General features: G+C 61.9%; 55 protein-coding genes and 1 pseudogene (2 of these 56 cut by a window edge). 40 read left to right on the top strand and 16 right to left on the bottom strand.

The genetic code is table 11. From position 1 onward, the window contains the following. The 15 genes and pseudogenes from NKI85_RS14710 to NKI85_RS14640 all read left to right on the top strand — a co-directional run. Positions 1-514 carry the 3' portion of a TauD/TfdA dioxygenase family protein gene (locus NKI85_RS14710; protein ID WP_352776876.1) on the top strand. Its footprint begins 350 nt before the window's first position, so the window shows 514 of its 864 coding nt (coding positions 351-864); the start codon falls outside the window, past its left edge; the stop codon is at positions 512-514. Positions 515-538: 24 nt separating this feature from the next. Next, complete coding sequence (locus NKI85_RS14705) at positions 539-1,486, top strand: carbohydrate ABC transporter permease (protein WP_352776875.1); 948 nt, start codon at positions 539-541, stop codon at positions 1,484-1,486. After that, the gene (locus NKI85_RS14700) at positions 1,476-2,312 is read left to right on the top strand and encodes a carbohydrate ABC transporter permease (protein ID WP_352776874.1); all 837 of its coding nucleotides are present in this window, start codon (positions 1,476-1,478) and stop codon (positions 2,310-2,312) included. The genes NKI85_RS14705 and NKI85_RS14700 overlap by 11 nt, the downstream gene beginning before the upstream one ends. 28 nt (positions 2,313-2,340) lie before the next feature. Continuing rightward, positions 2,341-3,630 (top strand): ABC transporter substrate-binding protein, encoded by a 1,290-nt coding sequence (locus NKI85_RS14695; protein WP_352776873.1) that lies wholly within the window; start codon positions 2,341-2,343, stop codon positions 3,628-3,630. A gap of 468 nt (positions 3,631-4,098) precedes the next feature. Next, positions 4,099-4,347 carry a type II toxin-antitoxin system VapB family antitoxin gene (locus tag NKI85_RS14690; protein ID WP_352776872.1) on the top strand — a complete coding sequence of 83 codons (249 nt, stop codon included), beginning with the start codon at positions 4,099-4,101 and terminating at the stop codon, positions 4,345-4,347. Further along, positions 4,337-4,758, top strand: a pseudogene (locus NKI85_RS14685) (type II toxin-antitoxin system VapC family toxin). Before NKI85_RS14690 ends, NKI85_RS14685 begins: the two are co-directional and overlap by 11 nt. Positions 4,759-5,200: 442 nt before the next feature. After that, positions 5,201-6,739, top strand: a complete 1,539-nt coding sequence (locus tag NKI85_RS14680; protein ID WP_502900665.1) for an ABC transporter substrate-binding protein — start codon at positions 5,201-5,203, stop codon at positions 6,737-6,739. 104 nt (positions 6,740-6,843) lie between these two features. Next, the gene (locus NKI85_RS14675; protein WP_352776871.1) at positions 6,844-7,785 is read left to right on the top strand and encodes an ABC transporter permease; all 942 of its coding nucleotides are present in this window, start codon (positions 6,844-6,846) and stop codon (positions 7,783-7,785) included. After that, positions 7,785-8,648, top strand: a complete 864-nt coding sequence (locus NKI85_RS14670; RefSeq protein ID WP_352525532.1) for an ABC transporter permease — start codon at positions 7,785-7,787, stop codon at positions 8,646-8,648. The genes NKI85_RS14675 and NKI85_RS14670 overlap by 1 nt, the downstream gene beginning before the upstream one ends. Then, a complete protein-coding gene (locus NKI85_RS14665; RefSeq protein WP_352776870.1) occupies positions 8,648-9,871 on the top strand; it encodes an amidohydrolase/deacetylase family metallohydrolase in 1,224 nt (407 codons plus the stop codon). Before NKI85_RS14670 ends, NKI85_RS14665 begins: the two co-directional genes overlap by 1 nt. Continuing rightward, complete coding sequence (locus NKI85_RS14660) at positions 9,868-10,887, top strand: ABC transporter ATP-binding protein (protein ID WP_352776869.1); 1,020 nt, start codon at positions 9,868-9,870, stop codon at positions 10,885-10,887. The genes NKI85_RS14665 and NKI85_RS14660 overlap by 4 nt, the downstream gene beginning before the upstream one ends. Next, on the top strand, positions 10,863-11,876 hold the full coding sequence (locus NKI85_RS14655; protein ID WP_502896004.1) for an ABC transporter ATP-binding protein: 1,014 nt from the start codon (positions 10,863-10,865) through the stop codon (positions 11,874-11,876). The genes NKI85_RS14660 and NKI85_RS14655 overlap by 25 nt, the downstream gene beginning before the upstream one ends. Before the next feature lie 13 nt (positions 11,877-11,889). Continuing rightward, positions 11,890-12,381 (top strand): RidA family protein, encoded by a 492-nt coding sequence (locus NKI85_RS14650; RefSeq protein WP_352525537.1) that lies wholly within the window; start codon positions 11,890-11,892, stop codon positions 12,379-12,381. A gap of 30 nt (positions 12,382-12,411) precedes the next feature. Then, positions 12,412-13,611, top strand: a complete 1,200-nt coding sequence (locus NKI85_RS14645; protein ID WP_352776868.1) for an aminotransferase class V-fold PLP-dependent enzyme — start codon at positions 12,412-12,414, stop codon at positions 13,609-13,611. Between the two features lie 57 nt (positions 13,612-13,668). Then, complete coding sequence (locus tag NKI85_RS14640; protein ID WP_352525541.1) at positions 13,669-14,490, top strand: IclR family transcriptional regulator; 822 nt, start codon at positions 13,669-13,671, stop codon at positions 14,488-14,490. 224 nt (positions 14,491-14,714) lie between these two features. On the opposite strand, the gene NKI85_RS14635 is transcribed toward NKI85_RS14640, so the two are convergent. The 3 genes from NKI85_RS14635 to NKI85_RS14625 all read right to left on the bottom strand — a co-directional run bounded on the left by NKI85_RS14635 (position 14,715) and on the right by NKI85_RS14625 (position 17,711). Beyond that, on the bottom strand, positions 14,715-16,283 hold the full coding sequence (locus tag NKI85_RS14635) for a hypothetical protein (RefSeq protein WP_352776867.1): 1,569 nt from the start codon (positions 16,281-16,283) through the stop codon (positions 14,715-14,717). A gap of 462 nt (positions 16,284-16,745) precedes the next feature. After that, the gene (locus tag NKI85_RS14630; RefSeq protein ID WP_352525544.1) at positions 16,746-17,078 is read right to left on the bottom strand and encodes a hypothetical protein; all 333 of its coding nucleotides are present in this window, start codon (positions 17,076-17,078) and stop codon (positions 16,746-16,748) included. 138 nt (positions 17,079-17,216) lie between these two features. Further along, positions 17,217-17,711, bottom strand: coding sequence for a hypothetical protein (locus tag NKI85_RS14625; RefSeq protein WP_352525546.1), 495 nt, complete (start codon positions 17,709-17,711; stop codon positions 17,217-17,219). Between the two features lie 376 nt (positions 17,712-18,087). Between NKI85_RS14625 and NKI85_RS14620 the strand changes: the two genes are divergently transcribed. From NKI85_RS14620 to NKI85_RS14600, 5 genes are all read left to right on the top strand, one after another. Further along, a complete protein-coding gene (locus NKI85_RS14620) occupies positions 18,088-21,021 on the top strand; it encodes an AfsR/SARP family transcriptional regulator (RefSeq protein WP_352776866.1) in 2,934 nt (977 codons plus the stop codon). A 470-nt stretch (positions 21,022-21,491) separates the two neighbouring features. Next, positions 21,492-21,947 (top strand): hypothetical protein, encoded by a 456-nt coding sequence (locus NKI85_RS14615; protein WP_352525549.1) that lies wholly within the window; start codon positions 21,492-21,494, stop codon positions 21,945-21,947. 329 nt (positions 21,948-22,276) lie between these two features. After that, complete coding sequence (locus tag NKI85_RS14610) at positions 22,277-24,043, top strand: hypothetical protein (protein WP_352776865.1); 1,767 nt, start codon at positions 22,277-22,279, stop codon at positions 24,041-24,043. A 9-nt stretch (positions 24,044-24,052) separates the two neighbouring features. Continuing rightward, positions 24,053-25,495: a hypothetical protein gene (locus NKI85_RS14605; protein WP_352776864.1), complete on the top strand. Its 1,443-nt coding sequence runs from the start codon at positions 24,053-24,055 to the stop codon at positions 25,493-25,495. 635 nt (positions 25,496-26,130) lie between these two features. Continuing rightward, entirely contained in the window at positions 26,131-26,382 is a 252-nt protein-coding gene (locus NKI85_RS14600; protein ID WP_352776863.1) for a YMGG-like glycine zipper-containing protein, read from the top strand. A gap of 340 nt (positions 26,383-26,722) precedes the next feature. Here the strand turns inward: NKI85_RS14600 and NKI85_RS14595 are convergent, their stop codons facing one another. The 3 genes from NKI85_RS14595 to NKI85_RS14585 are packed head-to-tail and all read right to left on the bottom strand — an operon-like array spanning position 26,723 to position 28,658. Continuing rightward, on the bottom strand, positions 26,723-27,631 hold the full coding sequence (locus NKI85_RS14595) for a hypothetical protein (protein WP_352776862.1): 909 nt from the start codon (positions 27,629-27,631) through the stop codon (positions 26,723-26,725). Continuing rightward, entirely contained in the window at positions 27,628-28,023 is a 396-nt protein-coding gene (locus NKI85_RS14590) for a phage holin family protein (RefSeq protein ID WP_352525554.1), read from the bottom strand. Before NKI85_RS14590 ends, NKI85_RS14595 begins: the two co-directional genes overlap by 4 nt. Further along, the gene (locus NKI85_RS14585) at positions 28,020-28,658 is read right to left on the bottom strand and encodes a hypothetical protein (protein ID WP_352525555.1); all 639 of its coding nucleotides are present in this window, start codon (positions 28,656-28,658) and stop codon (positions 28,020-28,022) included. The genes NKI85_RS14590 and NKI85_RS14585 overlap by 4 nt, the downstream gene beginning before the upstream one ends. 629 nt (positions 28,659-29,287) lie before the next feature. Between NKI85_RS14585 and NKI85_RS14580 the strand changes: the two genes are divergently transcribed. Beyond that, positions 29,288-29,533 carry a type II toxin-antitoxin system Phd/YefM family antitoxin gene (locus tag NKI85_RS14580; protein ID WP_352525556.1) on the top strand — a complete coding sequence of 82 codons (246 nt, stop codon included), beginning with the start codon at positions 29,288-29,290 and terminating at the stop codon, positions 29,531-29,533. Continuing rightward, entirely contained in the window at positions 29,530-29,916 is a 387-nt protein-coding gene (locus NKI85_RS14575; protein WP_352525559.1) for a type II toxin-antitoxin system VapC family toxin, read from the top strand. The genes NKI85_RS14580 and NKI85_RS14575 overlap by 4 nt, the downstream gene beginning before the upstream one ends. 510 nt (positions 29,917-30,426) lie before the next feature. Here the strand turns inward: NKI85_RS14575 and NKI85_RS14570 are convergent. Next, complete coding sequence (locus NKI85_RS14570; RefSeq protein WP_352776861.1) at positions 30,427-31,227, bottom strand: IclR family transcriptional regulator; 801 nt, start codon at positions 31,225-31,227, stop codon at positions 30,427-30,429. Positions 31,228-31,468: 241 nt separating this feature from the next. On the opposite strand from NKI85_RS14570, the gene NKI85_RS14565 reads away from it, so the two are divergent. Genes NKI85_RS14565 through NKI85_RS14550 form a run of 4 tightly spaced genes read left to right on the top strand, consistent with a single transcriptional unit; the run spans position 31,469 to position 35,979 of the window. Beyond that, positions 31,469-32,521, top strand: coding sequence for an ABC transporter substrate-binding protein (locus NKI85_RS14565; protein ID WP_352525562.1), 1,053 nt, complete (start codon positions 31,469-31,471; stop codon positions 32,519-32,521). 19 nt (positions 32,522-32,540) lie between these two features. Beyond that, on the top strand, positions 32,541-34,049 hold the full coding sequence (locus NKI85_RS14560; protein ID WP_352776860.1) for a sugar ABC transporter ATP-binding protein: 1,509 nt from the start codon (positions 32,541-32,543) through the stop codon (positions 34,047-34,049). Then, positions 34,046-35,011, top strand: a complete 966-nt coding sequence (locus NKI85_RS14555) for an ABC transporter permease (protein ID WP_352776859.1) — start codon at positions 34,046-34,048, stop codon at positions 35,009-35,011. The genes NKI85_RS14560 and NKI85_RS14555 overlap by 4 nt, the downstream gene beginning before the upstream one ends. Beyond that, entirely contained in the window at positions 35,008-35,979 is a 972-nt protein-coding gene (locus NKI85_RS14550) for an ABC transporter permease (RefSeq protein WP_352776858.1), read from the top strand. The genes NKI85_RS14555 and NKI85_RS14550 overlap by 4 nt, the downstream gene beginning before the upstream one ends. Here the strand turns inward: NKI85_RS14550 and NKI85_RS14545 are convergent. After that, positions 35,953-36,894, bottom strand: a complete 942-nt coding sequence (locus NKI85_RS14545) for an amidohydrolase family protein (RefSeq protein WP_352525566.1) — start codon at positions 36,892-36,894, stop codon at positions 35,953-35,955. The genes NKI85_RS14550 and NKI85_RS14545 overlap by 27 nt on opposite strands. Positions 36,895-36,971: 77 nt before the next feature. Here NKI85_RS14545 and NKI85_RS14540 point away from each other — a divergent pair, with 77 nt between their 5' ends. From NKI85_RS14540 to NKI85_RS14520, 5 genes are all read left to right on the top strand, one after another. Continuing rightward, positions 36,972-38,291 carry an alanine racemase gene (locus tag NKI85_RS14540; protein WP_352776857.1) on the top strand — a complete coding sequence of 440 codons (1,320 nt, stop codon included), beginning with the start codon at positions 36,972-36,974 and terminating at the stop codon, positions 38,289-38,291. A gap of 49 nt (positions 38,292-38,340) precedes the next feature. Then, positions 38,341-38,685 carry a RidA family protein gene (locus NKI85_RS14535; RefSeq protein WP_352454257.1) on the top strand — a complete coding sequence of 115 codons (345 nt, stop codon included), beginning with the start codon at positions 38,341-38,343 and terminating at the stop codon, positions 38,683-38,685. A 9-nt stretch (positions 38,686-38,694) separates the two neighbouring features. Then, on the top strand, positions 38,695-39,702 hold the full coding sequence (locus NKI85_RS14530; protein WP_352776856.1) for a succinylglutamate desuccinylase/aspartoacylase family protein: 1,008 nt from the start codon (positions 38,695-38,697) through the stop codon (positions 39,700-39,702). A 54-nt stretch (positions 39,703-39,756) separates the two neighbouring features. Then, positions 39,757-40,935 carry a hypothetical protein gene (locus NKI85_RS14525; protein WP_352776855.1) on the top strand — a complete coding sequence of 393 codons (1,179 nt, stop codon included), beginning with the start codon at positions 39,757-39,759 and terminating at the stop codon, positions 40,933-40,935. 192 nt (positions 40,936-41,127) lie between these two features. Next, positions 41,128-41,217: an aromatic-ring hydroxylase C-terminal domain-containing protein gene (locus NKI85_RS14520; protein ID WP_352776905.1), complete on the top strand. Its 90-nt coding sequence runs from the start codon at positions 41,128-41,130 to the stop codon at positions 41,215-41,217. 154 nt (positions 41,218-41,371) lie between these two features. Here NKI85_RS14520 and NKI85_RS14515 read toward each other — a convergent pair whose 3' ends face one another. Both NKI85_RS14515 and NKI85_RS14510 read right to left on the bottom strand, forming a co-directional pair. Then, positions 41,372-42,448 (bottom strand): tartrate dehydrogenase, encoded by a 1,077-nt coding sequence (locus NKI85_RS14515; protein WP_352776854.1) that lies wholly within the window; start codon positions 42,446-42,448, stop codon positions 41,372-41,374. Between the two features lie 106 nt (positions 42,449-42,554). Beyond that, complete coding sequence (locus NKI85_RS14510; protein WP_352776853.1) at positions 42,555-42,983, bottom strand: phosphatidylglycerophosphatase A family protein; 429 nt, start codon at positions 42,981-42,983, stop codon at positions 42,555-42,557. Positions 42,984-43,337: 354 nt separating this feature from the next. Between NKI85_RS14510 and NKI85_RS14505 the strand changes: the two genes are divergently transcribed. The 3 genes from NKI85_RS14505 (at position 43,338) to NKI85_RS14495 (ending at position 44,949) form a co-directional block, all read left to right on the top strand. Continuing rightward, the gene (locus NKI85_RS14505; RefSeq protein WP_352776852.1) at positions 43,338-43,964 is read left to right on the top strand and encodes a CDP-alcohol phosphatidyltransferase family protein; all 627 of its coding nucleotides are present in this window, start codon (positions 43,338-43,340) and stop codon (positions 43,962-43,964) included. A gap of 71 nt (positions 43,965-44,035) precedes the next feature. After that, positions 44,036-44,470, top strand: coding sequence for an antitoxin Xre-like helix-turn-helix domain-containing protein (locus tag NKI85_RS14500; protein WP_352776904.1), 435 nt, complete (start codon positions 44,036-44,038; stop codon positions 44,468-44,470). Next, positions 44,467-44,949, top strand: a complete 483-nt coding sequence (locus NKI85_RS14495) for an RES family NAD+ phosphorylase (protein ID WP_352525576.1) — start codon at positions 44,467-44,469, stop codon at positions 44,947-44,949. Before NKI85_RS14500 ends, NKI85_RS14495 begins: the two co-directional genes overlap by 4 nt. Positions 44,950-44,987: 38 nt before the next feature. On the opposite strand, the gene NKI85_RS14490 is transcribed toward NKI85_RS14495, so the two are convergent. Continuing rightward, positions 44,988-46,007, bottom strand: a complete 1,020-nt coding sequence (locus NKI85_RS14490; protein WP_352776851.1) for an LLM class flavin-dependent oxidoreductase — start codon at positions 46,005-46,007, stop codon at positions 44,988-44,990. A gap of 251 nt (positions 46,008-46,258) precedes the next feature. Here NKI85_RS14490 and NKI85_RS14485 point away from each other — a divergent pair, with 251 nt between their 5' ends. After that, entirely contained in the window at positions 46,259-46,492 is a 234-nt protein-coding gene (locus NKI85_RS14485) for an AbrB/MazE/SpoVT family DNA-binding domain-containing protein (RefSeq protein ID WP_023679294.1), read from the top strand. Then, positions 46,489-46,893, top strand: coding sequence for a type II toxin-antitoxin system VapC family toxin (locus tag NKI85_RS14480; RefSeq protein WP_352525579.1), 405 nt, complete (start codon positions 46,489-46,491; stop codon positions 46,891-46,893). The genes NKI85_RS14485 and NKI85_RS14480 overlap by 4 nt, the downstream gene beginning before the upstream one ends. A 22-nt stretch (positions 46,894-46,915) precedes the next feature. Here NKI85_RS14480 and NKI85_RS14475 read toward each other — a convergent pair whose 3' ends face one another. From NKI85_RS14475 to NKI85_RS14455, 5 genes are all read right to left on the bottom strand, one after another. Continuing rightward, complete coding sequence (locus NKI85_RS14475; RefSeq protein ID WP_352525580.1) at positions 46,916-47,122, bottom strand: hypothetical protein; 207 nt, start codon at positions 47,120-47,122, stop codon at positions 46,916-46,918. Between the two features lie 18 nt (positions 47,123-47,140). Then, the gene (locus NKI85_RS14470; protein ID WP_352776850.1) at positions 47,141-48,283 is read right to left on the bottom strand and encodes a DegT/DnrJ/EryC1/StrS family aminotransferase; all 1,143 of its coding nucleotides are present in this window, start codon (positions 48,281-48,283) and stop codon (positions 47,141-47,143) included. Between the two features lie 252 nt (positions 48,284-48,535). Continuing rightward, entirely contained in the window at positions 48,536-49,459 is a 924-nt protein-coding gene (locus tag NKI85_RS14465; RefSeq protein WP_352776849.1) for a carbohydrate kinase family protein, read from the bottom strand. Next, a complete protein-coding gene (locus NKI85_RS14460; RefSeq protein WP_352525585.1) occupies positions 49,456-49,902 on the bottom strand; it encodes an RbsD/FucU family protein in 447 nt (148 codons plus the stop codon). The genes NKI85_RS14465 and NKI85_RS14460 overlap by 4 nt, the downstream gene beginning before the upstream one ends. Positions 49,903-49,904: 2 nt before the next feature. Then, the gene (locus NKI85_RS14455) at positions 49,905-51,134 is read right to left on the bottom strand and encodes an ROK family transcriptional regulator (RefSeq protein WP_352525586.1); all 1,230 of its coding nucleotides are present in this window, start codon (positions 51,132-51,134) and stop codon (positions 49,905-49,907) included. Positions 51,135-51,350: 216 nt separating this feature from the next. Here NKI85_RS14455 and NKI85_RS14450 point away from each other — a divergent pair, with 216 nt between their 5' ends. The 4 genes from NKI85_RS14450 to NKI85_RS14435 form a co-directional block, all read left to right on the top strand. Beyond that, positions 51,351-52,382, top strand: a complete 1,032-nt coding sequence (locus NKI85_RS14450; RefSeq protein WP_352525588.1) for a sugar ABC transporter substrate-binding protein — start codon at positions 51,351-51,353, stop codon at positions 52,380-52,382. A 107-nt stretch (positions 52,383-52,489) separates the two neighbouring features. Beyond that, on the top strand, positions 52,490-53,647 hold the full coding sequence (locus tag NKI85_RS14445) for an ABC transporter permease (protein WP_352525589.1): 1,158 nt from the start codon (positions 52,490-52,492) through the stop codon (positions 53,645-53,647). Further along, on the top strand, positions 53,647-54,429 hold the full coding sequence (locus tag NKI85_RS14440; RefSeq protein ID WP_352525590.1) for an ATP-binding cassette domain-containing protein: 783 nt from the start codon (positions 53,647-53,649) through the stop codon (positions 54,427-54,429). The genes NKI85_RS14445 and NKI85_RS14440 overlap by 1 nt, the downstream gene beginning before the upstream one ends. A 227-nt stretch (positions 54,430-54,656) precedes the next feature. Then, positions 54,657-56,594, top strand: partial view of a glycogen/starch/alpha-glucan phosphorylase gene (locus tag NKI85_RS14435; protein WP_352776848.1) — the 5' portion only. It continues 531 nt past the right edge of the window; 1,938 of the gene's 2,469 nt are visible here — the first part of the coding sequence; its start codon is at positions 54,657-54,659; its stop codon lies beyond the right edge, outside the window.

Below are 56,594 nucleotides of genomic sequence, written 5' to 3'. Positions count from 1 at the left end.
TACGATCCTCTACGGTGAAGAGGTGCCGCCGGTCGGCGGCGACACATGCTTCTCAAGCCTCGAGAAGGCATATGACTCTCTTTCGCCGCGGCTGGTCGAAATCCTGCAAGGGCTGACGGGCGTCCATAGCGGCCGCGGGGTCTTCGCCATCAACGCGGCCCACAGTCGGCTCGGCGTCAAGGCCGATGTCGAGGCGATCGAGAATGCCGTCGTCGAGCATCCTGTGATCTGTCGGCACCCCGAGACTGGCCGGCGCTATGTCTTCGTCAGCAGCGTGATGACCAATTTTAAGGGGATGACGGAGGAAGAAAGCAAGCCGATGATCGACTTCCTGATGGCGCGGGCTGTCCGGCCCGAGTTCAACTGCAGGCTGCGTTGGGAACCGAAGACGCTCGGCATGTGGAACAATCCCCACGTCCTGCACACTGCCATCAACGATTATCCCGGATATCGCCGGGTGATGTACCGAACGACGGTGGAGGGCACCGTTCCACTTGCCGCCAGGGACGGCTGACGCGCAACCGCTCAGGGAGGAGCAATGGCATTTGGTTCCGAGGCGTCCGTCGGCCACAGCGGGGAAGGGGCGGCGGAAGCGGCTGGCGAGACCAAGAGGCGGCGCTTCGCGTTTTCGCCTGCCTATCTCTATGCGACGCCCGTGCACCTCCTGGTGCTTGGGATCATCGTGCTGCCCTCCATCTTCGTCCTGTGGCTGAGTTTCGAGGCCTCGTCATTCGGCCAATCGGCAACCTTCGTTGGGCTCGATAACTATATCCGCGTCCTCACCGATCCATATTTTTGGGGTTCGATCTGGAACACGGTCCTCGTCGTCGCCGTCGCGGTTCATATCGAACTGCTGCTCGGCCTCGGCCTGGCTCTGCTTTTCGCCTCCGGGCTTCCCTTCCAGCGTGTCATGCTCGTCGTGGTGCTCGCTCCCTACGCTATCAGCGAGGTGACGGCGGTCGCAATGTGGCGCTTCCTGTTCGATCCAGACGTCGGGCCGATCACGCTGATGCTGCGATACACCGGGCTGCCGACGCTCGACTGGACGTTCATCCCTTCCCATGGCCTCATCCTCGTCGGCCTGCTGACAATCTGGCTGCACCTGCCATTCACATTCATCATTCTCTATGCGGCACGGCTCGCGGTTCCGAAGGAGCTCTACGAGGCTGGGCGCACCGACGGGGCCAACGCGTTCCAGCTCTTCCGCAACATCACGCTACCGCTTCTGGCGCCAGCGATGCTGATTGCACTGCTCTTCCGCTATATCTTCGCCTTCCGCCTCTTTTCCGAGGTCTGGCTCCTGACCCAGGGCGGCCCGGCGCGCACGACCGAGGTCGTTTCCGTTTATCTCTATCAGGAAGGCTTCCGCTACAACTCGTTCGGCACGGCGGCCGCGACGGCGTGGATGATGGTCGTCATCTCGCTGCTGCTTGCGACTGGCTATGTATGGCGGCTGCGCAAGGAATCCGTGGCCAATGCGTTCTAAGCGTCTCGCCATCGGTGCCGGAAAGACGCTCGCTGTTGCGGCAATCGTTGTTTGGTCGCTGTTTCCGATCGGTTTCATCGTGCTCTCGTCGTTCAAACCCGGTCGCGAGATTTTCGCGGTTCCACCAGAGCTCTTCTTCGAACCGACCTTCGAGCACTACGCCTCGTTATGGCAGCACTGGCCGGCCTTTTTCGACGGGCTCGTCAACAGCCTGATCATCACCACCGGGGCAACGGCGCTTGCAGTCATGGCAAGTTTGCTCGCTGGTTTCGCCTACTCACGCTATCGTGGCGTCCGTTTCCTGGAAGGATCGGTGATGTTTCTGATCGGATCGCGGCTGATCCCGCCGATCGTCGTGACGCTGCCACTGTTCCCGGTCGTCAATCGGCTCGGGCTCAACGACACCCATCTGGTGCTGATCCTGCTTTACGCGAGCTTCTTCGTCTCGCTCGGCACGCTTTTGATGCGGACGTTCATCGATCAGGTGCCGCGCGAACTCGACGAGGCGGCTGTCCTCGACGGCGCGCGGCCGCTGACGATCCTTGTGAAGATCATCTTGCCGCTCGTAGCGCCCGGCATGCTCGCCGTCGCCGTCTTCGTCGTCGTCTTCGCGTGGAACGAGTTTCTGTTCGCCTATATCTTCACCGCCAACCACGCCAAGACTGCGCCTTTGGTCCTTTCAGAGATGATCAGCTCGATCGATGGCGTCGACTGGGGCGTGCTCTTTGCGGCCTCTACCGTCCAATTGCTGCCGGTTCTCGTCTTCGTGGTCCTGATGAACCGGTTTCTTGTCGCCGGGTTGACCGCCGGCGCGACCAAGGGGTGACGACGTCACCGAGAAAGGGAGGAAGACAATGCCTTTGCACATGACACGCAGAGCCCTGCTGACGACCGCGATGGCCGCCGGCGCCACGGGCGTATTGGGTCGGTTGGCCCATGCTCAGGTAAAGACGCTGAACGTGCTTTGCCATCGCGTCCACCAGACCAACTTGACGACCGGCGTCGCCGGCAATGTCATCAAGCCGTGGGAGGACAAGAACAACGCCCAGATCTCCTGGACGACGCTCGACAGCAATCCGCTCCAGGACCGGCTATTCCGGGAGGCGAGCCTGAGCGAGACCGATTTCAACGTCGGCTATATCATCGACAACCGCATGACATCGCAGATCGCCTCGCTCTTCGAGCCGCTCGATGACCTCCGGAAAGCCGAGCCGATCGAGGATTTCGACGATATCGCCCAAGCCCTGCGCCAGTCGATGACCGTCGGCGGGAAGCTCGTCGGCATCCCGGTGCGCCATGCCACGCAGGGGCTTTTCTACAACGAGGAGCTGCTTCAGGAGGCCGGCATTTCGGCGCCACCGGACACGCTGGAGGAGCTGGTCGAGCAGGCGAAGAAGCTGACCTTCACCTCCAAGTCCGGTACGCCGGTCGTCGGCATGATCCTTGCGAGCGACCTCGCCGTCTTCCCGGTCATGTTCGCCCGCGCCTTTGGCGGCGATTTTATCGACAAGCAGTTCCAGGTGGTTCCCGATCCGGAGGCGATGGAAAAAGGCCTGTCCGTGCTCGCCGACCTCTTCAAGGCCGGGGCGCTCCCCCGCAGCTACGCCACGACGCGCAATGACGACATGGTGACTTGGATGCAGCAGGGACGCGCAGCCTTCGCGGTGCTGCCTTTCGCCCGCTACGCGCAGCTCAACAACAAGGAACAGTCGACCGCGCCGGGAAAGATCAAGGCGATCGAGTTCCCCGGCTCCAAGACCCTCGGCAGCGGTCAGGAAATGCACCCGGTCGTTGAATCCTGGGCGATGGCCATTCCCGCCAATTCGGCGGACAAGAAGCTCTCCTGGAGCTATATCCGCTTCGTAGCCAGCAAGGCGGCCACACTTGATATGGCGCGCAACGGCAATGGCCCCGTCCGCTCATCAACCTATGCCGAGCCGTCGTTTGCCGGGTCGCAGCCGCAGGCGAAGGTCGAGGCTGCCGCCCTTGCCAAGGCGAGACCAGCCTTCCCGGCTTTTCCCGAAGCCGCTCGCGCTCAGTCGACGTTTCTCGAGGAGGTTCAGCTCGCCGTCCTCGGTCGCAAGAGCCCGAAGGAAGCCGTCGCCGCCATTATCGACCGCGTCAAACCGCTGATGCCAGCGTAATCATATGAACCGACGTGGCCATATCGCCTCGCACATACCAGGCGGCTCATCGGTGAGGATCAGGCGCGGTCATAAAATTCTTGTCGGTGAGGCCCGGGTGAGGCGGTGTCAATTGGCCGGGCCTTCGGTGGCGCGAGCTCTGGACTGCTTAGCAGTGTGCTGGTGGCAAGAGGATGAATGATCGGGCGCCACGGTCGGGCGGGGATGAGGACGCGGATATAGTTTCGTTGTTATTCTCCCTGTGGACAGCGAGACGATCTCCAGGTTGCTGATACCACCCGTTCGCGCTGCTTACAGCGCGCGATCGACCCGCGTAAGCAACGCACCATATCTTTGCGCGTTTTCAGGCATGATGAGGCGCGCGCATCAACTCGGCGGATTCTCTTCTGCGCTCAAGATGGCAAGCCATCGCCTCCCATCTCGATGGCCCAAAGCTGCCGCGCTATATCTGCGGAAAAGGAGACCCACATGGCAGAGCCTCAACTTTCCGTAAGAAGTGCCAGAGCGCGAGACCTTGCGCACCGGCTTGCCCGTCGCGAAAATCGTTCGATTGCAGACATTGTCGAACGTGCCCTTGAATACTACGAAGCGCGGGAGGCAGGTCGCGAACCTGCGTCGACGTTTTACGCGCGCATCGCGACGGTTTACGGCACCGATATCGACCTTGAAGCGGCGATCCGAGACGATCAGCGGGTTCATGTAGGACCTGAGCTTTGACCTTTGTCGACACCATGTGGTTTCTGAAACTTTGAAGAAGGCGCCTAGCGCTGCCGTTATCGCATGGCTGGTTCGCCATGATGCTGAACTGGCGCTTCCGACTGTGACAATCGCCGAGATTTCCTTCGGCATTCAAAAAATTCGACCCGATCAGCGTGCCGAGCGGCTGGAGCAGGGGCTTGTCCGATTGGCGTCGTCGTTTCGCCGGCCGAATCTTCGGGCTGACTGAGGAAGCCGCATTGGCCTACGGGACAATTATGGGAACTGCTGCACGCCAAGGTCTGGGTATGTCCGCGCCCGACGGCATGATCGCCGCGATAGCGCGTGTCAACGGAGGCCGCCTTGCGACCCGAAACTTGAGCGACTTCGATAAGACCGGCCTCAAATCTGATCTCTCCTTGGGAGTTTTGACGCCTCGGAAGTAGGCTTCGTTCAGCATCGGGGCGGGGAGGCCTTTTCGACCCCTTAAGCCCTGATGCCTTAGTGAGATTGACCCGGAAACGGTCGCGCCGGCGCTGCTGAGGCGTGGCCGAGCTGCTTTTGCACTTATCAACCCCATCAAGCGCTGATGCCAGCGGGTCTTGTTGGGGGTGCGTAGTATCCTTCGGCTCCTTTGCTTCATTCTGTCCCACCATGTAGCTGAGGTTTTTCCGATCGCTGGACGACGGTGTGATGCCGGCACTTGGACGGGACGGCGAGCCACGCCCTTGGCGCACGAAGATCATCAACGGCTCCCAATCGCGCGACTTCCGCTCGACGAAAAAAGCTTGACGTTGCATATTCAGATGCGTTTACTTGATCCGTAACTAGGATACAAATTCCATTACTATGGAACACAGCGAAGGGAACCAAGATGAAGCGTTTCTTGCAAATCGTCGCTTCGCTCGCCGCGCTTATGCTGCCGGCGACAGGCACTGCCTGGGCCGAGCCCGCTAAAGGTGGAGTGATCGACGTGGCGACCATTGGGGAGCCGCCGACGCTCGATCCGATGGCCTCGACCGCCGATCTGGTTGGCATCGTCACGCAGCACATCTACCAGACGCTCTATACCTTCGACAAGGATTGGGGCATCACGCCGCTGTTGGCCGCCGACATGCCAAAGATTTCGCCGGACGGCCTTACCTACACCATCCCGCTCAGAGCCGGCGTAAAGTTCCACGACGGCAGCGATATGAATTCGGCCGACGTGGTCGCTTCGCTGCAACGCTGGATGAAGATTGCCACGCGCGGCAAGCAGGCAGCCGAAGTCATCGCCGCGGTCGACGCCGTTGACGACAATACCATCAAAATCACGCTGAAAAGGCCGTTCGCGCCGCTTCTGTCGCTGCTGTCGCTGAACAATGCCGCCGCGATCATCATCCCGTCGGAAAACGTGGGACAGGAGCCGCTGACCAGCTTCGTTGGTACCGGCCCCTATATGTTGAAGGAACGCAAACCCGACCAGTACATCCAGCTTGCCCGGTTCGACGGCTACAAGTCGCGCGACGGCGAACCCAACGGCTATGGTGGCGCCAGAAAACAGTATCTCGACGAAATCCGTTTCGTGCCGGTTCCCGATGCGAACACACGCGTCGAAGGCGCAGTCTCCGGCCAGTTCGCCTATGTTGACTCGCTGCCGGTCGAGTCCTTTGACAAGATCTCGGGTGGCAAGACCCAGCCGGTCATCTTGAAGCCGTTCGGCTGGCCGGTATTCGTCCTGAATACCAAGCAGGGGCTGAATTCCGACATTCGCATCCGCAAGGCGATACAAGCGGCGCTGGCGCCGAACGACATGCTGCTCGCCGCATTCGGATCGAAGGACTTCTTCGCAGCCGACGGCGACATGTATCCGCAAGGCTTTGCCTGGCACACGGACGCCGGCACCGAGCCCTACAAGCCCGATGGCGACACTGAAGCGGCTGCGGCGCTGCTGAAGGAAGCCGGCTATGACGGCAAGCCTTTGCGCATCCTCACCAGCCGCCAGTACGAGTTCCACTACAAGATGGCGCAGGTCGCGGCCGAGTATCTGAAAGCCGCCGGCTTCCAGGTCCAACTCGATGTGGTCGAATGGGCGACGCTGACCAAGAACCGCACCGACCCGGCGCTGTGGGACATCTACATTACCCACAGTCCGTTCCTGCCCGAGCCGTCGCTCACCGGCATAATGTCGGATTCCTCGCCGGGTTGGTGGGTTTCGAATCGCAAGCACCAGGTGCTTGAGGCGTTCAACGCTGAAGCCGATCCGGCCAAGCGCGTTGCGCTGTTCGCAGATGTCCAGAAGGCGATCTACGACGAGGTTCCAGCGTTCAAGGTCGGCGACTTCAACGCCTTGGCCGCCCAGGCCCCCAAGCTGAAAGGCGTGACGCCGGCGCCATGGCCCTATTTCTGGAACGCTTATCTGGAAGGCAACTGAGACGGCTCCTCCCACCTTCCGCCTCAACCCAAGGATAGGCGGCCGGGTGCCGGCCGACAAAGCCGGCACCGGCAAACCGTTCGATGATTGCTCAGAGATGGCCGATGCTGCGCTCAATCCTCAACAGACTTCTCGGCATGATCGTCGTCATGGCGCTGGTCGTCACGATCGTGTTCGTCATCGTACGGGTGACGCCCGGCGATCCGGCGGCGGTCATGCTGGGTCCAGACGCCACGGCCGCCGATATAGCCGCGCTGCGGTCCAAGCTCGGCCTCGACGGCTCCATCCTCGAACAGTTCGGGCGCTACGTTCTCGATGTCGTCCGAGGCGACTTCGGCCAGTCGATCTTCCTGGGCGAGCCGGTCACGACCGCGCTCGCCCAACGCGCCGAACCGACATTTTTTCTCACCGTCTTCTCCCTGGCGATCGCGACGCTCATCGCGCTGCCGGTCGGAATCCTGTCGGCCTACAAGCGCGGCTCTATCTTCGACCAGGCGGCAACCACCATTGCCATGTTCGCGGCCAGCGTGCCGAGCTTCTGGCTCGGCCTTTTGTTCATTCAGTTCTTCGCCGTGAAGCTCGGCTGGTTCGACACATCTGGCTATGGCGGGCCGGGAGCTTCGTTTGCCGACCGGCTTGACCATCTGGTGCTGCCGGCGCTGGCGCTCGGTCTCATAAGCTCGGCACTGATCACCCGCTTCACTCGCGCCTCGATGCTCGACGTGCTCAACGACGACTATGTGCGGACCGCCCGGTCCAAAGGCATGAGCGAATGGCGTGTGGTGCTGAAGCATGCCTTCAGAAATGCCTTGATCCCCATCCTCACCGTCATCGGCCTGACCGCGGCACTGCTCATCTCCGGTGCGGTGGTGACCGAGACGGTGTTCGGCCTGCCCGGCGTCGGCAGCTTGGTCGTCTCGGCGGTGTTGCGGCGCGACTATCCGGTTATTCAAGGCGCGCTGCTGGTCATTGCCGGGCTGTACGTCTTGGTCAATTTCGCCATCGACATGCTCTATCTGGCTGTCGATCCAAGGGTTCGCTACTGATGGCCGCTATCTCGGTGCCGCTCCAGGCGGAGCCAAATATCCTCTCGCGGCTGATGACCCGGCCGACGGCGGCGGTGGGCATCGCCGTGATGATGGTCATCGTGCTCGCCGCAATCCTCGCGCCGGTCATCGCCCCCTACGCACCGACCAAGCTCTCCATTGCCAGCCGGCTGCATCCGCCGAGCCTCGACCACCTGTTCGGCACCGACGATCTTGGGCGCGATATCTTCACCCGCATGCTCTACGCCGCGCGCACTTCGCTGGCGGTCGGCTTTGCTGTCGTGATCTTCGCCTCGATCATCGGCGTCGTTTTGGGACTGACTTCCGGCTTCTTCAGAAAGCTCGACGCGCCGGTGTCGCGGTTGATCGACGCCATGATGGCTTTTCCCGACATATTGCTCGCAATTGCGCTCGTGGCGGCACTAGGCGCCACCGCTTTCAATGTTGTGGTCGCCCTCGGCGTGGTTTATGCGCCGCGGCTCGCACGCGTGGTGCGGGCCTCGACGCTGGTCATTCGCGAACTCCCCTATGTCGAGGCGGCCCGCGCACTCGGCGTGCCGACGCCGGTTATCCTGGTGCGGCACGTCCTGCGCAACGTCACCTCTCCATTGCTGGTGCAGGCAACCTTCATCTTCGCCAACGCCATCCTGGCCGAGGCCGGTCTGTCCTTCCTCGGCGTTGGCATATCGCCCGACATCCCGACCTGGGGCACAATGATCGCCACCGGCCGTCAATACATGGATCAGGCCGGCTGGATCATGATGTTTCCCGGCAGCGCCATCGTCATCACCGTGCTGTCGCTGCAGCTCGTCGGCGACGGTTTGCGCGACCTTCTCGACCCTCGTCTGGCAAAGGACATCTGATGTTCGGCAATCGCTCTTCGCAAACCGAAAGGCCGCTGTTGATCAGGGGCGCAAAACCAGTCGGTTTCGGCGGCGGGTTTGGCCAGACAATCGACGTGCTGATCGGCAAGGATGGCCGTATCGCCGAAACCGGTTCGACGATTGCCGCCGGCGACGATGTGAAGATGCTTGACGCCAATGGCGCGTTCCTGTCGCCCGGCTGGACCGACCTCCACGTGCATGTCTGGTACGGCGGCACCGACATTTCGCTGCGGCCGCAGCAATGTGGCGCCGCCCGAGGCGTCACCACGATGGTCGATGCCGGCTCGGCCGGCGAAGCCAATTTCCACGGCTTTCGCGAGTTTATCATAGAGCCGGCGCGAGAGAACATATACGCGTTCCTGAACATCGGTTCGATCGGTCTCGTCGCCTGCAACCGTGTCAGTGAGCTGATCGACATGCGCTCGATCGATATCGACCGCACCATTGCCACCGTCGAGGCCAACCGCGACATCATCGTCGGACTGAAGGTGCGTGCCAGCCACGTCATCACCGGCGGCTGGGATCTGACGCCGGTCCGGCTGGCGAAGAAGCTCGGCCGCATCCTCAAGCTGCCGCTGATGGTGCACGTTGGTGAGCCGCCGCCACTCTATGACGATGTTCTAGGCCTGCTGAGCGAAGGCGACATCGTCACTCATTGCTTCAATGGCAAGGCCGGCGGCTCGATCATCGAGGACGACGATCTTTATCGGCTCGCCGAGGATGCGGCGCAGCGCGGCATTGTGCTTGATGTCGGCCACGGCGGCGCCTCGTTCTCCTTCGATGTCGCCAAGGCGGCGCTCGAGCGCGGTCTGCCACCGAAGACGATCTCGACCGATCTGCACAACCGTTCGCTCGACGGCGCTGTGTGGGATATGGCAACCACCATGTCGAAGCTGTTGTCGCTCGGCATGGCATTCGAGGATGTGGTCACGGCCTCGACGACGGCGCCGCGCCGCGCCATCCGGTTGCCCGCCGACGGCCTGCTGGAAAAGGGCAGGCCAGCGGAATTCACTTTGTTCGACCTCGTCGAGGCCGAGCTCACTGTGAAGGATTCGCAAGGGGCGACAAGCATGCTGCACCGGCTATTCGAGCCGCGCTACGCTGTCCTCGGTGCCGAGGCGATCGTTGCCCACCGCCACATGCCGCCGGAAGGGTCTGCGGGCAGTGTGCCCGTCTGTCCGCATTGCGGGTGGAAATCATGAGCGACGCAATGGCCGGCGACGTCATCCTGTCGGTTCGGGACTTGCGGACCTGGTTTCAGACCCGCCGTCTTACCGCCAAGGCGGTCGATGGCGTCACCTTCGACCTGAAGCACGGCAAGACGCTGGCCGTGGTTGGAGAATCCGGTTCCGGCAAGTCGGTGACCAGCCTGTCGATCATGGGCCTGCTGTCACGGCCCGGAAGAATCGCCGGCGGCCAGATATTGTTCCGCGACCGGCAGGAGCATGTCCACGACCTCGCCGGATTTACCCAGAAGGAATTCCGCAAGCTACGCGGCCGGGAAATTGCAATGATTTTTCAGGAGCCGATGACTAGCCTGAACCCGCTCTTCACGGTCGGCGACCAGATCAGTGAGATGATCGTGCTGCACGAGCCGGTGAACCGGCAGGAAGCGCGCAGCCGTGCGCTCGCCATGCTGAAGCATGTCGAGATTCCGGACGCCGTCTCGCGGCTCAACGACTATCCACATCAGATGTCCGGCGGCATGCGTCAGCGCATCATGATCGCCATGGCACTCGCCTGCAATCCGTCGCTGCTGATCGCCGACGAACCGACTACGGCCCTCGACGTCACCATCCAGGCGCAGATCCTCGATCTCTTGCGTCGCCTGCAGGTCGAGATGGGGATGTCGATCCTTTTCATCACCCACAATCTCGGTGTGGTCGCCGAGATCGCCCATGATGTCGTCGTCATGTATGGCGGCCGAGTCGTCGAGCAGGCGCCGGTCAACGATCTGTTTGCGCACCAGCGCCATCCTTACACAAGGGGGCTGCTGGCCTGCACGCCCAATGCCGCGCGCGATATCGGTGACGACGGCGAGCGCCGGGCGCTCTATTCCATTCCCGGCAGCGTGCCGCCGATCACCGCGCTGCCGCCCGGTTGCGCCTTCGAGCCGCGCTGTGACTTCGCCATTGCGCCCTGTCGGGCGGCACCCCCGCCATTAATGCCGGCAGGGCCGCACGGCGCTTCCCGATGCATCAGGAGTGCAGAGCTGTGAGCGCCGCGGTGATCGCCGGTCGTGCGGAGGCTGCGCCATTGCTTAGCGTGCAGGGTCTGACAAAGCATTTTCCCGCCCGCAATGGCCGCATCATTCATGCTGTCGAGGATGTCAGCTTCGATGTCGGACGCGGCTCGACGGTCGGGCTGGTCGGCGAGTCCGGCTCCGGCAAGACCACCGCCGGGCGCGCCATCCTCAGGCTGGTAGAGCCGACCAGAGGCAAGGCGCTGTTCGACGGCGTCGATCTGTTTTCGCTGTCCGCACGTGAAATGCGCGGCTACCGGCAAAAGCTGCAGATCGTGTTCCAGGATCCATTCTCCAGCCTCAACCCGCGCATGCGCATCGCCGCCATCATCGGCGAGGCACTCGACGCGCGTGGCTTTCCGCGAGGCAAGCGGCGTGCCGACAGGGTCGCTGAACTGCTGACCCTGGTCGGCCTGTCGCCCGATCACGCCACGCGCTACCCGCACGAATTCTCCGGCGGCCAGCGCCAGCGCATCGGCATTGCGCGCGCGCTCGCCGTCGAGCCGGAATTCGTCGTCGCCGACGAGCCGGTCTCGGCGCTTGATGTGTCGGTGCAGGCGCAGGTGCTCAACTTGCTCGGTGAGTTGCAAAAGCGGCTCGGCCTGACGCTGCTGTTCATCGCGCATGATCTCTCGGTGGTCGAATACCTTTGCGACGAAGTGGTGGTGATGTATCTCGGCCGCGTCATGGAGCGTGGTCCGAGCCGTCTTCTCTACGCCGCGCCGCGGCACCCATACACCAGGGCATTGCTGGCGACGGCACCCGTGCCCGACCCGACCCGCCGGCGCACCCACGTCGCCTTGCACGGTGACATTCCAAGCCCGATTGACCCGCCTTCCGGCTGCGTCTTCCGCACCCGCTGTCCGGAGGCAATTGCCGCCTGCGCCGGGATCATTCCGCCCCTCGACGATATCGGCGGCGGGCACCACGTGGCCTGCATCCGGCACAACGAAAAAACGATCTGATTGGAGTTTGTGTATGACTTTTTCCGAGCTCATGAAGCGACCGGAAAGCACGCCCTACGACCGGCTTTTGGCGCTTGGAATAACGCTGCCCGAGGCGCCGCCGCCGATCGCCAATTTTGTCACACACGTGCAGGAGGGCAAGCTGCTGTTCCTGTCCGGCCAGGGGCCGAGCGAGGCCGACGGCCGGGTCCATACGGGCAAGGTTGGTGCCGACGTCACGGTCGATCAGGCCTATGCCCATGCGCGGCTGACCGGTGTCAACCTCATTGCCGTCATGCACGCAGCGCTCGGCGATCTGCGCCGCGTGCGGCGTGTGGTGAAGTTGTTCGGCATGGTCAACGCCACGCCGGATTTCGCCGACCACCCCGCGGTGATCAACGGCTGCTCGGACCTGCTCATCGATGTTTTCGGCGAGCGCGGCACCCATGCCCGCTCTGCGGTCGGCCACGGATCACTGCCGGGAAGAATCAGCGTCGAAATCGAAGCCGTCATCGCCATTGATTGATCGGATCACGAATAGCCGGAGCACAAGACCATGCCTGTCGACGATATCCGCAGCCATCTGGGCCTCAGGCCCGTCATCAACGTCTCTGGCACGATGACCTCGCTCGGCGCCTCCATTGTCGTTCCCGCGGCTGTCGAGGCTGTGTCCGGCATTCTCACCGAGTTTGTCGAAATGGCCGATCTGCATCGCAAGGCCAGTGCCGTGATCGCCGAATTGACGGGCGCGGAGGCCGGCTTCATCACCGCGTCGTGTTCCGCGGCAATCACCCTGGCGGTGGCGGCCAGCATGACCGGCCCGGACCTTGCCGCGATCGAACGGCTGCCGGATGCCGCGGGACTGAAAGACGAGGTCGTCATCCAGTCCGGCCACATGGTCAGCTACGGCGCACCGATCGAACAGGCGATCCGTCTCGCCGGCGCCAAGGTCGTGCCGGTCGGTCAGGCGACCAGCGCCTCGGCATATCAGCTCTCAGGCGCCATCACCGAGCGCACTGCTGCAGCAGTCTACGTCGTGTCGCACCATGTCGTCGAGTATGGGCAAATCCCGCTGAAGATGTTCGTCGAAGCCGCCCATGCACGCGGGGTCCCGGTCATCGTCGACGCAGCGTCCGAATACGACCTGGCGGGCTTTCTCGCCAGCGGAGCCGATCTGGTGCTGTATTCGGGTCACAAATTCCTGGGCGGCCCGACATCCGGCATCGTCGCAGGCACGAAAGCGCGGGTGCGCGACGTCTATCTGCAGAACCGAGGCATCGGGCGCGGTATGAAGGTCGGCAAGGAAGGCATCGTCGGTGCGCTCGCTGCTCTCCAGGCCTGGAAAACGCGTGACCATGACGGTATCCGCGCTCGCGAACGCCGAGCGCTCGATTGCTGGGCGCAAGCGCTCGAGGGGCGGCCCGGCATCACCGCCGCCATCGTACCCGACCCGACCAGCAATCCGCTCGATCGCTTGAAGGTGTCGGTGAATGCCGCCGAAGCCCGCATTACGGCGTGGGATCTGGTCGACCGGCTGGCAGCCGGCAATCCGCCGGTGGTCGTCCGCGATCATGAAGTCGAGCACGGCTATTTCTTCCTCGATCCATGCAATTTGCATCCCGACGAAGAATTCGTGGTGGCGGCACGGCTTGCCGAGGAGCTTGATGGCGCGCGCAAGTCGAATGCGATCATCGCCACACCATGGAACGAGCGTCTCATGGCCCGCGAGGCCACGATCCTCAACTGGCCGGATTGAGGGTGGCTGTGGTAAATGCCCCGGCTGCCTTACAGTGCACGCAAAACCGAGAATGCCATGCCCACGATAGCGCCCGACCTGCACCTGAACCCTGCCGAAGGCGCACGCGAACCCCGCCGCTCGCGCACCAGCGGTATCGACCGTGCGCTGCAAATACTCGATTATCTGCAAAAGCAGGGTCGGCCAGCAACGGCGTATGAGATAGCACACGACATCGGCGCCCCCCTGTCGACGATCTACGTCATCGTCGACGATCTGGTCGAAAAGGAACTGCTGGACCGCAAGGACGGCGGCCTGCTCTGGTTAGGCCCGCGGCTTTATCAATACGGCCTGACCTACGCTCGCACATTGGATCTGCTCAACGTGGCAACGCAGGAGATGCACGAACTGGCTCAGAGTTCGAAAGAGACGATCCAGCTATGCGGCCGTGACGGTGACCATATGGTTGTGCTTGCGATGGAAGAGGGCAAAGATCATTTCCAGGTCACATCTCGCGTCGGGACCCGGACGCCGCTGAACTGGACTGCGTCGGGCCGGCTGCTCGTCGGCCATTTGCCGGAAGCCGAACGCCGCGCAATTTTCGCCCGATCCGCGATCGCCTCTCCGACCGGACGCGCCGAGACGGACAAGGATGTGCTCGCTCGCGCGGCCGCCGCAGCACTGGAGCAGGGCCTGTCGATCCAGGCTGGTGAATCCGACTTTTCAGTTGCCTGCATTGCGGCTCCCATCCTCGATAACCAAGGAGCCTGCCGTGCCACGATCTCGATCGTCGTCCCGGATGTGAAGCTGAAGCAAAAGAACCCGGATTTGATTACGATGGTCAAGACCAGTGCGCGCCGCATCGAGTCGCGGCTCGGTTGGCGAGCCGACCGGCCATAACGAACGCCCGGCGCTAGTTGGCAAAATCGCGGGATGGTGCGCTTCTGCACATCCCGAAACGACGGGCGCCGAGTCTCCAGGCGTTCCAATCAAGCCTGCGCTCGCATCTTCAAGCTGGACGATCTGGTGGTTTTCTGTGCCTCACAGGCTTGAGCAGTGAAACGAGAATGTCCTCTTTGGCCTGTTGATCAGACGCTCCCGTCATCAGGCAACCGAATACAGCGTCATCGCCGCATCGAAGCCGCGCTGACCTCTCGGGTCGAGGGCTGCCCTGATCCCCAGGGATCCGGGGCCCGTGCGGTGTGGCCGCGCGCGCCGAGCCTCGCGTCGCCGAAGAGGCCCGAGGCGATGTCGAAGCCCAGAGTGTACATGCCGGGCGGCTCTGCAGCGCGGGCAGCCTTAAAGGCATCCGTCGAGGTCTGCTCCGCGATCTTCGCGCCGACGGTCGCGAGGCCGAGTTGCGCATTCCGGGCGACAATGAAGAACGCCGAATCCTCGCAGCCAACGCGCTCGTCAGCATCAAGGCCATCCATGAAAAGCTGCTTTCCAGGGCCCCATAGCGTGTCTGCGCCGGGCATCGCGACGCCAATATCAAACCCGGTCTTGGCGGGACCGTCTGGCTCCAGTTCTCGCATCTCGCTCAACAACGCGTCGCGGCTGACCATCATTTTTCCCTTGTCCGCATAAACGCTTTTCAGCCCCTTGGCGCCTTCCGGCAATGGATCGGGCGTCAGCCCTTGCGGGAAACGCCGGGCCGGCGTCTGCTTCGCGGCGAAATCAACCGGCAGGCACGCTGTTTTAGGATCGTTGATCGCCGCGGCGGCGGCTTGCGCGATGATGTCTATGTCGACTTGGAAACCACGGAATGCCTCCTGAACCGTCTGCAGGGTTGTCGGTGCCGTGAAGGTGAACTTGCCTGGATTGAGCGTAATGAAGTCCATCAGGTTCATCTGGTCTAGCCGGCTGCTGCGGTCCTTCGCGCATTCAACCAGAACATCCTGAGCTTGCCGGACCTGCGCTGCGTTCGGCGGGATCGGTCCATCTGCGATGGAGATTGGAGCCAGGGTGACGAAATAAGGAACGGCATTGGCGTTCGGATCGGTCTGGAACGCGTTCAGCCATTGCTGGAGAAGCCCATACATCTGGCTGGGATCCGTTACGTCCCCCATGATCAGATTGATTGGGCCGCCTTCGTGGTAGACGGTCGTGCGTACGTCTTCATGGAAATGCCTCTGCATGCTCTCCATTTTCATCTTGGCGTCGGCAGAAAACAGCCCGTAGGACCCCGACAACTCCATCGAAACGGCTTGGGCCTCCTCGGAACTGGCTGTATCCATCTGCAGGACGGCTAGGAACATCCCGCCGCGGCCTACCCCGTTCACGAACATGTTTCCGTAGCGTGATTGGAAGAGTTCGGGATTGCTCGATATCGCCGCCGCCGAGCCGCTCAGCTTTGGTTCGTCGATGCCGTGAAAGGGCAGCGTTACCTTGGCGGAGATGAGCAGGAACAGCGAACTGCTCTGGATCCTTGAGCTTTGGGCGAAGTCAAACCTTCCTGACGCGGAGAAGCACCCGCACCCGCCGCTCGCTTCGACATTGATGCTCAGCGACTTTTCGAGTTCGGCGGTGGTGTGAATGCGGCGTATGTCGAATGAAGATATGGACCCCATTGCATCGTCGACGCCGGAAAATGCGCCATCGACGACATGACCCATCGGACTACCCGTCGCAAGATCGACACCTTTTCCATAGTCGTAGCCGGGAGAGTAAGGTACGGTTACTTGAGTAAGCATTTCAATCTCCTGATGCGCCCATTGGCATTACTCTTAAATAAACCAGTTCAGCAGAGTATAATCTGGCACGATTGTGGCTCGCCAGAGTGCAGTCTAACGGGTCAGTTGGCGGCGTCCTCCGCACTATTTCTAGCAGGAAGGCTCAAGCGTCGTGGGGAGGCGCTATCCCAAGCCATCTGTCGAGTTCCCTTTCGGAACCAAAATTACAGGGCCGGGCGCTCCGCCCCGGAACAACTCCCAGACGTCTTTGATGTCCATGACCTTCTCTGCAAGTCTTCAAAGAACGTTCCGACCGGAATCGATCCATGCGTGTCAGGAAGCTCGATCGGAACCGGATCGCTCGCCGAGCTTGAGTTCGGAGCAGTTCCTGGCGCGGAGAAGCCACCACCTCACCGGAGGCACCAGACATCCAAAGCGGAGCAGGCGCGATCCCGCTTCGAGTGTGGATCGCGCATGCTAGAGCTAGTCTGATACGGATTGGACAAGGATGGTGATGTCGTAACTGGCATCCGCGCCCTGCACGTTTTTCACGGTTTGGAAATCCATGATCGCGGACAGGTCGATCATCCCTATCTCGTCATCGCCTGAAAGGTCGGTCTCGATAATATTGAGGTAGAATTCACCGGCTGGAACGACCTGGTTGATGTCGAGATTATAGTCGTTTCCCGGAGTGAAGGATCCAATCGGGAAGCGAACAGGACCCATCACTCCAACAAGGTCGTCGGAGCCTGTATAATCATTCGTCGAATGACATTTGATGCGGCTTATGTTCAGAGAGTAGGGACGCATGGTCATTGCTCCATCAACTTGTGCGAGATGGAATGCTCACCTGCCCGAGCTTACGAATGGCTTACGAGGTCGTCACAGCCCGCCGCTTTCTGCTCGCTGAGGTGTTGTCGGCGACCGGGACATCACCTGATGCCTGTCGCGCGGTCAGTCGACCCGGTAAATGATGTAGTAGGCCGACCCCTCGATCGCCGAGCGGGCGATTTTGGCGATTGGACCCAAGCCTTGTTCTTCCTTCTCCATGGTGACGGAGCCGAGTGGATCATTGCCATTAAGAGGGCCGTCTTCATCCCAAAGAGAGAGATTCTGGCTATACTCGAACGGCAGCACGAGGCCGGGTTCGAACGACTGGTCCGCATTGACTTCCCTGGTGGTTCCGGGAGAGGGCCAGACAGCGTCATCGACATTGCCTTCAGTCCCGGTTGTGATGAACAGATTGTCCGGATCGGCCCGTATGGCGTCGATCACTCCAAGAACGCTTGGCAGTGACTTGATCCCTTGCAGCAGGCTGCCGGCGAAGTCGTTCTGGATGAATCGCGGCGTCAGGCCCATGATGGCGTCGACCAGCGCCTGGTTGGCCGCGAAGTCGGTTCCGGTGGCGGGCTGGACACAATAGATGGTTTGAACGGTTGCGGTCGGCACGGGTTTTCTCCTTGAGTTGGAACGATGCCGACAGTGACGGAGCCGCGCTTACGTTTGGCTTACATACTGAAATGACGCGCACTCGGCCCATCATCTGCTATAAGAGTGCAGCCTGGCGGATCTGGATGCGGCGGTGCACGGCGGCCCGATAGCAAAGCTTTCAATGCCAAGACCCGCGGGAATCTCGCGGCGGCCGCGTATTGCTGCACTGGTCGACAGGTGCCTGGAATCCGGCATGTGCTGGATTGCTGCCCCTGGCGGATATGGGAAGACCACCGCGGTCATCGATTACCTCCAGGGAAAGCGGGCTCCGCATGTCTGGTATCGCGTCGATGACGAGGACCAGGATATCGCCCGCCTGTTCTACTATCTGGCGATGTCGCCTGGGGCGCAGGAACTCAGTCTTCCTGTCTTCGGAACCGAATATGCGGAGGATGCTGCTGCATTCGCGCGTCTGTTCTTCCGCGCTTACTTGGCGCAGATGGCACCGGACACGATCATCGTCCTTGACGATATTCACCATGCCGATACACCAGAATTCCGCGAAGTTCTGGCTGTCCTGCTGCGAGAACTGCCCAACACGGTCCGGTGCATCTGCATATCGCGTACACTGCCTGGTGGGGGCGTGGCCGAACTCGCGCTCGCAGGCAAGCTGCCGGTCATCGGCCAGACCGCACTGGAATTCTCGGAGGACGAAGCACGCTGCCTCGTCGGCCTTAGGGAACCAGGCCATGAGAAGGGGATCGATGTCACCGCCGCCAGGGGGTGGGCGGTCGGCCTGGTCATGATCGCCAACCAATCAAGTGCCCCGCAGTTGATGAGCGCCATGCCTCTGGGGCAGGGAAACTTCCAGGAGGTGGTCGGCAGACTGTTCCTGCAGAACGTTCCAGGCGACGACCAGAACACCCTGCTGAAGCTTAATCTGCTTCCCGAAATCAATTCCGGTCTTGCCGACGCCTTGCTCGGACCCAGAGTCGGCAGCCCGGTGCTGGAGCGGCTCTTCCAAATGCAGCTGTTGGTTACCCGAACAGGCCTCGGAAGCGGAGGATTCCAGTTCCACGACCTCCTGCGCGATTACCTGTCCAGGCTCTTCGAAGCGCGGCTGCCGCCGGAAGAGCAGGCAAGTCTGCGCGAAAGGGCAGCTCGGGTCCTGCGCGACGCAGGATTGGTCGACGCTGCCGTATCGATGGCTCTCCAAGCAGAAGCCTGGCCGCTTGCCCGCGAGTTGGTTATCGAGCACGCCGAGGCGATGCTGTCCCAAGGCCGCAGGGCTACCTTGATCGAATGGGGCACCAGATTTCCTGCTGAAGAACTGGAAGGCTGGCTTCTCCACTGGATCGGGGCCGCTCACGTTCCTGACGACGCCGCAGCCGAGCGATGGTTCTCGCGGGCTTGGGAGGCGTTCGAGAAGGACGGCGATTTGCGGGGGCAGTGGCTGACCGTGATCCGCGCCGTGCTCGTAAAGACAAGCAGCTGGCGGACGCACGGGGGCCTGGACGGGTGGACGCGAAGGGCAGCCGCCATCCTTCGCGGAAGGCAACCCGATCTTGTCCCGAGAGAGCGGATGCTGGTTGGTGTCGGCATGTTGCGCGCGGTGGATTACGGGGAGGCCGACGAGGAGACCGCACAGGCAGGAGTGAAGATGGCCGACGAACTCCTGCAACAGCTGTCGAACCCGACTGGTGAAGTTCCGGTTGACCTGAGATTGCTTGCCAGTGAAGCCCTTGTTGATCATGCGGTCTGGTCAGGGCGGCAGGACATCTTCGAACAGGCGGTCGACAGCGTCGCTTCCGAATTGAACGACCCGAAGGTGACGCCTTGGGTGCTCGGCATGTGGTTGGTCTCTTTCGGCGCCGCCAGCGGCAGGTATTTTTCATTCTCGAGGCGCGGGTTTCCATATGCCTCGGCCGAAGACGCCCTTCGCAAGGCAATCGAGATGGGCGAGAGGGAAGCCCTGAGAAGCGTCGAGTTCAGCGGTCTCTACCATCTCCAGCTGCTGCTCAAGCTGCGTAACGATTTCGCCGGCTTCGCAGATCTCGTGACGAGGCTCAGCAAAATCGCGGACAGCCGCTTCACAACTCAGGTGGCTGTAGTCGCCGATTGCCGAGCCGCCATGCATGCGCGGCAAGGCAGCTTCGTCGAAGCCTACAGGGATTGCGACACGTTCATGACCGCGATCGAAGAGGCGAACGAGCCGATGGTCGAGCGCTGGCCGCATTATGTCACCAAATTCCAGGTTCTTCTCGCCGACAGAAGGCCCGCTGAGGCCGCCTCGCTGTTGGCAGATATCGTCGACCGGCTGGACGGCGGCCCGCGGGAACGGGTGAAGATTTGCATTCTTGCCGCTGCCGGTTTTGAAGCGAAATGGAGGGGCGGAGCCGGTTATGAAGAGAAACTGACGGAGTTCATGACAGCCCTGAGGACCGTCAACCCGTCTGCAATCCTACTCAACCTGCCCGATCTCCTCGCCGAATTGCTGGCCGATGCACTTGACCGCGGAATCGAAGTGGATCTCTGCCATTCGGTCATTCAGACGCGGCGTCTCGTCCCGCCAATGAGACGGCCTGCCAAATGGCCATGGCCACTGAAGATCTTTGTGCTGGGCGGCTTCAGGATCGAGCTCGACGGAACTCAGTTCGATCTCGGGTCAAAATCGCCGACGCGTGCCCTCGATATCCTGCGGGTTCTCGCCCTGGCGCGCGACCAGACCTGTCCCCTCGAAAGCATTCACGACTGGCTTTGGCCCGACCTTGACGGGGATCAAGCCAAACCGGCGTGCGAGCAAGCCATTCACCGCCTGCGCAAGGCGCTCGGCAAGGGCGACTTCATAGTCCAGAGGGAGGGGCGGATCAGTCTGCCCCCGGATAAGGTGTGGGTCGACCTTTCCGAGTGGGAAGCCCGTCTCAACCGCGGTCTTTCCCGGAAAGGGGATACGACAGCCCCCGAAAAGGAACAGCTTCTGGCGAGATTCCCCGGCCCGCCACTGTCGCCGGGTTCTCTTCCGTCTTGGGCGATACCGGTGGCCGACAAGGTTCGGGACGGCTATATCGACCTGGCGATCAACGTCGGAAGACATTGGGAGAATGCCGGAGAAGGTTTCCGGGCGCGAGAAGCCTACCTGAGAGCACTCGAGTACTACCCGGATTCGGAAAGAGTGTACCAAGCCCTCATCAGGGAACGTCTGTCCAGCAGTGATCCTGCCGCAGCTGTAGACGACTTCTCGCGTTACGAGAGGGCGGTTGGAGCGAACGGGGAATACAAATCCTCTCACGTGATCCGCACGCTGGTGCGCCCGTATCTGAAATCCTGAACGCCCAAAGACCCGAAGCCACCCGTAAGCTGTGTCTTGCCAGCGTGCTCCGAACCTCTTCTTTGCACGGCCCGATAACTTCACGGGCAATCCCGGGCCGATCGTGCGCGGGGCGGCTTTTGTCCAACCAGCAATCCGGGATCGGAAACACTGAGACCCGGAGCGATAGACTCTGCGCTTGGGCAGCGTTCCTGCGTAACGCTGGACTCTACCCAGCAGGGTGCAGGACTACTCGCGCTGTGAGCGGGCGAGCAAGATAGACCGGCGGAATCGAGCTTTCGATGCAATCCACTCGCTTGTGTTTTCTTCCTGAGCCAATGAATCCAAAAATTTCGATCTGTAAGCCATCCGTAAGCTGCGGTCAGAGAAACTCAATCCGTCGAAACCAAACAACCGCTTCGTCCGGCCCCTCGAGAGGCTACCCCGCTCGCGAAACCGCGCATGCAAGCAGCCCGATGAGGATCAAAAACATGTCTACATGGCAGGATAGAGCATACCGGATATTAAATCTTTTCGAGGGTTCGGCCGACGAAGCTGGTGACCGAACCTGGCAGATCATGAACCACGTTCTCGACGAGAACAATCAGGACGACTACATCAGCAGAGACTTCTACAACGTCCAGCAGACCGCAGGCGGGCTGCCGGAAGGCGTCACCTTCGAAGTCTTCCTGTCAGCGGTGTCCGGTCATGTCAGGGACGAGCTGCAGGGCGGAAGCTTCGACGAGGAGCTTGGCGATGATGACGTTCGCACGGCAGGCCTCTCTTTCGACGACAACATTCGCCGGCATATCCGGTTCCTCAACGGAGTGGTCCACCAAGGCGCTCCCGGCGAGGTTCATCTCGGACTATGGGAGAGAATTCTGCAGGCCCGCGACAATGGCCGGAGCATCCACTCGCTGTACCACGACTATCTCGTCGATGCCTAACCGGCCCAGACACTCACGGGTTTTGTCACAGGCACAGGTCCGCAGGAAGCCATCGCCCTAGCGACACGTGCCCGGAAGGGACAGCAGCAAACTTCGGCTGGGAGATGCTCGGCAGCCAAGGAGGCGGCTGGGCCCGGCAAGGACATTCCTGACCTGGTGATTGTCTGATCGGCCGATGTCCGAACGAGACGTAACTTGCTCTTGGGCCTGGGCTCTCGGATCGACGGAGCGCGGGCTTTGCACATCCGCAACCTGACGTTGGTCTTTTTCCCCGTCCGCGTGACGATCCATGGTCCAGCGCCGCAACAAACCAAACAAGGAGAGTTCTCATGCCTGGTAACGATCTTCAGGTCACCGGCGGCATCACGCAAGCACTGCTTGACGCGCTGAACCAGATACACACCGCCGTTGCGGCCCAGCTTGTGAATCCCGACGGCACGCCGTCTGGCTCGGCAGTCTACATGCACCTTCCAGTCGGCCAGCCGATCGACCCGAAGATGTATGCCAATCCCTGGACGCCGGCCGGCGGCAGCGCCTACGGCGCGGTTTCCACCACGGGCGCCTTCTCAGCACCACCCGCTCCCCCTTCGGCCGGAACGCCCGAGACGCCGGCCGGTCAGCTGGCCGCAATGCCGGCACCAGATCCCAGGCTGCAATTGGCGATCAGCAGCGCCTTCAACACGGCTCAGCGGGTTGATGACATGTTGATGGTCACCAACAAGGGGGTTGCGGTGTCGTGGCCTCAGCGCACCGTCAGTATCGAGTATTTCACAGCCCTGGCCGGCATGCAGGCGGAACCGATCCCTGAGCCCTCGACCGATATCAAGAAGCGCATCGCCGATGCCCAGAAGACATTGTATCTGATGGATGCCGACGGCAATTTTACCGGCTACACGCCGCGCCACACCGCCTACAGGCACAACCAGAAGGTGCTGGCAGATGCGCGCAGCGAGTTCGCGCTCGCTTACTCCCAAGCCATGTCCGATCCTATCCAGGGACAGGCATGGCCGGTCACCAGCGCCAGATACCAGAACGCCGTCGACCAAGCCTATAACGACTTCAAGGATATGGGCGGGCAACAGATCGACGACGCGATTGCAACCCTTCAGTCCGTCGGCGGCAGCGCCGCGGCCGCCCTGATTGCCAAGGCCCGCAAGATGTACGACGAGTATAGCGTTGGTCTCGGTGGCGCCGTGGCAATCAAGGTGCCCTGGTCGTATATCGATCCGGTCTCCTGGTGGGATCACACCAACCATGACTTCGGGGTGATGAAAATCACCGCCACATCGAAACAGTACCAGGCGAGCGGTGGCGGCGGCCAACACAGCTTCGGACACAGTTTTTACAACAACGAGTCGTCATCAACATCGGGGAGCGTCGGCTACAGCGTTCTGGGTTTCGGCGCCTCCGCCAATGCATCACATAGCGAGACCAGCCATAACGACGGGCGGAATGCCGACCAGTCCTCCTGGCAGTCGCATCAGGACAGCAGCTCTTCGGCAACTGTCACGTTCGAGTGGTTCATGGCCAGCATCGAACGGCCATGGCTGCTTGGCGATCTTTTCCACATGGACGGCTGGTATCTCGCCGGTCAGAAGAAGAATGCGATCAGCGACGGGACCATCGAAGGTCAGATCGGCGACGTGCCCAAGCTGCTCCCGATGATCCCGAAGGGTTTTCTGATTGTTCGAAACGTGAAGATTACCGCTAATTCCTGGGGCAGCATGGGCAGCGCATTCCAGAGCGCCGTCGACAGCGCCAGCGGACACACTGAAAGCAGTTCCACCTCCTATGGCGGCAAGGTTGGTTGGTGCGGTATCGGCGGATCGGTCCAACATTCCAATTCGGACAGCAGCGGCGCATTCAGCAACCAGCACGATGCATCTCAGGGATTTTCCTTCAGCAGCAATGAACACGGTGGAACGCTTGAAATTTTCGGTTCGCAGATCGTGGGCTGGGTAGGCCAGATACAGCCGGCCGCGCCGCGCAAGGACGACCCTGCACTCAACGCCGGAGTCGTGGCCAACCCTGCGACAGCCGCCAATGCCGGGGCGCCTGTGACACCGGCCGACGCGGCCGCTACTCCGCAAGGCTGAGGTGTCCCTGTGAGCACGAACAGCGATCAGCTCGCGATCCTTGGCCAGCAAGTGGTGGACACGTTAATCGCGACCTACAACCCCAACAATGACCCGTCGTTGGCGCTTGCCATTCATCCGGGGCAGGCGCTAGCCGATGGCATCGTCCAAAATGGCGTGACCAATCCGCTGCGGCTGTCGGAGTGGCTGGAAGACCAGTACGACTACCCGCTATGGCTGAAACGGTCCGATGCCTCCTCCGTTTCCGCCTCGTCTGTCGGCAGTCTTACCGCCAAGTCTGCCTATTTGGCGATGATCCCATGGGCGCAACCGGGGGTTCCGGTGGACGCTCCTTCCTATGCGCGCATCGCCGCGATGGTTGCCGAGGCACGAAAAGATATCGGGGACAATCCCGATGCGCTGCCATTCAGCTGCGAGCCGACAGATTTCGCCGAGCCCAGCTGCACGGCCTGGCATGTCTTCGATCAAAGGATATCCCGCACTGCCGCAACCACGACCGAGACACCCGGCGCGATTAAGGCAAACCCCCTCTTATGGAAGATGCGAGTGTTGACAAAAGAAGGGGTTTCGAACCTCACCGCAGTTTCCGAGGCGGTCGAACGGCGCAAGGCATTTGCCGCCGAATTAGCTATCGTGCCAAGGGTTGAGGCGGTCAGAAAGCTGCGCACGCAGCCACATCTCACGGACTACGCTACCCAGCCGGTCGAGTTTCTCGGTATCCAGGATGCAGCAGGCACCGCGGTCAATCTGAGCCAGTTCAGCGCGAACCATCTGGATGGTCTCACCGCTTCCCCGCTCCACGCCCGGGCGCTGGCCGCCAACCTGCCAAGATTCAGTCGAATTCGCGCTGCCCGGCGACACCTCACAGCCCAGGCAGATCAAGTCTCGCCGCCCAGAGAGCAGCCAAATGCTTCAAACACGCAAATGCAGTTGGACACGTCGCTCGTGAACCGATTGGCCACAATCCAGCTTCACGATCTCATTAGAAACCCCGTCGTAACGGAGGTAACTACCTCGGACAGTGAACTGCATGTGCATTTCGAGTACTGCATGCTCACCATCAGCCGGCGGATCGCCGGCACGAGATGGTGGCATCCCGACCTCATCGACGAGGAGGATTGGTACGTACCGGGAATGAAGCGCGGCGACATGATCAAGGCTTCGACCGACGACGCCTATGCGCATTGCCTGCCTCAGGGCCTGCTTCTGGTTCGAAACGTGGAATTCAGCGGCTCGTGGACCGCCGAAGCCCGCACGACGATGCAAAACGCCGTCTCGTTTCTGGGTCCCTTCCTGATGCAGGCGCCAACCAGCTCTACATCCAGCACGTCCGACCTCGAACAGATGAGTGTGCTTGGCGTGGGCGTTCAGGTAATAGGCGAGCTTTGTTTTCCATTGCCGCCGCTCCCGCCGATGGATGATCCAGCGGAATCGGAACGTCCCGTTGTCTAAGCAATCCACGACGCTCAATGAAGAGGGCAAATGCGTTGTGGCCGAGCCGGGACGACGTGCCCTAGGCGACCGATGTCATTGCGCTGCACTCTGCGGTGCTGGCACGCTGCGAGCAACAACTAGACCAACTTCAAACAGGGCTTGCCAAAGGCATTGCAGCTGGCGATTCCGAGGCGATGCGTGACTTGATCGAAACCGTTACTGCGTTTCGAGATCCATCGAGGGCCGGCGGAATTGAAGTCGAAATCGCTGGGCCTCTCACCGTACTCCTGACGAGAATGCCGTTCCTTACGGCGTCGAAGGACAGTGGGGAAAGGTGGTCGCGAGAGCGCGCTGTCGCCTTTCCCACAACCATCAGATCGGCCGTTCCGGCTTCGCTGCCGCAACTGAACGAAACGGGTAGTTCCAACCGCGATCAGAGTAGGGCCTTCGCGGTTCGCTTAGATTTCATACTCCGCTTCGAGTGAACGTCAAGATCAAAGCGTGGCGAGCTACTCGAAAACCATCGGCGTATCTGATGGGACACTGAGCTGTTTGCCATTCACAAAGAGACGCAGAGCCCAGCCCCTGGATTTTCAGCTAATTTCTTCGCGCGTCGGGGGAGTTAAAGTGCTTGCGTTCAACAACTCGGCACGTTGTGGGAACAGGGCTCTGCGCGACGTCTCAGCTCTGCGGGCTGCACCAACGCGGAAAAAGGCGCTGTAATCGGTGGTGTTGGCGGTGCCGCGCTCGGAACAGCAGCTGGCGGGAACGACGTGCGAAATGCGGTCGTTGGCGGTGCAATCGGGGCCGTCGCCGGTACGTTGATCGGAGCGGCGGCCGACCGCCGCGGATACTGTCGATACCGGGATCGGAACGGGCGAGTCTTCGAGGCGCGATGCAGGTGATCGCGTTTCGTGTCTTGCCCCGCCGTGACGCTCGCAGGGCGTGAACGACGCCTGACCCGCCCGCGAACGCAATCAACAAAAGCAGACCGGCGGTCAGCCCAACAACACGTGGAGGAGGAAATCGTCATGAAGGGTTTTTGTGAGCGCCATCGAAGAACTCACCGAAGAAACAACCACTACCGGCGCGTGCTCTATACGGCCAACAGGATGCATCCCGGCCGCGTCAGGGCAAACGGTCTAGATGTCGTTGCAATTCCGCTATCTGCTGCAAGGACACCGGTTGAGGCATAGATCGCAGCGGGCTCACCGCCAACGACCGACCCCGGCGCTATTGTGCAGTTCAGGGGGACTCGTCCGACTCCGGCAAACGATCGCGAATGGCTTCCTCGGTTTTGCTTGCCGTCGATTTTACGACTTCCCCGACGCGGTCGACCAACGTCTCGGCATCGCCGCTGGTGCCGTGTCGGTCAGCCTCTTCTTTTGCGGTCTCATAGGCTTCGGCGGCGACCTGCTTGGCCTGCTCCAGGCCCTTCTCGAAGACGTCCTCGGCACTGTCACGAAGCTTGTCACGGTAGGCGCCAAGTTGCTCGTCTTCCGTGGCGGTGTGAGGCAGCATCACGCCGATGGCGGTGCCCACCGCAAGGCCCACCGCGGCTATCGCCAGAGGTTCGCGCTGGAACAGGTCCTGCGCCGACTGACGCGCCCGTGCGGTCACATCGCTGGCGGCTGAGCCGAGCTGTCCTGCCGTGCTTCTCACTCCTTCTCTGGCGTTACCCGCAAGGTCTGCCACAGCTTTAGTGGCGCCGCCTGCAACGGAAGCAACCGAACCAGCGGCATCGGAGAGCGTGGTGCCGATTCCGGAACCTTCGCTCTCGGCACCGTATTCGTCGCCGCTCGAGCCCTGCCATCCCTCGCCGCCCAAGCTGCGCCGGTCAGAGAAATCCCCGGCGGGGTCAGGTCCTCTGCGGGTCTGATAGACACCTAGTGCTGAACTGTCCACGGACGTGCCCTTGCCGAGCATCAGCCAGGCCAGGCCGGCGCCGACCAAGGTAAGCGGCAGCGGATTGTCCCTGACCTGCGCCTTGAGGTTGGTGAGCATAGCGGATCCCTCACCGCTGAACATCCCGGTGAATTCGTCGATCAGCTGACCCGGTGTCATCTTGCTGCGGATCGAGTCTGCGGTATCTGCCACTTTGGCGCGGGCAATATCGGCATCGCGTTCCAGCTCGGCTGCGGATTTGTCGGTCATCTTATCTGTTCCTTGATCACGCGTGCGTCGCGCTTGAGTTGGTCTTGTGTGCGGTCGGGCGTCAGTTCGGAGGGAGCCATGCTTGCTTTGCCGGAGCGCAAGAGTATGACTCCCAGTATCGCCACCACGACGCCGACCAGCAGCGAAGACCATCCGGCTCCCAGTCCGGCGCTCGCCAAGGCAATCACCAGCGCCTGCAAAAGCACCATCAGGGCGGCGAGCAGGCAAATGGCGCCTCCTATCACCTCCACCGCGCCGGCGCCGGCCTTGCTCACCTTTTCCGACATTTCAGCCCGCAACAGCCTGCTTTCGGTTTGAAGCAGCGTTGTAACCTGCTGTGCCAGATCGCCGACAAGGGTTGTCAGGCTGCGAGTGTCCTGATTGTCGGTCATGGGTTTTGCTCCAGACTTGCATCGGCCCAGTCATCGCCGGACTGATCTGAGCGGGATAACGTAGGCTCAACTGGCTCTGCCGATCGCCGTCCGAACTCATTCGAGCTCGAATCCGTCTCGGACGCCCGGCCTGCTCCCGACTGATCCGGAGTCCCGGTCGAAGCAGATGGCGGCGAGCTCTTGATGAACCGTCCTAACGCCAAGCCAGCCAATACCGAGCCAGCGATCAGCGCCCCGGAGTTTTCACGGCCGAAGGACTGGATTTCGCCGAGCACCTCATCGAACGGCTTATCCTTTAATGAGGATGAAAGCCGCTCAAGCCCGCCTGCGGCATCGAGGGCGAACTTTGAAGCGGTCCGTTGATCATTATTGGCCAGATGCTCGCTTGCCGCGCGCAATGCACCGCTAAAGGCCTTCAAGTTGGCGCTCACGTCGCGTTGTGTTCCCTCTGCCTTGTCGAACAATGCTTGCTTGGCTTCCGAAGCGTAATCGCTGGCTTTCCGAGTGACCTCGTCGCGAGCGTCATGTAGCGCCTCGGTCGCGGTCTGCTTTTCTCGTTGTAATCTTTCCGAAAGCTCGCTTTTGGCTGTCTCGAAATCGGCCGTCTGACGGCCCTGATCGTTTTGGTGCTGCATGGTGTCTCCTAGTGGAATCCGAGGAAGGAGAGGATCGCAAGCACGACGACGACAAGGCCGATGAGATAAATGACACTGTTCATGGCGCAATCTCCTCCACTTCGCACAGAACTTGCCTGGGCTTCCTGAGTTCCCTTCCGGCGAATCTTTTTTGGTAAGCGCTGCCTGACCGTTCTGAGGCCTGCTTCGCCCCTGCGAAACGGCGTCACGAAAGACGTTTTCTCGCGCCGTCCGCAATGCCTCTGCGAGGGCCGTGATCGGCAAGCCGTGGCAGCTGCCACGGCTTTTCTTCACCAGTCGATCGCAGGCCGCGCGATCATCAGCACCTCAGGTCCTTCGGAAACAAGGCGTGCACAAACCGAGGCACCGATGACCCCATTCTCCGGCTGCGAGAAAGCATCGTTCATCCCAGCCAGGAAAGACGCTACCGCGCCGTCGGCTACGACATTAATCTCTCACGTGCCGCAGAAGGTCTGGTGCACACGCTCGTGCGATGGTGGTGGATCGGCGTAGTGTGCCATCACCGGCTGCTCCTCGAAGGGACGGGCCAGGACGCACTTCTTACGGAGCCCACTTGAAGGTCAGGCACGAATAGACTAAGTTGGATAGACTAAGTCATAGGGCCTGCAATGCACACCGTCAATATCCACGAGGCCAAGACGCATCTGTCACGCCTTATCGACAGGGCGGCCAAAGGCGAATCTTTCATCATCGCGAAATCCGGCAAGCCGATGGTGAAGGTCATTGCGATAGACGCTCCTGCGGCCGGCGAAACGCGTCGCGTCGGGTTTATGGCCGGGCAGTTTTCTGTTCCGGACGATTTTGATCACATGGCCGGTGAGGAAATCGAGAAGCTGTTCGGCGGCGACGCATGAAACTTCTGCTCGATACCCATCTTCTGCTCTGGGCGGCGGGCGAGCCCGACAAGCTCCCGCCTGCCGCTCTCACGCAGATCGAGAATCGCGACAACGACCTGATGTTCAGCGCCGCAAGTCTGTGGGAGATTGCGATCAAACGCGGTCTGGGCCGCGCTGACTTTACGGTCGATGCGCGGCTTTTACGTCGGGGCCTGATCGACAATGGCTATCATGAGCTGCCCATCACCGGCGAGCATGCCATTGCCGTGGAGGGGCTTCCACCCATCCACAAGGACCCCTTCGATCGGATTCTGATTGCTCAATCGATCGTGGAGGGCATTACATTGCTGACCGTCGACGATCTGGTCGCGCAGTATCCCGCGCCTATCCGCAGTCTTTAACGAACCTGCGCCCTCAGAGCGCGCGCGGGGCGATACGGATTGATCGTGCCGTCGCCTGCGGTCGGCTGCTGGAGTTACCCGGCGGGTCAGAAGGGCCTTGCCGCAGCAACGACGGCTATCTCGAAAGCAAGATCGTCGATGCGCCGACATTCGAAGGCCCGCACGCCGGCGGTGGGTTCACCATGAGGAGTGTGAAAACCGTACAGGTTCGAGCCTTGCTCGAATTTAGCGAAAGATCAGGTGCAAAGGCTGGAGCAACACCCCGTAGCGATTGATGTCCGTGAGCAAGACACGCCTGTTGTCCAGTTGTCTCTGACCCTGGGCCTGTAGGCTACACAAGCGCAATCCGCCTCGCGCTGAAGATAGCCGGCACCCATCGGGAGAGGGAGGAGGGCGGGAGATAGGTGCCGGCCTAGACGGGAATCGGGTCCGCCGCCGCAACAGCGTAGCTGAGCCTTGGCTTGGTGAACGAACGGAGCCTATCCTGGACCTTCGCGCGCCGATTTTTTACTAGCTTCCCGCCAACGACAACCCAGTGGCGCGCTCGCATAGCAGGGCAAGCAATTCGCTGCGCCGCGCTTCCGGCGTGTCGACGGGCAACACGAAGCAAAGAGTCTTGTTGATGGCCCCGTTGCCGTCGCGGATGGGCGCGGCCATGCACCACGTGAAGCGGTCGGCCAGAGCAGCCGTCTCGCTGAAACCTTGCTGGCGCGCAAGAGCGACATCGCCGAAGAACTCAGCTGGCGCAATGACGCGGCCGTCGGGAAGCGTGTAGTCGCCAGGCGGAATGAAGTCCCGTATTTCCTGCTCGCTCATATGGCCGAGCAGCAGCCTTCCGGACGCCGTCCACGGGATCGGCACCTCGACTCCGACATCGCTTGAAATCCGGAACGGGCCAGGCGAGTCCCGGCAATCAAGGACGACATATTTGTTCCCCCGCAGGCCGCACAGTTGGACGGTCTCGCCCGTCTCCGCGGCTAGTCTGTCCAAGGTTTCGATGATGCGCCGGTAATGGGCATTATGATGTGAGTAGGCCCAGCCGAACAGATGCATCGCCTTTCCGAAATAGACATAGCCTTCCGTTCCGACGTTCTGGAGCATTTCGGCTTCCAGCAGGCTGTTGACGATTTCATAAGTGGTTGAACGCGGCGCGCCGATCATCTTGGCGATATCGCCGACGCGCATCGGCGCTCGGTGCCGCAGAAGGGCCTCGAGTAGCATGATGACGCGGTCGATCCCGCGACGCCGTTCGCCATTGCGCGGCTCGGCGCCGGCTTGCGTTTCAATTAGACCAGTGACGCCATCGCTCATGTAGGCCGCACCCGCGCAAAAATCATTTCGGCCCTCGTCTCAAGACGCTTGAAAGATGTCAAGGCTCAGTCTAGCATCCCATTTGTCCGATATACAGGCTTATTGTCTGAAATATCGGGCAATAACGAGCCAGGCGCAGAAAGTCCTGACGAGAAAACAGGCGGTTTCCGGGAAGCGGCAACCGGCGGGTTTTCTCGTCCCGACCCCGCACGTCCAGGCATAACTTCAGAAGGGAACAATCATGACGAAATCATCGTTTTTCGCGTCCGCCAGTGCCCTTTGCCTCGGTCTTCTCCTTAGCCTCGGCGCCGGTTCGCAGGCCAACGCCGCCGCTAAATGCATCAAGGGCGATCGCAAAGCGCCATATACGATCGGCTGGGCCAATATCTATTCAGTGCCGACCTGGATGAAGCAGACACAGGGCACGATCGAAGCCGAAGTCGAGACTTTGAAGAAGCAAGGCTTGGTCGACAAGCTCGTCGTGACCGATGCCCAGGGTGACGCCAACGTCCAGATTCAGCAGATCCAGTCGATGATCGATTCCGATGTCGATGCCATCATCTTGATCGCTGGTTCGTCGACCGCGCCGGCGCGCGTGCTGGCGGACGCCTGCGCCAAGGGCATCGCCATCATCAACTTCGACAGCCTCGTCGATACCGACCAGGTGACCGCCAAGGTCAACACCGATTCCTCACAGTGGGGCGATCAGGCGGCCAAGTTCCTGATCGACGCCATCGGCGGCAAGGGCAAGATCCTCATCCTCAATGGCCCAGCCGGCGTTTCGGTCAGCGACGACCGGCGCAAAGGCGCCGATGCCGAGCTTAAGGCCCATCCCGATGTGAAGGTGCTTGCCGAGACGAACACGCCCTACAATGTCGCGCCCGCCCAGGAGGCCGTCACCAGCCTGCTTTTCGCCAACCCCGAAATCGACGGCATCCTGTCGCTGGGCGGCGCGTTGTCGGCGGGCGCCGTGCTCGCGCTCGACAAGCAGGGCCGCGACCAGGTGCCGATCACCGGCGAGAATGCGCGCCAGTTTCTCGAACTGTGGAAGGAAAAGGGCCTGAAGAGCTGGGCGACGATGCAGCCGAACTGGCTCGGCGCCTTCGCCACCTACACCGCCGTCCATGCACTGGAGGGCGAGGATGTGCCGGCTTTCGTCAAGATCCCGCTGCCGGTGATCGACAATTCCAACATCGACGAATACCTCGCCCGGGCGAAGGATTTCCCGGCTGACGGTTACATCTATTCGCCGTACGATGAGGATCTATTCAAGAAGCTGCTGGCCCAGAAATAAGCCCTGAAGGGTTGTAGCATTGACAACCACGGCTCCGCTTCTCGCCGCGCGGGGGGTGTCGAAGTCCTTCTTCGGCAACCCCGTTCTGCGCAACGTTTCCATCGCTCTCCAGCCGGGCCGCGTGCATGCGCTGCTGGGCGAGAACGGCGCAGGTAAGTCGACACTGATCAACCTTTTGTCCGGCGCCTTGCGCCCGGACGGCGGGGCGATCGAGGTCGATGGGCGCCCGGTCTCGCGCATGACCCCCGCTAATGCGCGACAGTCCGGGATCGCCGTTGTCCAGCAGGAACTCAGCCTGACAGCCAGCCTGTCCATTGCCGAAAACATCGGGCTCGGCGCCTATCCCAAGCGGTTCGGCTTGATCGACTACAACGAGCTTGCCGTCCGGGCCAGGGCCGCATGCGATCTTGTCGGGCTTTACGAACCGCTATCTACGCCGGTGGGGCACCTGTCGCTCGGCCGCCGGCAGATGGTGGAGATCGCCAAGGCGCTTTACCGCCGGCCGCGCGTGCTCATTCTCGACGAACCCACCTCATCGCTATCGGCAACTGAGACAAAAATCCTCACCGACCTGCTGGGGAGGCTTCGGGGCGAGGGCATCGCTATTCTCTATATCTCACACCGACTGAACGAGGTGATGACGCTGTGCCAGCATGTCACCGTGCTCAAGGACGGGACCTGCACGGCGGACTGCTCGCTGGAAGGAACCGATGCCGCCGGGCTGGTACGGCTGATGGTCGGCCGCGACCCCGGCGATCTCTTTCCACGATGGCGGCCTTCGCCATCGCCGGCCGACGCCATCTCGGTTCGTAATTTTTCGGCCGGCCTGATGCGCGACGTCGATCTCGACATCAGGACGGGCGAGGTGCTTGGCATTGGCGGCCTGGTCGGGCAGGGGCAGGAAGATCTGCTGCTTGGCCTCTACGGCGCGATCCCCGCCAAGACGGTATCCGCGACGGTAAACGGTGTTCCGGGTTTGCCCGGCGGCGTGCCGAAAGCCAATGCGCTCGGCCTCGCTTATGTCCCGGCTGACCGCAAGCGCGAAGGCCTGCACCTGATCCATCCCATCATCACCAATATGATGCTGCCCGCCTTCGCAAGGCTGCCGGCGCTGAAGCTGCGCAGCCGGCGTGCCGAGCGCGATATGGCAAGGGGCCTCGCCGCCCAGCTTGCCATCAAGGGCGACCTCGACCGCCCGGCGCAGGCACTCTCAGGTGGCAACCAGCAGAAGGTCGCGCTGGCGAAATGGATGCCACACGATCCGCTTGTGCTTCTCCTCAACGACCCGACGCGCGGTGTCGATGTCGAGACCAAGCGTGAGATCTACATGATGCTTCGCAAACTCGCCGCCGCCGGCAAGGCGATCGTGCTGCTCAGTTCCGACACACCCGAACTGGTGCACCTTTGCGACCGTGTCGCCGTGGTCCGCGAAGGCCGCATCGTGGCCATGCTCGAGCGCGACGCACTGAGCGAGGAAGCCATAGTTTCCGCCGCAATGGGCGCCGAACAGCAGAAAGTTGCGGCATGAGCACGGTTGCATCCTCAAGCCAAGCCGGCGCACTCTACTGGCCGGTTCAGCTGCGCCGCAATGTCGGCGTGCGCAGCCTGTTCGCTGTGGTCCTGGCGTTCGTCATTGCCTACGGTTTCCTGTTTCCCGGCCTCTTGACAGCGTCCGGTTTCGCCAAATTCACCCAGAGCTGGTTTCCGCTGGCGCTGGTCGCCATGGCCCAGGCGATCCTCATGCTCACCGGCGGTATAAGCCTGGCCATCGGTGCAATGGTCAGCCTGGGCGCGGTGATCGCTGCGACGACGATGACCGGACCGCTGGGCGTAGCCGGCGGTGCCGCAGCGGTGGCGCTGACCGGTCTCGGCATCGGTGCCGCGATCGGGTTCATCGTCGTGAAACTTCGGTTGCCAGCGATTGTGGTGACGCTCGCTGGCTCCTTTATTATCGGCGGCGCTGCGCTGCTCATCCTGCCGAGGCCGGGCGGCGCCATACCCGAGTGGCTGTCGGACCTGCTTGCCGGCAACACGCCGGCGGCATTCGTGCTGCTGGTACTCATCGTGCTTCTGTGGAAACTCTATCTCGCCACGCCGCTTGGTTTGAGCATCTATGCTGCAGGCGAAAATCCCGTCGGCGCCTACCGCTCCAGCGTGCCGGTCGACGGTGCCCGAATCGCCGCCTACGCGATTAGCGGCCTGCTTTGCACAGGCGCCGGCCTGTTCGTCGCCGCGCAAACGGGTTCGGGCGATCCAGTCATCGGCACGGCGTTCACGCTGAATTCCATTGCCGCCGCAGTGCTCGGCGGCATCGGTTTCCTTGGCGGCCAGGGTACCATGCGCGGCGCTCTTGCGGGCAGCCTGCTGCTCAGCCTGATGATCAGTGTCATGTTCTTCCTCGGCTTCACGCCGGTCGCCCAATATGTCGCCCAGGGCCTCATCATCATCGGCGCGGTCGCCATCCCGCAATTCCGCAAGGTGCAGCAATGACAGCACGGAAAGAGAGCGTGAGCGGCAGGCGCGCGCTGACGATTCTGCGCAGCCGGCCCTTCCTTACGATCGCTATAGTTGCGGCGGTGTGGATCGCGGCGAGCTTCGCTTCACCTGGCTTCGGCGCTTATGGGCATTTGCGCTATTTGGTTGAATTGGGCGCGGTGGTCGGCCTGGTTGCGGCGGGCCAAACTTTCGTGGTGATTGCCGGCGGCATCGACCTTTCCGTCGCGGCGATCGTCACTGTTAGCGCTGTCAGCCTGCCGCTGCTTTCGTGGCAGGCGGATCCGACAGGGCTCACCGCCGTTCTTGCAGTTCTCACGCTGACGACCGCAATCGGCCTGGTGAACGGGCTGGGCGTGGCGCTGTTGCGCGTTCATCCGATGATCATGACACTGGCGATGGCGACATTCCTGCAAGGTCTGCTGATCATCATCGCCGGCGGCAGTGCCGTGACCGCCGAGAACCCGCTGGTCCGCTGGCTCGGCAATGCGCGGCCGGTCGGTATTCCGGCAGGCGTGCTTTTGTGGGTGGTCATTTCAGTTATCGTTCTGACCACGATGCATGCGACATCCCTTGGCGCCCGGATATTCGCGATGGGCGCCAATCCGCTCGCCGCGGCGCTGTCCGGGGTTCCCGTCGCCTCGACCACGCTCGCGGTCTACGGCATCAGCGGCTTCTGTTCGGGACTTGCCGGTGTGTTGGTCCTCGGCATGAACGGACAAGGCTATGTCGGTATCGGCGATCCTTATCTGCTCGCCTCGATTGCCGCCGTGGTGCTTGGCGGCACCTCGATCCTCGGCGGGCTCGGCACCTATGCCGGCACCATCCCCGGCGCCATCCTGCTGGTTACGATCACGGCGCTGATCACCGTCGTCAACGCATCGCCCGGCTGGCGCAGTATTCTGTTCGGGTCGCTGATCCTAGGGCTGCTGCTTCTCTCAGGCAGAGAGCAGGCCCGCCGATGACATATCGTCCAGCCGATAAATGCGCCGTGCATTGCCGTAGAACAGTGCCGTCTGCTCGTCCGCGGAAAGCTCTCCTGCAATGGCCTTGAAGCTGTCATACACCGCATCGAACGATGCATGCAGGCCGGCGACCGGAAAGTCGCTGCCGAACATCGCGCGCCGGGTACCGAAACAGTCGATGCAATGCATGACAACCGACCTTAGGCTGTCGAGCGTCCAATCATGATCGTAGGCGACCAGATCCGATATCTTGATGGCGACGTTCTCGCGCTCCGACAAAAGCCGCAGCCCTTCGCGCCACACCCGCATCCCGTCCGCATCGCGATCGATCGGGCTGCCGCAATGGTTGAGAACAAAGAGCTGGTCCGGAAAGGCCGCTGCGAGGTGCGCCGCGCCGGTGAGCTGGCGCGGAAACACCATCAGGTCGAAAACCAGCCGGTGGCGCCTAAGCAGGGACAGGCCGGCACGCCAGGCCGGATCGTCCATGATGCCGTCACGGGGGGCAAAACGACGGGCGGGATCCGGATCCCAGCTCAGTATGTCGCGTATGCCGACGACACGGTCGAATGCCGCCTGCGCCTCGACCAGCGTCGGCGCTTGGCGGTTCGCCAGTGGTACGTGAACGACATAACGGGCGGCCACGCCGCGCGACTTGTCGAGGGTTTCAAGCCACCGCGTTTCACCGGCGCAGTCATCCCCGGCCCAACCGGCTTCAACATGGACGGTGGCGACGACATTGTGCTGGCCGGCGTCGCGCAAATAATCTTCAGGAAGGTAGTTTCGCCGCAAGGGGCCAAGCTCGCCCAGACCGCCGCGTTCGCCAGCCGTGGGCGTGAGCCAGGGATGGCGGCCGAGGCCGAGATCCCAAAGGTGATGGTGGGCATCGATGATCGGTCCGGAGTAACGCTTTGGCACGCATCTCTCTCATGGTGTGGCCGGCATCGAAAATCGATCCGGACTTCATCCTGCGACAGCAAAAGGACTAGCATCGGATGACCGAAAACTCACCCGTACTGTCGCTCGCGACCCGTGAAAATTTCCTGCTCGACGATCGTATCCGCGGCGTGCCGCCTGGCACCCTCGGGCTGGACAGCAGCCTTGTCGCATCTGAGCGCTGGCATCCAGCGCATGGACGTATGTCGTTGCCGGTGTTGACCCTCGACGAGGAGGCCTTCATCGCCAATCGTGATCTGTTCCTGGGGTATGCGCGAGAACAGGGCGCCGTGATCGCCCCGCATGCCAAGACCCCGATGGCGCCTGACCTTGCCCGGTCCCTGATCGAGGCCGGAGCATGGGGCACGACCGTCGCCGACATAAGGCAGGCCACAGTGATGCTCAGAGCCGGGCTCTCTCGGCTGATCATCGCCAATGAGGTCGGCGGACCAGGTGGTGCGAACCGACTTGCTGTCCTTGTCGGCGCCTGGCCAAGCGCCGAGTTCTACGTTTTTGCCGACTCTTTCGACGCCGTGAATGCGCTTGCTGAAGCTTGGCGCGCCAATGCGACGCTGCCGCCATTGCGCGTGCTCGTCGAACTTGGTGCGGGGAGGGCAGGCGCCCGGACCACCGGCGAAGCCGAGGCGATCGCCGACGCGGTTGTAGCAGCCGGCGGGCGGCTGCTGATCGCCGGCGTCGCAACCTACGAAGGTGCCGCGGCGCAAGCCGATCCTGGCCGCACCGATGAGGCGATATCCGCCCTGTTGGCAATGACAGCCGATATGTTCCTGCGGCTCCGCGCCCGCGTCGGCGGCGACACCCCGCTGATCGTCACCGCCGGCGGCTCGGTGTACTTCGACAAGGTGGTCGCAGCGCTTTCGCCCCTCGTTTCCAGGGACGGCAATGCCACATTGGTGCTGCGCAGCGGCGCCATCTTCTTTCACGACCATGGCGTCTACGACAGGTCGCTCGGCGCACTCGATGCCCGCGACGGTTTTGCGATCGGCGGCGTCAGTGCTTCCGCACGAAATTCGTTCCATCCGGCTTTGCGCCTGTGGGCCGAGGTACTGTCGCGGCCGGAGCCCGGCCTTGCTATCTGCGGTATGGGCATGCGCGACGTGTCGTTCGACCAGGGCTTTCCGACGGTCGTGACCATCTTTCGTTCCGGCAAGCAGCTGCCGAAAGCGCGTGCCGAGGTCTTCAAGCTCAACGACCAGCACGCCTTCCTGACAATTGCGTCGGGCGACGATATTGCCGTTGGTGACGTCGTTGAATTCGGCATCTCGCACCCCTGCACCTGCCTCGATCGCTATCGCGTGATCTTCGGCGCCGACGCGGCCGGGTATGTCCGCCACGCCTTTCCTACCTATTTCGGCTGACCAGATATCGCGGCCAATTCCAAAAAAGAGAACCTCGAAAGGATCTGATATGATCAAGTACTTCCAGTCCGGCTCCCGCATGTCTCAGGCGGTCGTCTATGGCGGCCTCGTGCACATCGCAGGCCAGGTGGCAGACGACCGCAAGGCCGGCATCGAGGGTCAGACGAGCGACGTGCTCTCCAAGGTCGAGGCGCTCCTTGTCGAGGCCGGCAGCAGCAAGTCGAGGCTAGTGGCGATCAACATCTTCCTGCCGCAGATCGCCGATTTCGATGCCATGAACAGCATCTACGATGCCTGGGTGGATCCTGCGCGCCTGCCGGCGCGCGCCTGTGTCGAGGCGCGTCTGGCCGATCCCGACCTCCGCATAGAGGTCACTGCGATCGCAGCTGTCTGAGCCGCCGCCATGCACACCGGCCTCAGCCATACGCTCGACTTCGACCGGCACGGCAAGACACTCGGCCATCTCAGCATTCCGTTTTCGATCGACCGTTCGCCCTATTTCCAGGTCAAGGTCCCGATCTGCCTTGTCCGCAACGGCAAAGGCCCGTCGGTGCTTCTAATGGCCGGCAATCACGGCGACGAATATGAGGGCGAGCTGTCGCTGGCAAAGCTGATCCGCCGGCTCGATCCGAAGCGGATCAAGGGCCGCGTCACCATCCTGCCGATGGCGAACGTGCCGGCGGTGATGGCCGCAAAGCGCTGCTCGCCGCTCGACGGCGGCAATCTCAACCGCGCCTTTCCCGGCGACCCGTCGGGCACGCCGACCAGCCGGCTTGCCAATTTCCTCGAGACGGAGCTGTTCCCCAGCCACGACGTGGTCTTTGACATCCATTCGGGCGGCACCTCGATGGAACATCTGCCGACCGCGCTTGTCGAGCGCAACGCCGATCCCGAACGTCACAGGCGCGGGGTGGAGCTGATGCTGTCGCTCGGCATGCCATATGGCTTCGTGGCCGACAACGGCCAGGCCTCACCGACCTCCATGGGTGCGGCGCGCCGGGCCGGCGCCATCGGCGTCAGCGGAGAATTCGGCGGCGGTGGCACTGTCACGGTCGATACGATGGAGACTACCGCCCGCGCGATCGACAATCTGCTGATTGCGCTCGGCGTGGTTGAAGGGCCAGTTCTTGGCGCGGAGTCAAAGCCGTCGGCGCCGACGCGACTGCTTTCGCTTTCGCGGCATAGCCAAGGTCTCTATGCCACCCGCCGCGGCTGGTTTGAACCCGCCGTCAAGCTTGGCGACAGCGTGAACGCCGAACAACTGGCGGGCTGGTACCACGACCTCGAACGGCTCGACCTCGCCGAGGAAGCCCTGCACTTCGCCGAAAGCGGCATTGTGCTTTCGCGCCGGCTGCACACGATGTGCGAGGCGGGAGACTGCCTCATGCAGGTCGCCGAGCCGGTCGACTGATAAGAAGCCCTCCCGACCACACGCCCATGTCGGGATCAAGACTGAGGATAACCAATGCAACTCTCCATGTGGACCTATCCTTGGGATGTCCAGGATCTGGGCTTGGAGACGGTCGAGCGCGATCTTGTCGAGCGTGCCGGGCTCAACATGATCAGTCTGGCGACTTCGTATCACGCTGGCCGGTTCCTGCAGCCGCGCAGCCCGCGCCGGAAAGCCTATTTTCCGGAAGACGGAACCATCTATTTCAAGCCAGACGCGGCACACTGGGCCGACCTTGCCATCCAGCCCAAGGTGGCGGACGTGATCTCCGAAGGCGGCGACGTGCTTGGCGAGCTTGTCCGCAGACGAGACACCAATGGGCTGGGTGTTTCGTGCTGGACGGTCTGCCTGCACAATACCCGCCTCGGCATGCTTTATCCGCAGGCCGTCACCCGCAATGCCTTCGGCGATCCCAATTATTACAACCTCTGTCCGTCGCATCCGGATGCGCGCGCCTATGTCCGCGCGCTGGTCGCCGACGTTACGCACACTTACAAGCCGGACAGGATCGAGCTCGAAAGCCCGTCCTTCATGGGCTTCGCCCACGAATACCATCATGAGAAAGATGGTGTCGGGCTGACGCCGGAAGACGATTTTCTGTTGTCGATATGTTTTTGTCCGTCCTGCCTTGCGCGCGCGGCCGGGGCCGGCGTCGACGGCCAAGTAGCGCGCAAGCTCGTCGGGCAATGGATCGTCGAGACCTGCGAGCGCGCCGTGCCCGAACGGCGCTTTCCAGATTTTCCGAGGAGCGGCCTCGACACTTTTTTGCCATGGCCGGAACTCCATGGCTACCTGCTGTGGCGGTTCGAACCGGTGACCAGCCTGCTCGCCGAACTGCGCGAGGTGGCCGATCCGGCGACCCGCGTTGTCATCATCGATTTGAAAGACGGTTGGCTTGGCGGCTGCGATCTCGCGGCGCTCGGCAAGGTCTGTGACGGGGCAATCCTGTGTGCCTACGACATGCAGCCCGGCGATGTCGCCAGACTGATGGCGGCCGGACGCGCAGCCCTTGGCGCGGAAAAATTCCTCGGCGCCGGCTACCGGCTGTTCTATCCGGAAATGGCAGGCCCCGACATCCTCACCGCCAAGGTAAAACCTGCGATGGCGCCGGATGTCGACGGCATCAATTTTTACAATTACGGCCTTGTCCCTGCCGCACGACTCGATTGGGTGAGTGCCGCACGATCCGTTTGAAAAACCGATCCGTTGGCGCAGTCTGCTAGGACCGACCTCGCTTTGCCTTGGAGCTTTATGAGCGTGCCGACTATTCGCTTCGGTCACATTGGCCGGCGGCGGCCGGACAAGCTGGAAAGCATGGCCGTGAAGGTCCATGCGGATCGAAGATTATAGGCTCTAGCGTATTTTAGTCTTTATACGCTTCCGAGTATACGTAGCGGCGGTGCCGCCTTGGTCAGGCCGGACGGCTTTGTCGCGTGGCGGTCAACGCACGGTGTGCCTGATCCTGTACAGGTCTGATCGAAACACTTGATGGGTTCGGTTTCCACACACAGGCACACGAACACCATCGGTGAGCGGCGGCGAGTGCAGATGCCTGCCGCCTTCGGGCATGACTTGCTTGCTGATGCCATCACTGGGAATGACAGCGATGTCCAGGCGCTTGCTCCTTTTCCTACTCGTTGTCGCCGAGTAGTGCCGCGCAAACCGCTTCGGTGACCTTGTCGGTGGTGGCGGTTCCGCCGAGGTCGGGCGTGTGCAGTGAGGCGTCCGCGGTCACGCGCTCAATGGCGCGCATCAGGCGCGCCGCGGCAGTCGGCTCGCCAAGATGCTCCAGCATCATCACCGCCGACCAGAACGTGCCGATCGGATTGGCAATGCCCTTGCCGGTGATGTCGAAGGCCGAGCCGTGGATCGGCTCGAACATCGACGGAAACCGCCGCTCGGGGTTGAGGTTCGCAGTCGGCGCGATGCCGATCGATCCGGCAAGCGCCGCCGCAAGATCCGACAGGATATCGGCGTGGAGATTGGTGGCAACGATGGTGTCGAGCGAGCGCGGATTGAGGCTCATGCGCACCGTCATTGCGTCGACCAGCATTTTGTCCCATGCGACATCCGGGAAATCGGCCGCGACCTCACGGGCGATGTCGTCCCACAGCACCATGCCGTGACGCTGGGCGTTCGACTTGGTGACCACGGTCAACAGCTTGCGCGGCCGTGACCGCGCCATCTCGAAGGCGAAGCGCATGATGCGTGTTACGCCGGTGCGGGTGAAGATCGAGACCTCGGTGGCGACTTCCTCGGGCAGGCCGAGATGCGAGCGCCCGCCCTGACCGGCGTATTCGCCTTCCGAATTCTCCCGGACGATGACCCAGTCGAGATCGCCTGCCGCGACACCACGAAGCGGGCTCTCGATACCGGGCAAGATGCGGGTCGGGCGGACGTTGGCATATTGGTCGAAGGGCTGGCAGATCGCGAGCCGCAGCCCCCACAACGTCAGATGGTCAGGCACGTCGGGCGCGCCAACGGCGCCGAAATAGATCGCGTCGAAGGCCTTCAGCCGCTCAGTGCCTTCCTTGGGCATCATCACGCCGTTGACCTTGTAGTAGTCCGAGCCCCAGTCGAAGTGCTGCACTTCGAGATTGAAACCACCGTCGCGCGTGGCGCAGGCGGCCAGCGCACGAAGGCCGGCTGCTACGACTTCCTTGCCGATCCCATCGCCTGGAATGGCTGCGATTCTATAGCTTCGCATTGGTCCGGTCCTCCCCTTGTGCTGCTAAACTCCCATGGACCATCGTCCTGGCCGTTGGCAGTCGAGACCGAATGTCGCCGTTAAGGCAAATGGTCAATCAAGCCGTTCAGCAGGAGCAGCAGCACCCCGGCGGCCACAGCCGCAGCCGCGTCGTCCAGCATGATGCCGGCCGCGCGATACGGATGGGCCAAGGCTTGACGACGTCGAAAAACCGGAAAGCAAGGAAGCCTGCTGCCCACCACAGCGGGTCGAGCGGCAGCATGGAAAGTGTCACGGCGGCGCCGAAGGTTTCATCAATGACGACGATCTGCGGGTCCTCCGTCCCGGTACGGGTGACAACGTGCGACGACGCCCATACGCCGACGGCGAATAGGGCCGCATAGGTAAGCACGGTCAGCCAAGGCGATGCAGGTATCAGAGCCGCTGCAACAGCCACTCCAACCATTGCGCCGGCCGTGCCCGGCCATATTGGAGACAATCCTGCGCCGACAGAGGTTGCGAGCAGGTAGGCGAGCTTGGGTGGAAATTTATGCATCGAGTTTCGGCCGGCTTCCCACGGATGGCAAGCATCATAGTCACATCGTTCGGCTGCTGCCGCCAGACCGCGGTCGATTTGCACAACCGTCACAAGGGCATTGCCCAAACGGTGAAATGCCATCGGGCAGTTGTCGCTGTGCCCGGACGTTCTGTTTCGCCGTCAGCTTGGCAAGCACCTTAATCCGTTGGCCGCATTCGCCAAAAGAAATCGCTGTTGCGGCGAGTTGAGAACGTTGCCGAGCCCGGTTCTGCGCCCGCGTTGACCAAGTCGAACGGTAGCGACGGTGGAACAAACCCGCAAATTGCTGGTAAAGCTCCGTGAAACGACATCATCAGAGGAGCCGAGTCATCCATGATCGCCGGTCTCATGAAAAGTCGCATCGACCCGCTGTGGGAGCAGGCCGCCTCTCCGCTGATCGCGATCGGCATGACACCGAACCAGGTTACGGCCGGCGGGTTCGTGCTCGTCGCGCTGTCCTCGGGTGCCTACCTGTACCACCAGTCAAGCGTGGCCTTCGGCCTGTGCCTGGCGTTTGCCTTCACCTTCGACGCCCTGGACGGCGCGGTCGCCCGCCGGAGGGATATGATCACCAAGGCCGGTGGCTATTTCGACGCAATGGTCGACCGGTACCAGGAACTGGCGGTCTTTGCGGCAATAGGCTGGGTCGCCGATCTGTGGGCGATCGCAATGTTCGCGTTCGCCGGCGGCATTCTCACGAGCTATGCCAAGGCGCGGACGGCGCTGGAAATCCCTGTCGAAAACTACGGGTGGCCGGATTTCTTCGAGCGGATGGAACGTCTGGTGTTCATTTGCGTGCTGCTCGCCGCCGACGGGGTCGCAACCGCCATGGGGGCCGCTTCGCCGTGGATTCTGGCGGGAGGGTTGGCGCTGTACGCGGTGCTGGCCAACGCCACAGCGCTGCAACGGATCAGTCGCGCATGTGCGATGCTCAAACGGGCGGACGGGAAGCAGCCGTGAGACCGCAGGAAAATACTTGCATTTGGCCTCACATGAGGCTATATCATGCTTCACATGAATGGAGAGCAGTGATGTTGGCATTTGGAAATATAGCCGACGTGCTGGGGCTGCCGCCCAAGGAGACGGCTGCACGGTCGCCATTCGGACTGATGGCTCGAATCGAACACGGATTGCCGTTGGGTGCGCTTGAACGCGTCTCACAATTGCTGGCACCGGCCGATACCCAATTCAAATATCGCCTCGTCCCAAAGGCAACTTATGAGCGCCGCAAGAGAGGTGCTCTTCGACTCTCGTCGGAAGAGGGCATGCGGGTGGCGCGGGTGGCGCGCGTATGGAACCTGGCGCTCGACGTTTGGCAGATCGAAGGTGAGGCTCGTGACTTTCTGTTTCGGCCTCATCCCATGCTGGAAGACCGGCGCCCGATCGACGTGGTCATTCAAAGCGAGATCGGTGCCGAACTGGTGCTCGATATCCTTTCAGGCCTGAAGTACGGCACCGCTGCTTGACGGCGCAGATACTCGATCGCACTCTGCAGTGCTTCAGGATCGGTGATCCAGCCGGCACATATCCGATCTTCGATGCGACGGGCTCGACGATAGCGCCTGGCCGCTGGAACACGCCCGGCAGCCCGTTGATCTACACCAGCGAGCATTATTCGACGGCCTTGCTGGAAAAGCTGGTGCACGGCAGCGGCAGACTGCCGCCCAACCAGCATTACATCCAGATCATGCTTCCGCGCGGGCTGAGCTACGAAATCTTTTCTCAGCCGTCGTTGCCCGGATGGGACATGATGCCGGCAACGGTTAGCAAGGAATTCGGTGAGACATGGTGTGTCGAGCGCCGCAGCGCGATCCTGATCGTGCCAAGCGTCGTCGCTCGCCTCGACAACAACGTTTTGCTCAATCCGGCCCATCGGGAGTTTTCCCTGATCACAGCCAGCCTGCATCAACCCGTATACTGGGATAGCCGCCTGTTCGGCTCCTGAGCCGGGCAGAGGGGCAGGTTTCTACTCAACACATCGCGTTAGCGCCAACCCAAGCCCGGAGCGACATGGGTCAGGATCGCCTCGATGACATGGGCGTTGTAGTCGACGCCGAGCTGGTTAGGAACGGTAAGCAGCAGCGTATCGGCCTCCACAATGGCTTCGTCGCCCTTTAGCTGTTCGATGAGCACGTCCGGCTCGGCGGCGTAGGAGCGGCCGAACACGGCGCGCCTGTCTGCCTCGATGTAACCGAACTGATCTCCGCTCTCATTGCCGCCGAAATAGGCGCGGTCGCGATCGTCGACTAGGGCAAAAATGCTCCGGCTGACCGACACACGCGGCTCGCGCGTGTGACCGGCCGCCTTCCAGGCCTCGCGAAAAGCCCGGATCTGTTCGGCCTGCTGGATGTGAAATGGCTTTCCGCCTTCGTCGAATTTGAGCGTGGAACTCTGCAGGTTCATCCCCAGTTTCGCCGCCCATTCTGCGGTGGCGTTTGTGGCGGCGCCCCACCAGATGCGCTCGCGCAGGCCCTCCGAGTGTGGTTCGACGCGCAGCAGGCCGGGCGGATTGGGAAACATCGGCCGCGGATTGGGCTGGGCAAAGCCTTTGCCCAGCAACAGTTCGAGCAGCACTCCGGTGTGTCTCCGGGCCATGTCGGCATCGCTCTCACCCTCTTGCGGAGCATAGCCGAAGTAGCGCCATCCGTCGATCACCTGCTCCGGCGAGCCGCGGCTGATGCCCAGCTGCAGACGCCCTCCGGCGATCAGATCGGCTGCGCCAGCGTCCTCGGCCATGTAGAGCGGGTTCTCATAGCGCATGTCGATGACCGCCGTGCCGATCTCGATACGGCTGGTCTTTGCGCCAACCGCCGCCAGCAGCGGGAACGGCGAGGCGAGTTGGCGGGCGAAGTGATGCACGCGGAAATACGCGCCGTCCGCACCCAGTTCCTCGGCGGCGACGGCCAGGTCGATGGACTGCAAAAGCGCGTCGGCTGCTGTCCGCGTCTGCGATTGCGGCGAGGGCGTCCAATGCCCGAACGAGAGAAAACCAATCTTCTTCATAAGAGAGCCAGCTTAGAGGGAGACAGATGCAGATTATGCTTCGGCGCGGAGCAAAGCATCCCAAAATTCCGCCCTGACGGGAATCTTCAAAGCCGCTCCGGCAGATTTGTGGAGAAGGGCAGGGGAGGAGTTTTGGCAGTTCTGAAGGCGAACGTGTGATCGCGAATGGCGGGATGAATGTGGATATAGCGGTTGAAATCCACCATGACCGGTAATACCTTGTTGGCTGTTGGTATTACCGAGGTGTGAACATGACCACCAAAGTCACAGCCAAGGGACAGGTGACCATCCCAAAGCCGGTTCGCGAACTGCTTGGGATTGTTCCGGGCAGCGGAGTCGATTTCCGCCGCGCCGATGACGGCAGCGTCGTGATAACGCGAAGTGACAAGAAGCAGCCCGCGAGCCGCTTCGCGAAATTGCGCGGCCATGCCGGCAAGGGCCTCGGTACCGCCGCGATCATGGCACTGACGCGTGGCGACGTGTGACGCTAGTCGACACCAACGTTCTGCTTGATCTTGTTACGGACGATCCGGACTGGGCGGACTGGTCGATCGCCCAGCTTGAGGCGCAAAGCCTGAATGGCCCGTTATTGATCAACGATGCTGTCTATGCAGAGCTTGCCGTCCGATACGAGCGCATCGAGGATCTCGACGCCTTTGTTGATGAAGCTGGTCTCGAAGTGGCTCCTATGCCACGGGCAGCACTGTTCCTCGCGGGAAAGGTTTTTACGCAGTACCGGAGATCGGGGGGATTGCGCACCGGCGTGCTGCCTGATTTCTTCATCGGTGCTCATGCCGCCGTCAATGGGCTGCCGCTACTCACGCGCGACGTTGGCCGCTACCGTACCTACTTTCCGTCGCTCAAGCTGATCACACCAAACTCGTGAATAGCCCGCCGAACACGGTCCGCTAGGAAGGTGCCGCGAACGCGAGCAATATCGCGATTAGGATCAAGAGCGGTCCCATCCATTTAAAGTGGGTCCCAAAGTTGGTCCACCATGCTTGCTGCTGGCCGGGTCGAGCTTGAGAGGGGTCCGCGAGAAATCCAAAGCCGACGCCAGCCATCCACAACCCGGCGCAGAACATGATGAACTCGTCGATGTAATCCGCGACCACTCTCTGAAACTTTCGAATTTATGCTGCCGCCACATGCGCCGAATTCGAACCGATATAGTTACGGATCGTTTCGATGATCCGGTCCTGGTCGGCCTCGCTCAGATAGGGATGCATCGGCAGGCACAGGATGCGCTTTGGCAGGTCTTCCGAAACCGCAAGACCGGTCGGCGTGCGCGGATAATCGCGATAGGCGAGCTGGCTGTGCAACGGTTTCACATAGTAGATGACCGACGGAATGCCCTTATCGCCGAGATGTGCCTTGAGCCCGTCGCGCTTCGGCGTTTCGATGGCGTATTGCGCCCAGGCCGAGCGGCCGCCGCCCAGATTACGCGCCGCCTTGACGATATCGCCGAGACCTTCGGCATAGCGATTGGCGACCGCTTGCCTTGCCACCATCTCGTCTTCGAGAATGGCCAGCTTCTCGATCAGGATCGCCGCCTGCAGCGTGTCGAGCCGCGAGTTGATGCCGACGCGGACATTGTCGTATTGCGTTTCGCCCTTGCCGTGGAAGGCGAACGAGCGCAGCTGTTCGGCCAGCGCACCGTCATTGGTGAACATCGCACCGCCGTCGCCGTAGCAGCCGAGCGGTTTTGCCGGATAGAAGCTGGTTGAGCCGACGGTGCCGAACGAGCCGCACATCTTGCCGTCAGCCGAGCCGCCGGTCGCCTGCGCCGCATCCTCGATGACCATCAGGCCTTCCCGGTTGGCGATGGCCACGATCGCCTCGTAATCGGCGGCGAGGCCGAACAGGTCGACGGGAATGATCGCCTTCGGCTTCAGCCGGCCTTCCGCCTTGATCATGGCGATCGCCGCCGCGAGACTGGCGATGTCGATATTGTAGCTGTCGGCATCGACGTCGACGAACACCGGTTCGGCCTTGGTCAGCGCCACCACTTCGGCTGTGGCGGCAAAGGTGAAGCTCGGCACGAACACCGCATCGCCCGGGCCGATGCCGGCAGCAAACAGCGGCAGCAGCAGCGCGTCCGTGCCGTTGGCGCAAGCGACCACATGCTTGGTGCCGATATAGGCGGCGAGCTTGTTTTCGAATTCGGTGACCTGAGGCCCCAGAATATAGCGGCCCTCGTCGACGACGCGGTCGATTGCCGCCTTCAGCCTGTCGCGGATGCGTTCGCGCTGCGCGCCAAGATCGATGAACTGCATGTCGGCCTCAAACGGTTTTAGCCAGATAACCGGCCGCTGGTAGCAGACTTGGCACGGCCGAGAAAGCCGCAGGGCAAAACCCAGAATTGCTCAAGTGTCGCAGCCTGTTACCTCTGATTTCCGATCTGCCCTCTTAAACGCGGGGAAATCCGGGATTCGGCCTGCTGATGTGGCCTTTGTATCCCGCCTCACCAGCTGGGCGAAACATAAAGTGATCGCCGGCAAGCAGTCCATGAGGCTGTTGTCAGCCGGTCAGGCGATTTCATGCCGCCACGGTGGGTTGGCGCCGGCCCGCGATACCGTCACCGCCGCGGCTTTGGCGCCGAGCGTCAGCGCCTTGTGGATGGCTTCTTCCGGCAGGCTGGCGATTGCCGTCTTCGATAGCAGGCCCTGCTCGTGCAAGGAGGCAAGAATGCCGGCATTGAACGTGTCGCCGGCGCCGACGGTATCGACCACCTTCACCTTGTCCGGCACGACCGTGACCCGGTGCTGGCTGCTGTAACCGACCGCGCCTTCGCTGCCGTGGGTGACGACGATCAGCTTTGGGCCGCGATCCAGCCAGTTGCGGACGACGTCCTCATGCGAGCCGGCTTCGCCGAACCAGTTCAAATCCTCGTCCGACAGTTTCACGATATCGGCCATCGCCATCATGCTGCGGATGCGCCTGAGGTGCCTGGCCTTGTCGAGAATGAAGTTTGGCCGGATGTTGGGATCGAGCATCGTCACGCGGTGCTCGTGCTCGCGCCGCATGAACTCCTCATAGGCCGATCCGGCGGGTTCCGAGATCAGGCTGATGGCGCCGAACAGCATCGCCTCGATCTCGCTGCCGAGTTCCGGCAGGTCCTCGATGGTCAGCATGCGCCCGGCCGTGTTCTCGTCGTAGAACGTGTAGGTCGCCTGGCCGTTGGTGAGCCGCACGAAGGCAAGCGTGGTCGGTCGTGGTGAGGTGTGCGCATAGGTCGAGCTGACCTTGCTGGCCCCCAGCGCCTCCCTGAGCTGGCCGCCGAACAGATCCGACGACAGGCCGGAGAAGAAGCCGGCCGGCGCGCCAAGCCGGCCGAGCGCAATTGCCGTGTTGAACACGGCACCGCCGACATAGGGGGCAAAGGCCGGCTCGCCGTCGGTTGTGGTGCGCGGCAGCATGTCGATCAGGGCTTCGCCGCAGCAGAGAATCATGAATTGTTGCTTTCCGGCGGATAGATCACGCCCTTGCGAATGATGATGTTGGCGTAGAGCCGCGGCTCGCTCGTCGCGACGATCGCGTGCGCGGCCTTGACCCGTGCATAGAAGTCGGGGCCGGCAAGCGCAACCACCTTGCGGCCCGGCGCACGTCTGGCGCAGATCGCTTCGATCTCATGATGAACCGGATCGGCGAGCAGGGGATCGCCTTTGGCCGAGGCGCGAAACAGCGCCTGCGGCACGGCGTCGTCGACAGGCAACACGCTCAATACGGCATCCAGCACCGGGACGAGATGATGACCGTCGGCGCGGATCAACCGTTGTGCCTGTTGCTCGGCCGGGTAGTTGCCGTCGACCAGCGCGATCTCGTCGCCATGGCCCATTGCGCGCAATATCGCCAGAAGCTCCGGGCCGAGCAGCGCCGGGATGCCGATCAGCATGCTCAGAAGCTCCGGGAAATCGTGGTCGAGCCGATGAGGAAGCGCTCCGATAGCGGCAGGCTGGCACCACCCAGCGCCCGCGCATGGATGCCGACCGTTCCCTCGCGAACGGCTGGAAGCCGCAGGCCTTCGCCGTCGATCCTGCCGATGGCCTGGATGACCGCATCGACAAGCCGCCTGCGCACGCCGAGCGGCATCCATCCGTCGATCACCGCGGCTTCGAAATCGATGACGGAGGACGCCGCAACAATGGCATAGGCGAGCGCCTGCGAGGCGCTTGCGATCCAGTCGTCGAGCTCGGCGCCGATCTCGCCCCAGTCCTGCGGCGAGGTCCACAGATGCGACGCCTCGACGCCACGCGCGTTGAGCGCCTTTTCCAGCGTGGCGATCGAGGCCACGTCGATCAATTGCGTCGGCTTGCCGTCCGGCCCGGGCACCGGCATCGAGCCCAGCGCGCCGGCATTGCCGGTTGGGCCGCCAAAAAGCCGGCCGTTCAGCACGATGCCGCCGCCGGCAAAGGCGCCGATATAGAAATAGACGAAATCGCGCGCCGCGCCCGCCGTCTGGCCGAACACGAGCTCGGCGCCGCAGGCCGAGGTGGCATCGTTCTGCAGATAGACTGGAAATTCGCATTGCGCCTGGATGTCGCCGCGAATATCGCGATGGCGCCATTCGTCCATGATTTCGCGCGGCGCGCCGGCGGTGTCGGCCCAGTTCCACAATTCGAACGGCATCGCGATGCCAAGCCCGGCAATGCGTTTGTCCTGCGCCGGGGTGAGTTCGCCGCGCATCTTCTTCATGCCGCTTGTGACGAATTCCACCGTCTCGCGCGGCGCCGGATAGCGGTAGGAATGCTGCAGCATCGAGCGTACGTTGCCGAGGAAATCGATCAGCACCAGCTCGGCGCTGCGGCGGCCGATCTTCAGGCCGATGAAATAGGCGCCGTCGGGATTGAGCGCCATCGGGATCGAGGGCTGGCCGATCTTGCCGCGCAACGGCGCCTGGCGGACGAGCAGGTCGTCCTCCTCCAGCTCGCGCATGATGACCGAGACCGTCTGCGCCGAAAGGCCCGTCATGCGTGCAATGTCGGATTTGGCCAAGCTGCCGTGCTGGCGCACCAGCGACAGCACCAGCCGCTCATTGTGGTCCCGCATGCCGCTCTGGTTGGTTCCGCGGTGAATATGGCTTTCGGCTGCCTCGGGCGAACCGTGCCTCGCAATGCCGGTCTCCACCCTGTTCCTCCGTCGTTACCCTCAATGCTTTTGGGTCAGAATGGGGGAACGATGCAAGGCTGTCAATAATAAATAAGAGTGATTTAATTATTGACAGGCGATCGCGATTGGTGTTTCGTCAGCATAAGGGCGCTCGACTGGGAAGAGTGCGCGAACGCCTGCATGATGGCTCCGGGTGGCCCGGTGCTGCATGGCTTGTCTGGGAGGAGTACCTTGATGAAAACGTCCGTACTGAAGTCTGCGTTGCTCGGCGCGACCGCAAGTGCCCTTGTTGTATTGGCCGCTCCTGCATACGCCGCCGACATCGGCGCCTGCCTGATTACCAAAACCGATACCAATCCCTTCTTCGTCAAGATGAAGGAAGGTGCCACAGCCAAAGCCACCGAACTCGGTGTCAGCCTCAAGGCCTATGCCGGCAAGGACGACGGCGACAATGAAGGCCAGGTCGCAGCGGTCGAAACCTGCATCGCGGATGGCGTCAAGGGCATTCTGATCACCCCTTCGGACAGCAAGGCCATCGTTCCGACGATCAAGAAGGCGCGTGACGCCGGCATCCTCGTGATCGCGCTCGATACACCGCTTGACCCGATCGATGCCGCCGACCAGACCATGGCCACCGACAACTTCGAAGCCGGCCGGCTGATCGGCGCCTACGCCGCCGCCAAGCTCGGCGACAAAGCCAAGGATGCCCGTATCGGCTTCCTCGACATCAATACCAAGCAAGTCACCGTTGACGTGCTGCGCGACCAGGGCTTCATGAAGGGCTTCGGCATCGACGTGAAGGATGTCAACGTGATCGGTGACGAGGACGATCCGCGCATTGTCGGCCACGACTATACCAACGGCAATCCGGAAGGCGGCCGTCAGGCCATGGAAAACCTTCTGCAGAAGGACCCCACGATCAACGTCATCCACACCATCAACGAGCCCGCGGCCGCGGGTGCCTATGAAGCTCTCAAGGCGGTCGGCAAGGAAAAAGATGTTCTCATCATGTCGGTCGACGGCGGCTGCCCGGGTGTGAAGAATGTCGCCGAAGGCGTCATCGGTGGAACCTCGCAGCAGTACCCGCTGCTGATGGCGTCGATGGGCGTGGAAGCCATCAAGAAGTTCGCCGACTCCGGCGAGAAGCCGAAGGTGACGGAAGGCAAGACCTTCTTCGACACCGGCGTCACGCTGATCACCGACAATCCGGTGGAAGGCGTTCCCTCGATCGACACCAAGGAAGGCCTGGCCAAGTGCTGGGGCTGATTTGACACGCGCTGACTAAGAGCGCGAATATCGTTTTCGTGCGGGAGGGCGGTCTCCAGGCCGCCCTTTTGCGCGAAGGAGGAAACAACATCGCGGGAGGAATCGAGATGACCGACGCATCGGCGAGCGCCGGGCGACCGCAAGAGTACGAGAAGGTTCTCGCTGACAGTGACGCGTCCGTGGCGAGCTTCGATACCCACAGCAAGTCGCCGATTGAAAAATTCCAGCATGCGCTCCATGCGAACCAGGCGGCTGTTCCGCTGATCGTGCTGGTGGTGTCGATCCTGATCTTCGGTATCCTCGCCGGTCCCAAATTCTTCAACTGGTTCGCGCTCACGCTGATCCTTCAGCAGGTGGCCATCACCGGCATCATCGGGGCGGCGCAGACCCTCGTCATCCTCACCGCCGGCATCGATCTTTCGGTCGGCGCCATCATGGTGCTGTCGTCGGTGGTGATGGGGCAATTCGCGTTTCGCTATGGCTTGCCGGTTCCGTTGTCCCTTCTCTGCGGCTTCGGTTGTGGCGCGCTGTGCGGTTTCATCAATGGCGTCCTTATCGCCTACATGAAGCTGCCGCCCTTCATCGTGACGCTTGGCACCTGGCAGATCTTTTCGGCTGCCAACTTCCTCTATTCCCGCAACGAGACGATCCGCGGCCAGGACGTCGAGGCCCAGGCTCCGCTTCTGCAATTGTTCGGCAACAAGCTCAAATGCGACGGGCACCTCTGGCAGAACTTCGTGTGCGACTACGTACCGCCGGTCAGATGGCTGTTTGACGGCCTGTCCCTCGTCGGGGCGACCATCACGCTCGGCGTCGTCACCATGGTGCTGCTCGTCTTGCTGCTCTGGTATATCCTCAATTACACGGCCTGGGGCCGCCACGTCTACGCGACGGGCGACGATCCGGACGCGGCCGATCTGTCCGGCGTGCGCGTGCCGCGCATGCTGGTCCAGGTCTATACGATCTCGGGCTTGATCTGCGCCTTCGCCGGTTGGGTGCTGATCGGCCGCATCGGCTCGGTGTCGCCCACGGCGGGCGCTTTCGCCAACATCGAATCCATCACCGCCGTGGTGATCGGCGGCACCTCACTGTTCGGCGGCCGCGGCTCGATCCTCGGCATGATCTTCGGTGCGCTCATCGTTGGCGTCTTTCAGCTCGGACTTCGGCTTATTGGCACCGATCCGCAATGGACGTTCTTCCTGATCGGAGTTCTCATCATCGGTGCCGTCGCGGTCGATCAGTGGATCAGAAAGGTTGCAGGCTAATGTCGCGCGAACCCATCCTCACAACCCGCGGTCTGGTCAAGCGTTACGGCCGCGTTACCGCGCTCGACAATGCGGATTTCGATCTCTACGCCGGCGAAATCCTCGCGGTGATCGGCGACAACGGTGCCGGCAAGTCGTCGCTCATCAAGGCGATCTCCGGCGCCATCACCGCTGATGAAGGCGAAATCCGTCTTGACGGCAAGGTTACGTCCTTCAAGTCGCCGATGGAGGCACGCGATGCCGGCATCGAAACCGTCTACCAGAACCTCGCCCTGTCACCAGCGCTCTCCATCGCCGACAACATGTTCCTTGGCCGTGAGATCCGCAAACCTGGCTTGCTCGGCCAATGGTTTCGGATGCTGGACCGCCGGGCGATGGAAAAGCGCGCCCGCGACAAACTCTCCGAACTCGGCCTGATGACCATCCAGAACATCAGCCAGGCCGTGGAAACGCTCTCGGGCGGCCAGCGTCAGGGCGTAGCGGTGGCGCGCGCTGCCGCCTTCGGTTCGAAGGTCGTCATCATGGACGAGCCAACGGCGGCCCTCGGCGTCAAGGAATCTCGCCGCGTGCTCGAGCTGATCCTCGACGTCAAGAAGCGCGGCCTGCCGATCGTGCTCATCTCGCACAACATGCCGCATGTCTTCGAGGTGGCGGACCGCATTCATATCCATCGATTGGGCCGTCGCCTCTGCGTCATCGATCCCAAGCAATATACGATGTCCGACGCCGTCGCCTTCATGACCGGAGCGAAGCTTCCGCCAGAGGCGGTGCTGGCGGCCTGATGCATGTCGCCCAAAAGTGCGCAGCGGTTTGGGACAACGACATGCAAAAACAAGAACGTGAAGCGCGTCGGTTTGGATCTCTGCGGCGCGCTTTAATTTGCCAAATTGCCGCGGGGTAAGCCGACCCGTCGCCGCCTAATCGATTGAACATATAGCGATATGCGCTAGCATGGGCTGGGAGGAACGGTGAAAGCCGGTATGATCATAGCAACCGCACGAGAGGCAGCATGACGCGCGCGATGACAACCGAAGCTCCTCTGCCCACACTCGAAAACCCGGATCCCAAGACACTCGCCGACGAAGTCTTGCAGGCCCTCAAATACAGGGTCGGCAAGGGCACCAGCGTTGCAACGCAGTACGATTGGCTCACCGCCTCGATCAAGGTTGTGCGTGACCGCATCGTCGATCACTGGATGCAGGCGACGCAAGAGGCCTACGCCCAGCAGGAAAAGCGCGTCTATTACCTCTCGCTGGAATTCCTCATCGGCCGCCTGATGCGCGATGCCTTCTCCAATCTCGGCCTGATGGACAATATGCGCGAGGCGCTGTCGTCGCTTGGCGTCGACCTCGACATCATTGCTGCGCTCGAACCGGACGCGGCCCTTGGCAATGGCGGTCTTGGCCGGCTCGCCGCCTGCTTCATGGAAAGCATGGCGACCGTCAATATCCCCGCGCATGGCTACGGCATTCGCTACGCCAACGGCATGTTTCGGCAGGAGATCCATGACGGCTGGCAGGTCGAACTGCCCGAGACATGGCTCGATCACGGCAACCCCTGGGAGTTCGAGCGCCGCGAGCGCTCCTTCGAGGTCGGCTTCGGCGGCTCGGTGGAATCGATCACCTCGAAGGACGGCAGGCTCGAGCGCCATGTCTGGAAGCCGACCGAACATGTTCTGGCTGTCGCCTACGACACGCCGGTGGTTGGCTGGCGGGCCAACCGCGTCAACACGCTGCGGCTGTGGTCCGGCATGCCGATCGATCCGATCCTGCTCGACAAGTTCAACGCCGGCGATCACATCGGCGCACTCGCCGAAAGCAACAAGGCCGATGCCTTGTCGCGCGTCCTTTACCCGGCCGATTCCCACAAGGCCGGCCAGGAGCTGCGGCTCAGGCAAGAGTATTTCTTCTCCACCGCCTCGCTGCAGGACATCGTCCAGCGCCATCTCAGCCAGTATGGAGACCTTAAGTCGCTGCCCGACAAGGCGGCGATCCATCTGAACGACACCCACCCGGCGATCGCCGTGGCCGAGCTGATGCGCCTGTTGATGGATGTCCACGGCATGGATTTCGACCAGGCCTGGAGTATCACCAAGCGCACCTTCGGCTACACCAATCACACGCTGCTTCCCGAAGCGCTCGAAAGCTGGCCGGTGCCGCTGTTCGAGCGGCTGTTGCCGCGCCACATGCAGATCGTCTACGCCATCAACTCCGAAGTGCTGCTCGAGGCGCGCGCCTCCGACCAGTTCTCGAACGAGCAGATCAGCCACATCTCGCTGATCCAGGAAAATGGCGAGCGCCGGGTGCGCATGGGCAATCTGGCCTTTGTCGGCTCGCACTCGATCAACGGCGTCTCGGCGCTGCATACCGAGCTGATGAAGGAGACGGTGTTTGCCGATCTCCACAAGCTCTACCCGGACCGCATCAACAATAAGACCAATGGGATCACGCCGCGGCGCTGGCTGATCCAGTGCAATCCCGGCCTCACGGCACTCACCCGCGAGGCGATCGGCGACGGCTTCCTCGACGACATCGACGAGATAAAGGGGCTCGACCCTTTTGCCGAAGACGCCGCCTTCCGCGACAAGTTCGCTGCCGTCAAACGGGCGAACAAGGCACGGCTGGCCAATCTCGTCGCCGACCGGCTCGGCATCAAGGTCGACCCATCGGCGCTGTTCGACATCCAGGTCAAGCGCATCCACGAATACAAGCGCCAGCTCTTGAACATTCTCGAAGCGGTCGCGCTTTACGACCAGATCCGCTCCCATCCGGAGCGCGATTGGATGCCTCGCGTCAAGTTCTTCGGCGGCAAGGCGGCGCCCAGCTATCACAACGCCAAGCTTATCATCAAACTTGCCAACGACGTCGCCAGGGTCATCAACCGCGACCCGGCGGTGCGCGGCTTGCTGAAAGTGGTGTTCGTGCCGAACTATAATGTCAGCGTTGCC

Source organism: Mesorhizobium sp. M0571 (assembly GCF_040320985.1).
GTDB lineage: Bacteria > Pseudomonadota > Alphaproteobacteria > Rhizobiales > Rhizobiaceae > Mesorhizobium.
Note: the sequence above shows the minus strand (reverse complement) of the source record. Positions and strands in the feature narration are given on the sequence as shown.

What these genes read in the sequence shown, in the direction of transcription:
- NKI85_RS14705 (WP_352776875.1), top strand. Translation starts at nt 539, where the DNA reads ATGGCATTTGGTTCCGAGGCGTCCGTCGGCCACAGCGGGGAAGGGGCG.
- NKI85_RS14700 (WP_352776874.1), top strand. Translation starts at nt 1,476, where the DNA reads ATGCGTTCTAAGCGTCTCGCCATCGGTGCCGGAAAGACGCTCGCTGTT.
- NKI85_RS14695 (WP_352776873.1), top strand. Translation starts at nt 2,341, where the DNA reads ATGCCTTTGCACATGACACGCAGAGCCCTGCTGACGACCGCGATGGCC.
- NKI85_RS14690 (WP_352776872.1), top strand. Translation starts at nt 4,099, where the DNA reads ATGGCAGAGCCTCAACTTTCCGTAAGAAGTGCCAGAGCGCGAGACCTT.
- NKI85_RS14680 (WP_502900665.1), top strand. Translation starts at nt 5,201, where the DNA reads ATGAAGCGTTTCTTGCAAATCGTCGCTTCGCTCGCCGCGCTTATGCTG.
- NKI85_RS14675 (WP_352776871.1), top strand. Translation starts at nt 6,844, where the DNA reads ATGCTGCGCTCAATCCTCAACAGACTTCTCGGCATGATCGTCGTCATG.
- NKI85_RS14670 (WP_352525532.1), top strand. Translation starts at nt 7,785, where the DNA reads ATGGCCGCTATCTCGGTGCCGCTCCAGGCGGAGCCAAATATCCTCTCG.
- NKI85_RS14665 (WP_352776870.1), top strand. Translation starts at nt 8,648, where the DNA reads ATGTTCGGCAATCGCTCTTCGCAAACCGAAAGGCCGCTGTTGATCAGG.
- NKI85_RS14660 (WP_352776869.1), top strand. Translation starts at nt 9,868, where the DNA reads ATGAGCGACGCAATGGCCGGCGACGTCATCCTGTCGGTTCGGGACTTG.
- NKI85_RS14655 (WP_502896004.1), top strand. Translation starts at nt 10,863, where the DNA reads ATGCATCAGGAGTGCAGAGCTGTGAGCGCCGCGGTGATCGCCGGTCGT.
- NKI85_RS14650 (WP_352525537.1), top strand. Translation starts at nt 11,890, where the DNA reads ATGACTTTTTCCGAGCTCATGAAGCGACCGGAAAGCACGCCCTACGAC.
- NKI85_RS14645 (WP_352776868.1), top strand. Translation starts at nt 12,412, where the DNA reads ATGCCTGTCGACGATATCCGCAGCCATCTGGGCCTCAGGCCCGTCATC.
- NKI85_RS14640 (WP_352525541.1), top strand. Translation starts at nt 13,669, where the DNA reads ATGCCCACGATAGCGCCCGACCTGCACCTGAACCCTGCCGAAGGCGCA.
- NKI85_RS14635 (WP_352776867.1), bottom strand. Translation starts at nt 16,283, where the DNA reads ATGCTTACTCAAGTAACCGTACCTTACTCTCCCGGCTACGACTATGGA.
- NKI85_RS14630 (WP_352525544.1), bottom strand. Translation starts at nt 17,078, where the DNA reads ATGACCATGCGTCCCTACTCTCTGAACATAAGCCGCATCAAATGTCAT.
- NKI85_RS14620 (WP_352776866.1), top strand. Translation starts at nt 18,088, where the DNA reads ATGTCGCCTGGGGCGCAGGAACTCAGTCTTCCTGTCTTCGGAACCGAA.
- NKI85_RS14615 (WP_352525549.1), top strand. Translation starts at nt 21,492, where the DNA reads ATGTCTACATGGCAGGATAGAGCATACCGGATATTAAATCTTTTCGAG.
- NKI85_RS14610 (WP_352776865.1), top strand. Translation starts at nt 22,277, where the DNA reads ATGCCTGGTAACGATCTTCAGGTCACCGGCGGCATCACGCAAGCACTG.
- NKI85_RS14595 (WP_352776862.1), bottom strand. Translation starts at nt 27,631, where the DNA reads ATGACCGACAAATCCGCAGCCGAGCTGGAACGCGATGCCGATATTGCC.
- NKI85_RS14590 (WP_352525554.1), bottom strand. Translation starts at nt 28,023, where the DNA reads ATGACCGACAATCAGGACACTCGCAGCCTGACAACCCTTGTCGGCGAT.
- NKI85_RS14585 (WP_352525555.1), bottom strand. Translation starts at nt 28,658, where the DNA reads ATGCAGCACCAAAACGATCAGGGCCGTCAGACGGCCGATTTCGAGACA.
- NKI85_RS14580 (WP_352525556.1), top strand. Translation starts at nt 29,288, where the DNA reads ATGCACACCGTCAATATCCACGAGGCCAAGACGCATCTGTCACGCCTT.
- NKI85_RS14575 (WP_352525559.1), top strand. Translation starts at nt 29,530, where the DNA reads ATGAAACTTCTGCTCGATACCCATCTTCTGCTCTGGGCGGCGGGCGAG.
- NKI85_RS14570 (WP_352776861.1), bottom strand. Translation starts at nt 31,227, where the DNA reads ATGAGCGATGGCGTCACTGGTCTAATTGAAACGCAAGCCGGCGCCGAG.
- NKI85_RS14565 (WP_352525562.1), top strand. Translation starts at nt 31,469, where the DNA reads ATGACGAAATCATCGTTTTTCGCGTCCGCCAGTGCCCTTTGCCTCGGT.
- NKI85_RS14555 (WP_352776859.1), top strand. Translation starts at nt 34,046, where the DNA reads ATGAGCACGGTTGCATCCTCAAGCCAAGCCGGCGCACTCTACTGGCCG.
- NKI85_RS14550 (WP_352776858.1), top strand. Translation starts at nt 35,008, where the DNA reads ATGACAGCACGGAAAGAGAGCGTGAGCGGCAGGCGCGCGCTGACGATT.
- NKI85_RS14540 (WP_352776857.1), top strand. Translation starts at nt 36,972, where the DNA reads ATGACCGAAAACTCACCCGTACTGTCGCTCGCGACCCGTGAAAATTTC.
- NKI85_RS14535 (WP_352454257.1), top strand. Translation starts at nt 38,341, where the DNA reads ATGATCAAGTACTTCCAGTCCGGCTCCCGCATGTCTCAGGCGGTCGTC.
- NKI85_RS14530 (WP_352776856.1), top strand. Translation starts at nt 38,695, where the DNA reads ATGCACACCGGCCTCAGCCATACGCTCGACTTCGACCGGCACGGCAAG.
- NKI85_RS14525 (WP_352776855.1), top strand. Translation starts at nt 39,757, where the DNA reads ATGCAACTCTCCATGTGGACCTATCCTTGGGATGTCCAGGATCTGGGC.
- NKI85_RS14515 (WP_352776854.1), bottom strand. Translation starts at nt 42,448, where the DNA reads ATGCGAAGCTATAGAATCGCAGCCATTCCAGGCGATGGGATCGGCAAG.
- NKI85_RS14510 (WP_352776853.1), bottom strand. Translation starts at nt 42,983, where the DNA reads ATGCATAAATTTCCACCCAAGCTCGCCTACCTGCTCGCAACCTCTGTC.
- NKI85_RS14505 (WP_352776852.1), top strand. Translation starts at nt 43,338, where the DNA reads ATGATCGCCGGTCTCATGAAAAGTCGCATCGACCCGCTGTGGGAGCAG.
- NKI85_RS14500 (WP_352776904.1), top strand. Translation starts at nt 44,036, where the DNA reads ATGTTGGCATTTGGAAATATAGCCGACGTGCTGGGGCTGCCGCCCAAG.
- NKI85_RS14490 (WP_352776851.1), bottom strand. Translation starts at nt 46,007, where the DNA reads ATGAAGAAGATTGGTTTTCTCTCGTTCGGGCATTGGACGCCCTCGCCG.
- NKI85_RS14485 (WP_023679294.1), top strand. Translation starts at nt 46,259, where the DNA reads ATGACCACCAAAGTCACAGCCAAGGGACAGGTGACCATCCCAAAGCCG.
- NKI85_RS14470 (WP_352776850.1), bottom strand. Translation starts at nt 48,283, where the DNA reads ATGCAGTTCATCGATCTTGGCGCGCAGCGCGAACGCATCCGCGACAGG.
- NKI85_RS14465 (WP_352776849.1), bottom strand. Translation starts at nt 49,459, where the DNA reads ATGATTCTCTGCTGCGGCGAAGCCCTGATCGACATGCTGCCGCGCACC.
- NKI85_RS14460 (WP_352525585.1), bottom strand. Translation starts at nt 49,902, where the DNA reads ATGCTGATCGGCATCCCGGCGCTGCTCGGCCCGGAGCTTCTGGCGATA.
- NKI85_RS14450 (WP_352525588.1), top strand. Translation starts at nt 51,351, where the DNA reads ATGAAAACGTCCGTACTGAAGTCTGCGTTGCTCGGCGCGACCGCAAGT.
- NKI85_RS14445 (WP_352525589.1), top strand. Translation starts at nt 52,490, where the DNA reads ATGACCGACGCATCGGCGAGCGCCGGGCGACCGCAAGAGTACGAGAAG.
- NKI85_RS14440 (WP_352525590.1), top strand. Translation starts at nt 53,647, where the DNA reads ATGTCGCGCGAACCCATCCTCACAACCCGCGGTCTGGTCAAGCGTTAC.